The 57,671-nt window shown below is 52.7% G+C and carries 46 protein-coding genes (2 of these 46 only partly in view); 33 read left to right on the plus strand and 13 right to left on the minus strand.

Translation table 11 applies throughout. The features are described 5' to 3' along the window. Positions 1–244 carry the end of a cysteine synthase A gene (gene cysK, locus ACFQ88_RS25460; protein ID WP_379458322.1) on the plus strand. It extends 686 nt beyond the left edge of the window, so only the last 244 of its 930 coding nucleotides appear in the window; its start codon lies beyond the left edge, outside the window; the stop codon is at positions 242–244. 225 nt (positions 245–469) lie between these two features. Then, positions 470–1,480, plus strand: a complete 1,011-nt coding sequence (locus ACFQ88_RS25465; RefSeq protein ID WP_379458324.1) for an ABC transporter substrate-binding protein — start codon at positions 470–472, stop codon at positions 1,478–1,480. A 49-nt stretch (positions 1,481–1,529) separates the two neighbouring features. Here the strand turns inward: ACFQ88_RS25465 and ACFQ88_RS25470 are convergent, their stop codons facing one another. After that, positions 1,530–2,390 (minus strand): AraC family transcriptional regulator, encoded by an 861-nt coding sequence (locus ACFQ88_RS25470; RefSeq protein WP_379458326.1) that lies wholly within the window; start codon positions 2,388–2,390, stop codon positions 1,530–1,532. A gap of 228 nt (positions 2,391–2,618) precedes the next feature. Here ACFQ88_RS25470 and ACFQ88_RS25475 point away from each other — a divergent pair, with 228 nt between their 5' ends. The 11 genes from ACFQ88_RS25475 (at position 2,619) to thrS (ending at position 16,595) form a co-directional block, all read left to right on the plus strand. Continuing rightward, the gene (locus ACFQ88_RS25475; RefSeq protein WP_379458328.1) at positions 2,619–3,794 is read left to right on the plus strand and encodes an ATP-binding protein; all 1,176 of its coding nucleotides are present in this window, start codon (positions 2,619–2,621) and stop codon (positions 3,792–3,794) included. A 305-nt stretch (positions 3,795–4,099) separates the two neighbouring features. After that, positions 4,100–5,857, plus strand: coding sequence for a sensor histidine kinase (locus ACFQ88_RS25480; RefSeq protein ID WP_379458330.1), 1,758 nt, complete (start codon positions 4,100–4,102; stop codon positions 5,855–5,857). A 12-nt stretch (positions 5,858–5,869) separates the two neighbouring features. Then, entirely contained in the window at positions 5,870–6,676 is an 807-nt protein-coding gene (locus ACFQ88_RS25485; RefSeq protein WP_379458332.1) for a response regulator transcription factor, read from the plus strand. A gap of 185 nt (positions 6,677–6,861) precedes the next feature. Next, entirely contained in the window at positions 6,862–8,514 is a 1,653-nt protein-coding gene (locus ACFQ88_RS25490; protein WP_379458334.1) for an extracellular solute-binding protein, read from the plus strand. 15 nt (positions 8,515–8,529) lie between these two features. Beyond that, entirely contained in the window at positions 8,530–9,420 is an 891-nt protein-coding gene (locus ACFQ88_RS25495) for an ABC transporter permease (RefSeq protein WP_239629060.1), read from the plus strand. An 18-nt stretch (positions 9,421–9,438) separates the two neighbouring features. Next, on the plus strand, positions 9,439–10,323 hold the full coding sequence (locus ACFQ88_RS25500; protein WP_239629057.1) for a carbohydrate ABC transporter permease: 885 nt from the start codon (positions 9,439–9,441) through the stop codon (positions 10,321–10,323). A 91-nt stretch (positions 10,324–10,414) separates the two neighbouring features. Continuing rightward, positions 10,415–11,215, plus strand: a complete 801-nt coding sequence (locus ACFQ88_RS25505; RefSeq protein WP_379458337.1) for an endonuclease/exonuclease/phosphatase family protein — start codon at positions 10,415–10,417, stop codon at positions 11,213–11,215. A 190-nt stretch (positions 11,216–11,405) separates the two neighbouring features. Beyond that, complete coding sequence (locus ACFQ88_RS25510; RefSeq protein ID WP_239629052.1) at positions 11,406–12,410, plus strand: LacI family DNA-binding transcriptional regulator; 1,005 nt, start codon at positions 11,406–11,408, stop codon at positions 12,408–12,410. A 322-nt stretch (positions 12,411–12,732) separates the two neighbouring features. Continuing rightward, positions 12,733–13,317 (plus strand): sigma-70 family RNA polymerase sigma factor, encoded by a 585-nt coding sequence (locus tag ACFQ88_RS25515; RefSeq protein ID WP_239629050.1) that lies wholly within the window; start codon positions 12,733–12,735, stop codon positions 13,315–13,317. After that, positions 13,307–14,071: a hypothetical protein gene (locus ACFQ88_RS25520; protein ID WP_379458340.1), complete on the plus strand. Its 765-nt coding sequence runs from the start codon at positions 13,307–13,309 to the stop codon at positions 14,069–14,071. The genes ACFQ88_RS25515 and ACFQ88_RS25520 overlap by 11 nt, the downstream gene beginning before the upstream one ends. A gap of 604 nt (positions 14,072–14,675) precedes the next feature. Then, the gene (thrS, locus tag ACFQ88_RS25525; RefSeq protein ID WP_379458342.1) at positions 14,676–16,595 is read left to right on the plus strand and encodes a threonine--tRNA ligase; all 1,920 of its coding nucleotides are present in this window, start codon (positions 14,676–14,678) and stop codon (positions 16,593–16,595) included. 333 nt (positions 16,596–16,928) lie between these two features. Here the strand turns inward: thrS and ACFQ88_RS25530 are convergent, their stop codons facing one another. Then, positions 16,929–17,564: a GyrI-like domain-containing protein gene (locus ACFQ88_RS25530; protein ID WP_379458344.1), complete on the minus strand. Its 636-nt coding sequence runs from the start codon at positions 17,562–17,564 to the stop codon at positions 16,929–16,931. Positions 17,565–17,833: 269 nt separating this feature from the next. Between ACFQ88_RS25530 and iolD the strand changes: the two genes are divergently transcribed. The 7 genes from iolD (at position 17,834) to ACFQ88_RS25565 (ending at position 26,512) form a co-directional block, all read left to right on the plus strand. Next, entirely contained in the window at positions 17,834–19,699 is a 1,866-nt protein-coding gene (gene iolD / locus ACFQ88_RS25535; protein WP_379458346.1) for a 3D-(3,5/4)-trihydroxycyclohexane-1,2-dione acylhydrolase (decyclizing), read from the plus strand. A gap of 58 nt (positions 19,700–19,757) precedes the next feature. Next, positions 19,758–20,636 (plus strand): myo-inosose-2 dehydratase, encoded by an 879-nt coding sequence (gene iolE, locus ACFQ88_RS25540; RefSeq protein ID WP_379458348.1) that lies wholly within the window; start codon positions 19,758–19,760, stop codon positions 20,634–20,636. Positions 20,637–21,175: 539 nt separating this feature from the next. Beyond that, positions 21,176–22,198, plus strand: coding sequence for an inositol 2-dehydrogenase (gene iolG, locus ACFQ88_RS25545; RefSeq protein ID WP_379458350.1), 1,023 nt, complete (start codon positions 21,176–21,178; stop codon positions 22,196–22,198). A gap of 31 nt (positions 22,199–22,229) precedes the next feature. Then, complete coding sequence (gene iolB, locus ACFQ88_RS25550) at positions 22,230–23,051, plus strand: 5-deoxy-glucuronate isomerase (RefSeq protein ID WP_379458352.1); 822 nt, start codon at positions 22,230–22,232, stop codon at positions 23,049–23,051. A gap of 83 nt (positions 23,052–23,134) precedes the next feature. Next, positions 23,135–24,130, plus strand: coding sequence for a 5-dehydro-2-deoxygluconokinase (iolC, locus tag ACFQ88_RS25555; protein WP_379458861.1), 996 nt, complete (start codon positions 23,135–23,137; stop codon positions 24,128–24,130). A gap of 66 nt (positions 24,131–24,196) precedes the next feature. Next, positions 24,197–25,027 carry a class II fructose-bisphosphate aldolase gene (locus ACFQ88_RS25560; protein ID WP_379458354.1) on the plus strand — a complete coding sequence of 277 codons (831 nt, stop codon included), beginning with the start codon at positions 24,197–24,199 and terminating at the stop codon, positions 25,025–25,027. 15 nt (positions 25,028–25,042) lie between these two features. Further along, entirely contained in the window at positions 25,043–26,512 is a 1,470-nt protein-coding gene (locus ACFQ88_RS25565; RefSeq protein ID WP_379458356.1) for a CoA-acylating methylmalonate-semialdehyde dehydrogenase, read from the plus strand. Positions 26,513–26,964: 452 nt separating this feature from the next. On the opposite strand, the gene ACFQ88_RS25570 is transcribed toward ACFQ88_RS25565, so the two are convergent. Both ACFQ88_RS25570 and ACFQ88_RS25575 read right to left on the minus strand, forming a co-directional pair. Beyond that, complete coding sequence (locus tag ACFQ88_RS25570; RefSeq protein WP_379458358.1) at positions 26,965–27,876, minus strand: aminoglycoside phosphotransferase family protein; 912 nt, start codon at positions 27,874–27,876, stop codon at positions 26,965–26,967. A 240-nt stretch (positions 27,877–28,116) separates the two neighbouring features. Further along, positions 28,117–29,439, minus strand: a complete 1,323-nt coding sequence (locus ACFQ88_RS25575; protein WP_239629025.1) for an ABC transporter substrate-binding protein — start codon at positions 29,437–29,439, stop codon at positions 28,117–28,119. Between the two features lie 202 nt (positions 29,440–29,641). Between ACFQ88_RS25575 and ACFQ88_RS25580 the strand changes: the two genes are divergently transcribed. From ACFQ88_RS25580 to ACFQ88_RS25605, 6 genes are all read left to right on the plus strand, one after another. Further along, entirely contained in the window at positions 29,642–30,559 is a 918-nt protein-coding gene (locus tag ACFQ88_RS25580; RefSeq protein ID WP_239629022.1) for an AraC family transcriptional regulator, read from the plus strand. A gap of 197 nt (positions 30,560–30,756) precedes the next feature. Then, positions 30,757–31,260: an ADP-heptose synthase gene (locus tag ACFQ88_RS25585; RefSeq protein ID WP_239629020.1), complete on the plus strand. Its 504-nt coding sequence runs from the start codon at positions 30,757–30,759 to the stop codon at positions 31,258–31,260. A 203-nt stretch (positions 31,261–31,463) separates the two neighbouring features. After that, positions 31,464–32,087, plus strand: coding sequence for a TetR/AcrR family transcriptional regulator (locus ACFQ88_RS25590; protein WP_379458433.1), 624 nt, complete (start codon positions 31,464–31,466; stop codon positions 32,085–32,087). A gap of 230 nt (positions 32,088–32,317) precedes the next feature. Continuing rightward, positions 32,318–35,509 (plus strand): bifunctional cytochrome P450/NADPH--P450 reductase, encoded by a 3,192-nt coding sequence (locus tag ACFQ88_RS25595; protein ID WP_379458435.1) that lies wholly within the window; start codon positions 32,318–32,320, stop codon positions 35,507–35,509. Between the two features lie 801 nt (positions 35,510–36,310). Continuing rightward, positions 36,311–37,402 carry a M24 family metallopeptidase gene (locus ACFQ88_RS25600; protein ID WP_239629013.1) on the plus strand — a complete coding sequence of 364 codons (1,092 nt, stop codon included), beginning with the start codon at positions 36,311–36,313 and terminating at the stop codon, positions 37,400–37,402. A gap of 56 nt (positions 37,403–37,458) precedes the next feature. Next, entirely contained in the window at positions 37,459–38,001 is a 543-nt protein-coding gene (locus ACFQ88_RS25605) for a DUF1697 domain-containing protein (protein ID WP_379458438.1), read from the plus strand. 182 nt (positions 38,002–38,183) lie between these two features. Here ACFQ88_RS25605 and ACFQ88_RS25610 read toward each other — a convergent pair whose 3' ends face one another. Next, the gene (locus tag ACFQ88_RS25610; RefSeq protein WP_239635548.1) at positions 38,184–38,813 is read right to left on the minus strand and encodes an SGNH/GDSL hydrolase family protein; all 630 of its coding nucleotides are present in this window, start codon (positions 38,811–38,813) and stop codon (positions 38,184–38,186) included. Between the two features lie 192 nt (positions 38,814–39,005). On the opposite strand from ACFQ88_RS25610, the gene nagZ reads away from it, so the two are divergent. The 3 genes from nagZ to ACFQ88_RS25625 all read left to right on the plus strand — a co-directional run bounded on the left by nagZ (position 39,006) and on the right by ACFQ88_RS25625 (position 41,347). Beyond that, on the plus strand, positions 39,006–40,268 hold the full coding sequence (nagZ, locus tag ACFQ88_RS25615; protein ID WP_379458439.1) for a beta-N-acetylhexosaminidase: 1,263 nt from the start codon (positions 39,006–39,008) through the stop codon (positions 40,266–40,268). Between the two features lie 565 nt (positions 40,269–40,833). Further along, on the plus strand, positions 40,834–41,034 hold the full coding sequence (locus ACFQ88_RS25620; protein WP_239629007.1) for a cold-shock protein: 201 nt from the start codon (positions 40,834–40,836) through the stop codon (positions 41,032–41,034). An 82-nt stretch (positions 41,035–41,116) separates the two neighbouring features. Further along, a complete protein-coding gene (locus ACFQ88_RS25625; protein WP_239629006.1) occupies positions 41,117–41,347 on the plus strand; it encodes a cold-shock protein in 231 nt (76 codons plus the stop codon). A gap of 82 nt (positions 41,348–41,429) precedes the next feature. On the opposite strand, the gene ACFQ88_RS25630 is transcribed toward ACFQ88_RS25625, so the two are convergent. The 4 genes from ACFQ88_RS25630 to ACFQ88_RS25645 form a co-directional block, all read right to left on the minus strand. After that, positions 41,430–41,936 carry a tellurite resistance TerB family protein gene (locus tag ACFQ88_RS25630; protein ID WP_379458442.1) on the minus strand — a complete coding sequence of 169 codons (507 nt, stop codon included), beginning with the start codon at positions 41,934–41,936 and terminating at the stop codon, positions 41,430–41,432. Between the two features lie 158 nt (positions 41,937–42,094). Beyond that, on the minus strand, positions 42,095–42,901 hold the full coding sequence (locus ACFQ88_RS25635; protein ID WP_379458444.1) for a hypothetical protein: 807 nt from the start codon (positions 42,899–42,901) through the stop codon (positions 42,095–42,097). Between the two features lie 42 nt (positions 42,902–42,943). Continuing rightward, entirely contained in the window at positions 42,944–43,615 is a 672-nt protein-coding gene (locus tag ACFQ88_RS25640; protein ID WP_379458446.1) for an RNA polymerase sigma factor, read from the minus strand. Beyond that, the gene (locus tag ACFQ88_RS25645) at positions 43,581–43,739 is read right to left on the minus strand and encodes a hypothetical protein (protein WP_379458448.1); all 159 of its coding nucleotides are present in this window, start codon (positions 43,737–43,739) and stop codon (positions 43,581–43,583) included. The genes ACFQ88_RS25640 and ACFQ88_RS25645 overlap by 35 nt, the downstream gene beginning before the upstream one ends. A 337-nt stretch (positions 43,740–44,076) precedes the next feature. Between ACFQ88_RS25645 and ACFQ88_RS25650 the strand changes: the two genes are divergently transcribed. After that, complete coding sequence (locus ACFQ88_RS25650; RefSeq protein ID WP_379458450.1) at positions 44,077–45,270, plus strand: cation:proton antiporter; 1,194 nt, start codon at positions 44,077–44,079, stop codon at positions 45,268–45,270. 795 nt (positions 45,271–46,065) lie between these two features. On the opposite strand, the gene ACFQ88_RS25655 is transcribed toward ACFQ88_RS25650, so the two are convergent. The 4 genes from ACFQ88_RS25655 to ACFQ88_RS25670 form a co-directional block, all read right to left on the minus strand. Continuing rightward, on the minus strand, positions 46,066–48,462 hold the full coding sequence (locus ACFQ88_RS25655; RefSeq protein ID WP_379458452.1) for a helix-turn-helix domain-containing protein: 2,397 nt from the start codon (positions 48,460–48,462) through the stop codon (positions 46,066–46,068). Between the two features lie 111 nt (positions 48,463–48,573). Continuing rightward, positions 48,574–49,449 carry a carbohydrate ABC transporter permease gene (locus ACFQ88_RS25660; protein ID WP_239628995.1) on the minus strand — a complete coding sequence of 292 codons (876 nt, stop codon included), beginning with the start codon at positions 49,447–49,449 and terminating at the stop codon, positions 48,574–48,576. 12 nt (positions 49,450–49,461) lie between these two features. Next, on the minus strand, positions 49,462–50,436 hold the full coding sequence (locus tag ACFQ88_RS25665) for an ABC transporter permease (RefSeq protein ID WP_379458454.1): 975 nt from the start codon (positions 50,434–50,436) through the stop codon (positions 49,462–49,464). Positions 50,437–50,520: 84 nt separating this feature from the next. Next, a complete protein-coding gene (locus ACFQ88_RS25670; protein WP_379458456.1) occupies positions 50,521–52,128 on the minus strand; it encodes an ABC transporter substrate-binding protein in 1,608 nt (535 codons plus the stop codon). A 279-nt stretch (positions 52,129–52,407) separates the two neighbouring features. Between ACFQ88_RS25670 and ACFQ88_RS25675 the strand changes: the two genes are divergently transcribed. The 3 genes from ACFQ88_RS25675 to abc-f form a co-directional block, all read left to right on the plus strand. After that, entirely contained in the window at positions 52,408–56,298 is a 3,891-nt protein-coding gene (locus tag ACFQ88_RS25675; RefSeq protein ID WP_379458458.1) for a polysaccharide lyase family 8 super-sandwich domain-containing protein, read from the plus strand. Positions 56,299–56,407: 109 nt separating this feature from the next. Continuing rightward, positions 56,408–56,536 (plus strand): hypothetical protein, encoded by a 129-nt coding sequence (locus tag ACFQ88_RS25680; protein WP_275590433.1) that lies wholly within the window; start codon positions 56,408–56,410, stop codon positions 56,534–56,536. Between the two features lie 192 nt (positions 56,537–56,728). Next, positions 56,729–57,671: the 5' portion of a ribosomal protection-like ABC-F family protein gene (abc-f, locus tag ACFQ88_RS25685; protein ID WP_379458461.1), read on the plus strand. It continues 902 nt past the right edge of the window; the window shows 943 of its 1,845 coding nt (coding positions 1–943); the start codon lies at positions 56,729–56,731; the stop codon falls past the right edge of the window.

Genomic DNA, 57,671 nt, shown 5'->3' on the forward strand with positions numbered 1-57,671 from the left:
CTTCGTGCCAAGCGTGCTCAATTCATCCGTGATCGATGAGATCGTAACGGTGAAGGATGCAGACGCATTCCATACAACCCGGGAGCTGGCGAAGACGGAAGGTCTGCTCGTAGGCATTTCCTCGGGTGCCGCGACTTTTGCTGCAATGCAGATCGCCCGCCGCCCCGAGAATAAAGGCAAACGAATCGTTATCATCATGCCGGACAATGGTGAACGGTATTTGTCGACACCGCTGTTCGACTAATCCTGTTTGATGTCAGATATCTTGTTTTTTCTGCATTTTGACCCCGTAAGGGGTCTTTTTGTCGTTGCAGCAGCGGGCAAACATAAAGATCGTACCGGCGGCAGGAAATAACAGGAAAGAGTGAAAAATTCATTGACAACACGTCACGCTTCAAGTACTATTATCGTTGTTAATGAGAATCATTATCAAAAGAGATTTCATTTCATCGGGAGGTCAATAGACATAATGTATCCAAACAAATCCATAACCGTGAAATCAGCGGCGCTGCTCGCCGTTATTTTAATGCTGTCCGTCTTTTTGGCAGCTTGCGGAGGCGGCCAACAAGCACCTCAGCAAAGCTCCACCGGCACGGATTCGAAGACGAATGCAGGCGCACCGGCAGCCGATGCACCTCGCAAAATCAAGCACGCGATGGGCGAAACCGACGTTCCTGCGAAGCCTCAGAAGGTTATCATTTTGACGAACGAAGGTACAGAAGCCGTGCTCGCGCTTGGCATTAAGCCAGTCGGCGCTGTAGAATCGTTCACAGGCAAGCCTTGGTTCGAACACATCAAAGCCGAAATGCAAGGCGTTACCTCGGTTGGTACAGAATCGCAGCCGAACCTCGAATTGATCGCTTCGCTGAAGCCGGATCTGATCATCGGCAACAAGATGCGTCACGAGAAAATTTACGACCAATTGAAGGCTATTGCTCCAACGGTATTTGCAGAGACATTGCGCGGCGAATGGAAGAACAATTTCCAGCTGTATGCCGACGCGTTGAACAAGAAAAAAGAAGGCGAGCAAGTCATTGCCGCATTCGACAAGCGCATTGAAGATTTCAAGAGCAAAGCGGGCGACAAGCTGAAGGAGAAAGTAGCGGTAGTTCGTTTTATGGGCGGCAAAACAAGATTTTACTACGGCGACATGTTTAGCGGCGTCATCTTCAAGCAGATCGGCTTCCCGCGCTCCGATCCGAAGAGCGACGAGAAGGCGTTCGAAGACATTACGAAAGAGCGTTTGCCTGAGCTCGACGCTGCAGATCGGGTATTCTACTTCACTTATGAGACCGGGGACGGCAAAGGAACTCAGCAAGAGCAAGAATGGATGAACGATCCGTTGTGGAAAAACCTCAAGGTTGTTAAAAACAACAAGCTGGTCAAAGTTAACGACACAACATGGAATACGGCAGGGGGCGTAAAAGCAGCCAACCTGATGCTCGATGACTTGTACAAAATTTATGACGTAAAGCCTTAATATTCGTAGGTTTTATCGCCAAAGGTGATAAAAAGCCGGCGGTTCCTGACTAGGAGCCGTCGGCTTTTTCCATGCTGCTTTCGTTTCGGTGAAGCACTCTGTACTTGCTTGGAGAGAGGGAAGTAGACTGCCTGAATATTTTGGAGAAATAAAAACGGTCCAACCCGATATCTTTGGCGATCTGCTCAATGGAGCGATCCGTATCGATAAGCAGTCTCTTCGCATTCTCGATCCGTACTTTGCTAATATATTGAATGGGCGACATCTTGAACATGGTCCGGAAGTAGCGGATAAAATAGTTCGGGTTGTAATGAAAGACGCCGGCCAGCTTTTCTAGTGTAAGCGGTTCCGCAATATGGTCTTCAATGTATTGAAGAATCTGATTCGACGGGGATGGAGACGAGCTCAGAAGACCGACGGAACCGGCAGGCGCATGCTCCAAATAGTAGGTGAGAATCTCCATCAGGTAAATCCTTGTTTTTAACGGAGCCGTCAAATCGGTTCTCGAAAGGTAGGCATCCATCAGCTTTTTGAACAGCCCCGATATATATTCCGTATCCTGTACCGAGATGCAATAAGGGAAGTGGATCAGCTGGGACAGGTGAAGATTGTTTATTTTCGCGGAGAAATGAAACCAATGCTTAAGGAACCGGTTAGGACTAATATTGGAATAGGTGAGAAGGGTATCGGCCGGCAGCAGCATCAGCTGTCCCGGAACGGGGTAAAATTCTTCATCGTTCACCCTCACCCAGCCTTCGCCGTCCACAATGTAATAAAACCGGAAATAATCGTCTTTGCGCAGCGGTCTGCCCCATTGTCTATGCACCCTGTGAGCATAATTGGCTGTGATCAGCTTTACTTGCAAGGAATCCAGATAGCTTCGTATGACTTCCATTTGGCTAAGATCCATGTGACGAATCGCTCCTTCCCGATAGTAGTAGTATAGCATAATTTGCCGAAAAAACGCGTAAAACATGGGCTGCGCTTCCGTCTGTGTACCATTTTGGCACGTTGTAAATAATAAATTTGATATAAAATGTAAGCGAATCCATAAATAGAGTGTCGTAAGCTCTCATTATAAAGTTTATTATGATATAATATAAAACGAACTGAGATTGCTAGTTAGCGGGGTTAAGGTATGCTTAAGAAATTCAGCGACCAAGAGATGATCGTCTTGTATTCCAAATGCATCAATGAACAATTGGGCAACGATTTCCGGGATATGATAGAGCATGAACTGCAGCAGAGGAAGCTTATCCCCACTGCTAATCAGGAGTTGATTTCTTTGACCTTCGGTAAATCCAATCTGGACTTTTATCAGCTGGTGAAATATTCCCTCGATAGCTGTTTTGTGCTTCAAGACCATAAAGTCATTTATATTAATCAGGCCGGCTTCGATTTGCTCGGTTTTAAATATCCGGAGCAAGTGATCGGCGAAAGCTTTTACCGCTTATTACATCCAGACTACCACGAGCTTTTGGCTGCACAGCTTGAAATGGTGCTGAAGGGCGAAGTGTCGGGGCTGACGGAGCAGCGAATGGTAAAGAGCGACGGCGAACTGATCGACGTCGAAATATTGGCGGCGCCTTATGTGTCGGAGAACCAGAAGCTTACACAGATCATCGTGAGAAACATTACGGAGCGGAAGCTGACTGAGCGCAGGCTGCACAACCTGGAGAAGCTGTCCGCGATCGGCCAAATGGCGGCAGGTATCGCTCATGAAGTAAGAAATCCGTTGACCGCCGTCAAGGGCTTCGTCCAGCTGCTCGAGAAAGAGATCCATCACACCTATCTTCCGATCATTGTCGAAGAGCTCGATAACGCTATCAAAACGTTGAACAATTTGCTGCAAGTATCCAAGCCTGATCTTAATGACGAACCGGATGTGACCATCAATCTGTGCTCGGAGCTGGAGTCGGTCATTTTCCTGTTCCAGGAGAAGCTGTATAAGGTTGCGGTAAACAAGCATTTCAAAGATACCGATATGGAAATCAAAGGCAAGAGGAATTTAATGTTGAAGGCGTTTTTCAATTTGTTCAAGAACGCCATTGAAGCGATAGACGGCAAAGGCGAGATTACGATCGAGCACTTTTACAAGAACGATATGATTCATATTAAAATAAGAGATACGGGCAAGGGCATTCCGGCATCCAAAATCAGATTGCTGGGAACCCCTTTTTTTACAACGAAGGACGATGGGATCGGGATGGGCTTGACTCAAGTATTCACAACGATCCATGAGCACGGCGGCCACATCCATGTGGAGAGCGAGGAGGGCAAAGGGACCGAGTTCCATATTCAGCTTCCACGGTAATCCGTTAGTGCAGGTCTGATCGCTTTAAAGCACATATACAAGACAGAACATATACAAGACAGAACATAGATCAAGGCTTGCTCGGACAGGTGATTCCGCTGCAGGCCTTTTCCATCTGGCTTGACGATTAAGCGCTTTACCTAAACTTAATACTCAGTTAACAGGAATCGATTGTAACGTTTTTTGGCCACAGATATAATGTAAAGTTGTAGGAAACAGGATCGGGCTCTCCAAATATAATATAGGTAATGTAAGCGCTTTATCACAAAATGCCACAATCGTCAGGAAAGTGAGGCGGTACGATCATGCTGCGACTTCGACGTGCCTATTCCAAGCCGTATTCATTGAAATACAGGCTTATCGCCATTTTAATCCTCAGCTCTTTAACCCCGCTCATCCTCATCGGGAGCATTTCTTATTTCTCCATGTACGCCATCCTGCAAAATAAAGCCGCGGGCGGAATTAAAAGCAACCTGCATCAGGTGCGCTTATCGCTGGAGGACATGCTGGGCCAGTTAAACCATACCTCACAGCAGCTTGCCTTTGACGGGAGAGTGGGGAAAAGCCTGGAAACCTACCTGTCGGCCGATTTGTACGAAAAGAAACGATTGAACGACGAAATCCGCAGCCAGCTGGGCTTGATTCATTTTACGAATCCGACGCTGGGGCTTATGTTTTACTATTTTGCTAACGACAACCAGAGGCTGTTCGAAAATTTCAACGTCCGCGAGGATAGCGACATAAGGAGGCTGCCGGTGCTGATCGATTTCGGCAAAATCGTCTATTTCGGACCGCACCGTTCGTTAAATCCGATTGACGGTAACCAGGTGCTCTCTACGCTGCGCAAGGTCGAGCTGCCCGACCGGGACGATGTGTATGTATACATAGAAACGAACTTCAAATTGGCGGAGAGCGTGCTGAAGGATTCCGATCAATTCGGCGGCAACCTTGTCCACCTCATTGTCGATCCGAAAGGGAAGGTGGTCTACAGCGAAAATACGGCGGATTTCCCAATAGGCAGCATGCGGAGTGCAGCTATGGACGAAGGAGAGTCCGGTCCGTATCGCCTGTTCGAGGAGCGGAGCAACCAAACGTGGAAGGTCGTGGCGGCGGTGCCCAAGTCGGTGTATAACCAGGAGATCAACCGTTGGATCGGACAATTCGCGCTATTTGCCGTTCTGACGCTTGCGGCCAGCTGCCTGCTCGCCGTCTTGATCTGGAGATCGGTATACCGGCCGCTTAACGCGCTAAATGCGGATATTCGCAATGTGAAGCACAATCACGATGATTTTACGACAAGACAGTCGAACATTACGGAATTTGCCGTCATTTACCGGGAGTTCGCCGACATGAGGAGGCGCATCTTCGAGCTGATCCATGAGGTGGAGCAGAAGGAGAAGAGCAAAGCTCTGCTCGAGGTGGAGAAGCTGATGACGCAGATCAATCCGCATTTTATCCACAATACGCTGGATACGGTTCGCTGGCTCGCCCGCGCCAACGGGCAGAAGGATATCGACCGCCTCGTCTCGATGCTGAACAAGGTGCTGTATTACAACTTGGGCAAAGGCGGCCCGGCCCGCATCTCCGATGAAATCGAGGCGCTCAAGCAGTATGTCGAGCTGCAGGGAGTCCGGTACCATGTTCAGTTCGAGGTGAAAATCCATGCCGACGCCAAGGCGCTGGAGCTGCCGGTCCCGAGGTTTATATTGCAGCCGCTCGTCGAGAATGCGCTGTACCACGGCTTGGAGGAGCAAGGGGTGATCGAGGTCGCCGTGATTGAAGACGGGACCACCCATGTCATTATTGAGGTGAAGGACAACGGAGAAGGCATGACGCAGGAGGAGATCGATAGGCTGCTAAGCGGCTATACGGCCCCGGATAGGGCCAAATCCGGCATGGGGATCGGTCTGCAGTACGTGTATCGGATGCTCAAATTCCAATTCGGCTCGGAAGCGAGCCTACATATATACAGCACGGTCGGAGCAGGGACGACCATTGTCCTTCGTCTGCCGATCGGTGAACCGGTGCCCGCTGTGCCCGCGATGTTAAAGTCCATCAGTTAAGGAGGGGTCATGATGAAAAAAGTGCTGATAGTTGACGACGATCATTTGGTACGCAGAGGCTTTATTTCGATGATGCCATGGAGAGAGTATCATTTGGAGGTGGTTGGGGAAGCGGGGAACGGAAGAAAGGCGCTGGAGTTTCTTGACAGCCATCCGGTCGATTTATTAATAACCGACCTCGCCATGCCTCTGATGACGGGGATTGAATTGATGCGCACCGTCAAAGAGCGGTATCGGCACATTTCCATGGTGGTGCTGACGTTTCATCAGGATTTCGAATGGATTCAGGAGGCTCTCCGCTTAGGCGCCATCGATTACATTACGAAGGTGGAGCTTGAGCACGAGCAGATGGACGAGGTATTAAGACGCATCGTCAGCAAGATGAAGGAACACGAGGCTCCGTTGGAGCGCCCGTCAGCGGAACGCTTCGAGGAGACCCGCGGCAGCATGGAGGAAACGGGGAGCTACTCGCCCGAGGTTCAGGCGTGCATCGCCAAAGCGGTTCACATTATCCATCAGGAGCTGGAGGAAGAGCTGCACTTGCCGGAGGTGGCGAGGAGGGTGAATATGAGCCGCAGCTACTTCAGCCGGTGCTTTCGCGATATTGTCGGCAGAACGTTCAATGAATATATCCGCGAGCTGAGAGTGAACCGCGCCAAGGAGCTGCTCAGCCGGACGGAGAAAACGATCCAATGGATCGCTACGCAATCCGGATATCCGAACGAGAAATATTTTGGCAAGGTGTTCCGCGAAATGACGGGGATGCTGCCGAGCGAGTTCCGGAAAATCGAAGGCAGTGTCACAAATCGTCTTCAATAAAGTATATTTTCGTCTTCAAATGTTGTCTAGACATCTTAACTTAAGACGATTTGAGCCCAATCGCAAGACGCTTCCTGACCCGCACGCCGCTGCATTACTTTAAGATGAAATCGTAGAGAATCGCATCTTCACGCAAATGCTTAGCAGGACCATGGTTTATACCGCAATCTCTAGGGAGGGGAAGTATGAAACAGAAACAAGCATGGCTGATGTTGGCGGCGTTTACGGTATTGTTGTCGGCATGTTCGGGCAATAACGAAGGGGCGTCGGGCAAGCAGGGAGACGGGCAGGGCACGGTGGCAACGGGAGTGAAAGCGGATCCGTTCCGGATCTCGAGTCCGATCGAGGTTACTACGTTCAAGAGTGTCAGCGCAGGTGCGAAGCTGCCGGCGGGCGATACGGTGGAAAGCAACCAGTATATGAAGTATATCGCCGATAAGACGAATATTAATTTCAAAATTTTATGGTACGCCTCCGGTCCCGATTACGATCAGAAAATGAAGCTGGCCGTAGCGAGCAACGATCTTCCGGATATGATGATTGTTAATGAGCAGATGTTTCTTTCGCTGGCTGAAGCGAATCAGATCGAGGATTTGAGCAAGGTATATGAGCAGTATGCTTCTCCGCTTACGAAGGAGCTGTACGCTTCGACCGGCAACAAGGCGCTGGAGAAAGCGACTTACAAAGGGAAGCTGATGGGCATCCCGAATATTAGCGTGCAGGCGGACGCAGCCAGCATGGCTTGGATCCGCAAGGATTGGATGGATAAGCTCGGATTGCAGCCTCCCAAAACGGTCGACGACGTGATCTCGATAGCCAAAGCTTTCGTGGAACGGGATCCGGACGGCAACGGCAAAGCGGATACGATCGGACTCGCGGGTTCCGAAGGCTCGCTGTCCGTACCGTTCAAGGCGCAGCGGATTGATTTCAAAGGCTTCTTCCAGGCGTTCAACGCATACCCGTCCAACTGGATCAAGGACAGCTCCGGCAAAGTGGTCTATGCCTCTACGCTGCCGGAAACGAAGCAGGCGCTCGGTAAGCTGAGAGAGATGTATGCCTCCGGTCTGATCGATAAGGAGTTTGCTCTGCGCAAAGATCCGAATCAGGTCGTCATCGGCGGCAAGGCCGGAATTTTCTTCGGTCCGTGGTGGTCTGGAGGTCTGATTGCCGACGCGATCAAGAACGACCCTAAGGTCGATTTCGTGCCGTATCTGATTCCGGATGCCAAAGGAACGGTCAATACCCTCATGCTCCCGGTAAGCAACCTGTACATTGTGGTGAAAAAAGGAATGAAGCATCCGGAAGCCGCCATGGTGTACGCGAATACGTTCATAGCCGCCCAAAGGAAGGCCGATCCGGATGCCCTGAAGCTGGATTTCACGGTTAGTGCAGAGTACTGGCCGATCGGTAATGCTACCTACGATTATGCGGATGCGGTGGAACGCAAGTCCGATACGTTGAAGAAAGCTTTGAACGGACAGACGAAGCCGGAGGAGCTAAGCCCGGAAATGAAGGAATTGTATGACAAGGCGATGCGCGATAAGGCGAATCCGAAGGCCGATCTGAAGGACTGGTCCGGCTATTACGGGTATACGGCCCCTGCCGATTTGCTGAAATCGAACATGAATAAAATATACAGCGAGTACACGGCCGTAACGAAGACGATGGAGCGCAAATGGGCGAACCTGCAAAAGCTGGAGAAGGAAACCTTTTTCAAAATTGTGATGGGAGAGCAGCCTCTCGAAGCCTTCGATACGTTCGTTACCGACTGGAAGGCGCAGGGCGGAGACGAAATTACGAAAGAGGTTGCCGACGAAATCGCGAAGGTGAAAAAGTAGCCGAGGTGTCCCAGCATGAATATAAAATCGTACTACAAGCATTATCATCTGATGCTGCTGCCGGGCATCGTGTTCCTGATCATCTTCCATATCGTCCCGATGTTCGGCGTCATCATCGCTTTTCAAAATTTCAAGATCGGCTTGGGCATATGGAACTCTCCATGGATCGGGCTGGAAAACTTCACGTATATGTTCGAAATCAAGGACAGCGGGCTGATATTCTACAATACCGTGTTCATTGCCTTATGCAAAATTATTGCCCATCTGGTCATACCGCTTATATTCGCTATTTTGCTCAATGAAGTCCGGTTTCTCGTGTTTAAGCGGTGGGTGCAGACGATTGTCTATTTGCCGCACTTCTTATCGTGGGTTATTCTGGCCGGCGTGGTCATCGACATGATGTCGCTGGACGGCATCTTCAATCAGGCGCTAAAAGCGATGGGCTATGAGCCGATCCTGTTTCTGGCCAGCAACAAGTGGTTTCCCGCTATTATCGTCGGCAGCGATATTTGGAAGGAATTCGGCTTTGCCGCCATCATCTACTTGGCCGCCTTGGCGGGCATTAATCCGTCCTTGTACGAGGCGGCCGAAATGGACGGGGCGAACCGGCTGCAGCAGCTGTACTACATCACCCTGCCGAGCCTGGTCCCGACCGTTGTCCTGCTGGCTACGCTCAGCATCGGCAACATCTTGAACGCGGGCTTCGACCAAATCTTCAATTTGTATAACCCGCTCGTTTACGAATCCGGGGATATTATCGATACGTACGTGTACCGGGTCGGGCTCGTCCAGGCGCAGTACGGCTTCGCAACGGCCGTCAGCCTGATGAAGTCGGTCATCGGCTTCGTTCTGATCATCATCTCCTACCGCATCGCTTACCGGTACGCCAATTACCGCATTTTCTAACCAAGGCAGGTGATTCGATTGGTACGGAATAAAACCGTCTCGGCCCGTGTGGCCGAGGCATCGCTTTTGCTGGTGATGGTGCTGATCTCCATCATTTCGCTTGCTCCCGTGCTGCATACGTTCTCCGTATCGTTCAGCGACAATGCGGCGGCGTCCGGGGGCTTCGTCAAGTTTTGGCCCGTCGGCTTCAACGTGGAATCGTACCGCAGAATTATGGAGGAGCCGCATTTTCTGAACTCGTTTTTCGTTTCGGTCAAAAGAGTGCTGCTCGGAGGAGCGATCAACTTCGTCCTGACGGTGCTGATGGCATACCCGTTATCCCGCAGCCCGAAGGAATTTCCGATGCGCAATGTCTATATGTGGTTCATGCTGTTCACCATGCTGTTCAGCGGCGGCATTATCCCGCTTTATTTGACCGTGAAATCGCTGGGGCTTTTCAATACGATCTGGGCGCTGGTGCTGCCCGGGGCGGTCCCGGTGTTCAATGTCATCTTGCTGATGAACTTCTTCCGCAATATGCCGAAGGAGCTGAGCGAAGCGGGCTATATGGACGGTGCAGGGCCGTGGTATATGATGCTTAAAGTATTCGTCCCGCTCTCGCTTCCGTCGCTCGCTACCGTCACGCTGTTCAGTATCGTCGGTCATTGGAACGCGTTCTTCGACGGGATGATCTTTATGCGCAGCGCCGAGAATTATCCGCTGCAGACGTACATCCAGCAGCTGGTCGTCAACCTGAATATTGTGGAGCTCGATTCGACGCAGGCCGAGCTGCTGATGAAGGTGTCGGATAAGACGTTGAACGCAGCCAAAATCGTCGTTTCGATGGTGCCGATTCTCATCGTGTATCCATTTTTGCAGAAATATTTCATTCATGGCATTATGCTCGGCTCGGTAAAAGAATAGCGGGATGTCTTGTTCGGAACTACAGGCAGGAGATATAGAGAGCTATTCCGATAAAAGCTTTGAAGCGGATCTGCGAGGAGGAGGAATCTGGATGGAATACAATATGATGACGTTCAATCTGCGCTATCATACGCCGAACGACGGAGATAACGCATGGCCGCACCGTATCGATAAGGCGGCAATGATCATTAGAGAGCACGATCCGGTCCTGATCGGGACGCAGGAAGGCTATTACGCCATGCTCACCGAGCTGCATGGAAAGCTGCAGGACTACGAATGGATCGGCATGGGGAGATTCGGAGGGCAGGAGAACGAGCACTGCGCTATTTTTTATAAGCGGGATAGGCTGGACGTAGTGGAGCAGGGAAACTTCTGGCTGTCGGAAACACCGGACGAAGCGGCTACGAAGAGCTGGGACAGCATGTTCCCGAGAATGTGTACTTGGGCGACATTCACCGATAAGGCCGACGGAAGCACGTTCACTGTGTTCAATACCCACCTGGATCATCACAGCCAGGAAGCAAGAGACCGAGGAGTTCAGGTCATTTGGGAGCGTGTGCAGCAGCATAGGACGAAGCACGTATCGCCGGTTATCATCATGGGAGACATGAACAGCGTGCCCGAGGATATGCCGATCCGATACTTACGCGGGACAGCGGGAGCAGGAGAGGGACCGGACGGCTGGCTGACGGACGCGTATGCCATGCTGGAGGGGCCGGTAGGAAGGACGGCCCACAGCTTCCAAGGAGGTTCGGACGGCAAGCCGATCGATTATATTTTCGTATCGCCGAATGTGGAACTGCTGGCAGTGGAAGTGGACCGAAGGCAGATCGACGGAGGCTTTCCTTCGGATCATTACCCTGTCGTCGCGTCGGTGCGGATCAATGGATAGGCATCGCGGGCACTAACCGCCGGACGGCAGGATATTACATTAGCCAAGATGGTCGGTCGTCTTAGGCAGTCTGCCGGTCAATAAGTTGCACAGCTCCGCCAAACTAGGCTCCAATCAAGTTTACACAGCGTCAATGCATATCGTATGATAGACAATAAAATGACGCGTAAGCTTTTGAAAGGAGCAAGGAATGAAGCCGACCATCTACGATGTGGCCCAGGCTGCCGGAGTATCCATAGCCACCGTGTCCAAGGTGATTAACGGAACGGGCCGCATCAGCGACAAAACGAGAAAGCATGTGACGGACGTTATGCAGCAGCTCAAATACCAGCCGAGCATGGTTGCCTCTGCGTTAACGGGCAAAAGAACGTTCACCGTCGGGCTGACGCTGCCGGATTTGGCGAATCCCTTCTTCGCCGAAGTTGCCCGTGCAGTAGAGGACCGGGGGCATGAATACGGATTTAACGTCATCATTTGCAGCACGGATAACGATCCGGAGCGGGAGATCAAATATTTCACGCTGCTGACGCAAAAGAGGGTGGACGGCGTGATCGTGGCTACCCGGACGGAGAAAGACCTGTTCATGAAAAAGCTGCTTCAGCAGCATATTCCTATCGCGATTATTGCCGGGGAAATGCCGGCGCTGGCCGTCGATACGGTCATGGTGGACGACTATTTGGGCGGCCATCAAGCGGGAAGCCATTTGATCGGGCTCGGGCACCGGCGTATCGCCGTTCTGGCGGAGGACACCGGCACGTCGAGCAACCGCGAACGGATACGCGGCTGCCATCAGGCGATTCGTTCGGCAGGGATACAGCCGGACGATGCAATGGTAACGGTCGGAGGCTTTACCGTAGACGAGGGCAAAGCGGCGGCTGGCCGGCTCCTGGACATGGAGGAGCCTCCAACCGCAATCTTCGCATGCAACGATCTGCTTGCCATCGGAGCGATTCAAGCGGCGCGGGAGCGGGGCATGCAGCTGCCGCAGCAGCTGTCCGTCGTCGGCTTCGACAACACGATCCTGGCGACGATCATTGATCCTCCGCTGACGACGATCGGGCAGCCGATCCAGGAGATCGGCCGTCAGGCGATGGATCTGCTCGTCCAGGAAATCAAGGGCGAGAAGACGGCAAGGCAGCGGATCGTGCTGATGCCGGAGCTGGTAGTGCGGGGATCGACGGCCCCGCTGCTTTAAATTTTAGAGGGACGCAGCCGGACGGCTGCCGCTCCATTTTTGCATGGTATGGGATAGGTACAGGTAAGGAGTTCATTCAGGACGCGTTCTTCCATTTATTGGAGGGATGCGTTTTTTTGCATACATAGAATTCATAAGATCGGGGCTCCCCGCAAAGTATCCGATTGACTTCGAAGTCAAGACTCCACTTTGTGGGGATATTTTGCTCATTGTTAATACTTTTGCCGCGTTGACGTATTTACTATCGTGAGACTCACATAACCAATTGCGCAATTTGTTTACAATTGTTTGTTTTACTAAACGGGAAGGGAGGGGAAGCGAGGTGGAGGCTGCCCATACGAACAGTGGAATCTTTCAAAACGAGCAAAGCGAAGTCCACAACGGGGTTTTAACGACAGAGAGGTTCGCTCAAATGTTCGATACTTACTACAAGCGGGTGTATAAGTACATTTGTTACCGGATCAACAATCACTATGCGGCGGAGGATCTGTGCAGTCAAGTGTTCGAAGCCGTAATATCCAAATACGATAGCTTTTCACCGGAAAAATCGAACTTCGAGGTATGGTTATTTGCTATAGCAAGAAACAGCGTGGCGGATTACTTTCGCATGCAGAAACGCAGAGCCGATTTTTCGCTGAATTCCATATTGAACCGGGTATTCCCCAAGCCAAGTCCGGAAGATATAGTCATTCGCGACGACAACCATCGGGCTTTATTTAAGGCACTTGCGAAGCTAAACGACAAGGAGCGCCATATCATTGCCATGAAATATGCGGCGGGCTTGAAAAACTCGGAGATCGCAGAGCTGATGGGCGTCAGTGGCTCCAATATTGGCGTCGTTCTCTACAGAAGCTTAAAAAAGCTGCACAAAGAATTAGATTTGGAGGAGGTCGACTATGAGTCGTAAGCGTGATATAAAACAGTTCCCAGAATTGACCGAGTGGCTTGCCCGGACCGAGATTGATGACGCCGGCTCCCAAGATCGCACATTCAATCGCTTGAAATTTAAAATGGAAACGGGAACCATCCAACCTCATCAAACAACAAAGGACGGGATCAGTATGAAAAAGACCAAGTGGAAATCAATCGCTGTAAGTGCAATGGCTGTCGTTTGTCTAGGGGGCGCTTTCGCCACCACATCGTCTGCGCAGGAGATGCTTGCATCCATCATGGCGCGCTTTCAAGTCGGAAATATGGAAATCACTCAATACAAAGAGCTTCCTGAAATTGAACCGAAGAGCACTGATGCCAAGCAGCAAACGGGGGAAGCGAGATCCGTACAAAGAGAAGCACCGCCCAAGCTGACACTGAAAGAAGCTCGTACTGCTACTGGAATGAACTTTCCGGCTCCAACGTGGTTATCCGAATCCTATAAACTCGTAAACGTTGTGGTTCAAAGCAGCAAGATGGTTGAGGTACAGTACGAGAAAGAGGGAGATTTCATTTCGCTGTTGATTTCTGCCGGCGGTAACAACGGGATCAGCACCGAAGGCGAAGTTAAGACCGAAACCATTGGCGGGAAAACGGTCTATTTTGCCAATGGCATCGTGATCTGGGAGCAGGACGGGTTCACTTACGAATTGTATCAGATGAGCGAGCAAAGCTTCGATGCTGCCGCGATCGGAAGCATAATCGGCTCCATGTCAACAACGGCAAAGTAAAAAAGCTTTGCATTCGCTTTGACCCGAAAGAGGTACTTGTACAAAGTGCCGATCTTTCGGGTTTTTGCTGTCTCGATAGTTTATTGCGTTTCGTGTTTGTTCAAATGCAGCGGCTTCCCTATTTGACCGGTCTCGCGGATGGCTACGGTCACTTTCACCGTAATTTTTTCGTCTCGGCAATTTCTTTTGAATTTACTGACAACTCTCCTATTGACCTTTTGAGCAACTCTCGCTATAATTTAGAACCAATATCATATTCAGGCAATGACCAAAGACATGATTTTCTTCAAGGGCTGTCAGAGAGAGGAGGTTAGGTGCGAGCTCCTTCAGCGACCGGAAGTGAATTACCCCTTTGCAGCCGTGATGTCGAACAAGTGCAGCTTCAATGGCTGCGCGTCAAGTAGACAACGCCGATTCATCCTCGTTACAGGATGCCTTGAGGAGCTTTCACTTTGCTAGGACTGCCGCAGATTTCTGCGCATTTGCCTGCAGGTGTAGTTCGAAGTAGGGTGGAACCACGAGCTGAACGCACTCGTCCCTTGGGATGAGATGCGTTTTTTTGTTGTCCTGAATAAAAACCAATTCACGAATGGAGGCTTGAGCCATGGGTATGAAAGTCACTTTGCCAAATGGAGCAGTTAAGGAGTGTGAAAGGGGAACCACCGTCGGGCAAGTGGCGCAGTCCATAAGCCCAAGCTTGAATAAACAAGCCGTCGCAGGCCGGTGGAACGGTAAGCTGGTTGACCTGAACTATCCGATCTTGGAAGACGGAGCATTGGAAATTGTGGTGCAGGACAGCCCGGAAGGGCTGGAGGTATACCGGCACAGCACGGCACATCTGATGGCGCAGGCCATCAAGCGGATTTACGGGCAGCAGGCCGTGAAGCTCGGCATCGGCCCGGTCATTGCAGACGGCTTTTACTACGATATCGACATCGAGAAGCCGCTGTCTACGGACGATCTGGCCGCAATCGAGAAGGAGATGGAACGCATCGCGCAGGAGAACCTGCCGATTGTCCGCCGGGAAGTGAGCCGCGAGGAGGCGATTCGGCACTTCGGGCAGCAGGAGGATTCGCTGAAGCTCGAGCTGATACGGGATTTACCGGACGAAGCGGTGATCTCGATCTACGATCAAGGGGAGTTCAGCGACCTATGCCGGGGACCTCATCTTCCTTCCACAGGTCGGATTAAGGCGTTCAAGCTGCTTAACGTAGCGGGTGCCTATTGGCGCGGCGATTCCAATAACAAAGTGCTGCAGCGCATTTACGGTACGGCGTTTCCTGCCAAAGCCCAGCTTGAGGAGCATCTGCATCTGCTGGAGGAAGCGAAGAAGCGCGATCACCGGAAATTGGGCAAGGAGCTCGAGCTGTTCATGTTCTCCGAGGAAGCGCCGGGGATGCCGTTCTATCTGCCCAAAGGAATGGCTATCCGTAACCAGCTCGAGCAGTATTCGCGCGAGCTGCAGCTGAAGCAGGGGTACGACGAGGTTCGTACGCCGCTAATGATGAATCGGCGGATGTGGGAGCAGTCCGGACATTGGGACCATTACCACGAGAATATGTATTTTACGGAAGTGGACGAAACGAGCTTCGCGCTGAAGCCGATGAACTGCCCGGGGCATATGATCATTTACAAAAACAGTCTGCATTCGTACCGCGAGCTGCCGATCCGCATTTCCGAATTCGGCCAGGTGCATCGCCATGAGTTTTCGGGCGCGTTAAACGGCATGATGCGGGTGCGTACATTTTGCCAGGACGATGCGCATATCTTCGTACGGCCCGATCAGATCGAAGAGGAGATCGGACGTGTCATTCATCTGATCGATCAGATGTACCAAGTGTTCGGCTTCGACTATACGATCGAGCTGTCCACGCGCCCGGAGGATTCGATGGGCTCCGAGGAGCTGTGGCGTGAGGCGGAATCGTCACTGCAGCACGTATTGGACGGACGGGGCATCCAATACCGGATCAATGAAGGCGACGGTGCGTTTTACGGACCGAAAATCGACTTTCATATTTTGGATGCGCTGGGGCGCAGCTGGCAGTGCGGCACGATTCAGCTGGACTTCCAAATGCCTGAGAAATTCGAGCTCAGCTACATTGGCGAAGACAATCAAAAGCATAGACCGGTCGTTATTCACCGGGCGATCTACGGGTCCATTGACCGCTTTATCGGCATCTTAACGGAGCATTTCAGCGGTGCGTTCCCGTTATGGCTGGCGCCGGTTCAAGCCAAGCTGCTTCCCGTATCGGAGCATTATATCGACTATGCCTTGCAAGTAAAGAAGCAGCTTGAGGATGCGGGCTTGCGCGTAGAGGTCGATATCCGCAACGAGAAGCTCGGCTACAAAATCCGCGAGGCGCAGCTGAAGAAAGTGCCTTACATGCTGGTGCTGGGCGAAAAGGAGAAGCAGGCAGGCGTTGCGGCTGTACGCCAACGCGGCGTTGGAGACATTGGCTCGGTGAGGATTTCGGACCTGATCGACCGGATGGCCGTTGAAATCGAGCAGAAGCAGCAGCATTGATAAGGCGGGCGCTACAGTCGTAGTGAGGAGTTTAATGTCGAATTAGTTAAAGGTGCGCGGGAGTACGCTTAATTGCAATGCTCAGATGGGAGCTCCGGTTAGGAATGCCCGTTGTCCAGCGGAACTCTTTAAGCGAACGCTTTGTTCTAGGGCATCGTGGAATACCCGCCAGGGTATCCTTGCAGCCTTTACAGTTGATAGATAATAAAAGCTTAGCCGGCGGATCATCGCCGGCTTTTTACATGCTAAGAAGGAAAAAATTCCGAGGCTTTCGGATGACGACGTTCCTCCCAGAAACAATCCTATAGGAGTTGAACTTGTTCGGATTCAAACTCACTTCCGATGATCCGTTTCTTTTACAGGGAATCTTAGCACCGTTTTCAGCTTCGATGGTTCCGTCTTACGGGGATCGGACAAATAGATTTCCCGATGAATTTTGCTTGAACGAACAAATCCTTGTTCCGTGCAAAACGCTTCCATTCGTGCAAAGCTTTCCGGCTCATCGTCAAAGCTTCCCATATGCATCATTTGACAACTCAACCCGTCTTCGACCTGTTCAAACCGAATGGTCTCAAGGAACGGATTCGTTTTTTTCTTTTTCGTCTGTTCCAAAAATCGCTCGAAATACTCCCCCGTCACAAAATCGGGTTGGCGTATCATTATCGTGTACTTAAAATTACTTTTATCTGTCGCGGGCTTGGACCGGTCAAGCAAGTCCCATTCGCCCTCAAGCGGAAATACCGTGTATTCATAGTATCCAGCCGGTACATCTTCACTTTTGTAAGACATTCTCACCGCATAACTCATACTGTATAATGCTTCTGTTGCTTTGGCGAAATCTTCGCCGTTAGGGTCCCCGGAACCACTGACCATAAAAAATGGCATCTTCGGCACTTCCACAATTTCCGGCGACGGTTTTGGCAAATAGAGCTGCTTATAATCTTTTTTATAATCTACCTTTTTGCCCAAAGCCAGCATCTCCTTTTATAAACATAGCAAAATAAACGTTTCCTCTGTGGAACATCATGATGTCATTTTAATTATAGAACAAATGTTCGCAGTAATCAATATCACATTTTTTCATTGACAAGCAATGAGGCTTGGTATAATTTAGGAGTAAGGGTAAGCGCTTAACCTAATTAATGCCCGGACTCCGTAATCAACGCATTTTTATCTTGATAAAGCAATATATTGGAAGTGGTGAAGCGCTTAAATCACATTGACGTGGAGGAGCGATTATGAAAACGGTCTCATTGACGATGGCCCAGGCGTTGCTTCGTTTTCTGAATAACCAGTATATCGAAGTAGATGGGAAGGAGCACAAATGCTTCAAGGGCGTTATGGGCATATTCGGCCACGGCAACGTGACGGGGCTTGGTCAGGCGCTGGAGCAGTACAAGGACGAAATCCTGTTCATTCAAGGGAAAAATGAGCAAGGGATGGCCCATGCCGCCATTGCTTACGCTAAGCAAAAAAACCGGCTGGAGATGTTCGCCTGCACCTCCTCGATCGGGCCTGGTGCGCTTAATATGGTGACCGCTGCCGGCGTGGCTACGGTTAACCGCATTCCGCTGCTGCTGCTGCCCGGAGATATTTTTGCAAGCCGCCAGCCCGATCCGGTGCTGCAGCAGGTGGAATATCCGCTGGATTACACGGTGACGGCGAACGATGCATTCAAGCCGGTGAGCAAATATTGGGACCGTATCTACCGGCCCGAGCAGCTTATGACGTCGGCGATCAACGCCATGCGCGTGTTGACCGATCCGGCGGAAACCGGCGCCGTCACGCTCTGCTTGCCCCAGGATGTGCAGTGCGAGGCGTATGAGTATCCGGAGGCGTTTCTGGCCAAACGGGTGCACCGCATCGACCGGAGGCCGGCGGCACCATCGGCGGTGGAACGGGCCGTGGAGCTGATCCGCAGCAAGAAGCGTCCGCTGCTTATTTGCGGAGGCGGAGTGCACTACTCGCTCGCAACGGAGGAAGTGCGGCAGTTCGCCGAAGCGTTCCGCATCCCGGTGACCGAGACCCAAGCGGGGAAAAGCGCGATCTCCTGGCAGCACCCGCTCAGCTTCGGAGGCGTCGGGGTGACGGGTACGCTCGGTGCAAACCGGCTGGCGGCCCAGGCGGATCTCATCATCGGCGTCGGTACGAGGATGTCCGATTTCTCGACGGCCTCCAAGACGGCTTTTGCCCGAGAGGACGTAGATTTTCTGAACATCAACGTCTGCGCCTTGGACAGCTTCAAGCTGGACGGAACCTATGTAACGGCAGATGCCCGAGAGGCGTTGAAAGCGATTGCTGCCGAGCTGAAGGACCGTTCCTACATATCGTCTTACAGCATTGAGGAGCTGGAAGGGCTTAAGCGGCAGTGGGACAACGAAGTCGACCGCTTGTACGGTGCGGAGCGAGCGGACGGATTGGCGCAAACCCGGGTGCTGGGCGAGGTCAACCGTTTTATAGCTGAGGAAGACATTATCGTGTGCGCAGCGGGCAGCCTCCCGGGAGACTTGCACCGTGTCTGGAGGACGACGCAGCCCAAAACCTATCACATGGAGTACGGATTTTCCTGTATGGGCTATGAGGTAGCCGGGGCTTTCGGCATCAAGCTTGCCGAACCGGACCGTGAGGTGTATGCGCTGGTTGGCGACGGCAGCTATCTGATGCTTCATTCCGAGCTCGTGACCAGCTTGCAGGAAGGCTGCAAAATAACGATTGTGTTGTTCGACAATCATGGGTTCCAATGCATTCATAATCTGCAGAGAGGCCACGGGAGCGGCAGCTTCGGCAATGAATTCCGGAGGCGGTCGGATGAGGATACGCAGCTTACAGGCCAGTACTTGCCGATCGATTTTGCGGCACATGCCCGGAGCCTTGGGGCCATATCGTATTCCGCTACCACCGTCGATGAGCTAAGAGATGCACTGGAAAAAGCAAAGCAGGAGCAAGTTACGACTCTCATCGATGTGAAGGTGCTCCCAGGCACGAACACGGACGGTTACGAATCATGGTGGCACGTAGGCGTAGCCGAAGTATCGGAAATGGAAAGAGTCGCGGAGTCGTATCAAGCGCTGCAAGCCAAGCTGGGAACGGCGAGGAAATGGTGAGCTCGGACGGACATCGTCAACATGTCCTATTTTTATAATCGGGAGAGGAGTCGGGTCCATGAAGGTGAAGTACGGCATCTCGGCCATCAATTGGGTGAATGAAGATATTATGGAGCTTGGCGATCATTATACCGCCGAGCAGGTGCTCGGGGATATGTCACGGTTAGGTTTCGAAGGAACGGAGTTTTGCCGCAAGTTTCCGCGTGATACGGACGCGCTTAAACAACTGCTTGCCGATAACGGCATGGTGCTGACCTCGCAATGGAAATCGGTGCATTTCAGCCGGATCGAGCTGAGGGAGCAGGAGCTGAAGTCGTTCCGCGAGCATGCGGACTTTTTAAAGGCGATGGGCTGCAGCTATGTAGTGACGTGCGAAACGGGCAACGCCTTCGAGGATTTGGAGAGCAACTCAGTCCGCATCGAACCGCTGTCGGAAGAGCAGTGGAACCATATGGCGGAGGGATTGAATGAAGCGGGCCGCTACTGCAAGGACAACGGCATGCAGCTTGTCTACCATTATCATGGGGAGACGGTAGTTGAGAACGGGGAGCAGATCGCAAGATTAATGGAAATGACCGATCCGGAGCTTGTGCATATGCTCTACGATACGGGACACGCCTATTTTGGAGGCAGCGATCCGCTGACCATTTTGCGAACGTATTATGACCGCATCCGGTATATCCATTTGAAGGATATTCGCCAGGAAGTATTGGATTGGAAACGGCGGGAAGGCATCCGGTTCCGTGATGCGGTGCGCAAAGGCATTTTTACTGTGCCGGGCGACGGCTGCATCGATTTCAAGCCGATATTTGCAGAGCTTGCCGAGCGCGGATACGAAGGCTGGATGATCATTGAAGCGGAGCAGGACCCATCGATTGCCGATCCGGTGGAGTATGCGGAGAAAGCGAAGGCCTATTTGCAGCAGATCGTTGGCTGAGCAGGCAAATCATCATGCCGAAACGGTGCGGGCGGGTAGAAAACAAGGTTTGTATGGGAATGGTGGCGGGGGTGTTGTTTATCTGTATCTGAGGCCCCATGCTGATGGACGGACGATGCACGGACTTATAGGATTAGGGATCTTTTATTGAAACGATGATTGATAGGGATAGAGCGCTTCAGAAGAGAGAGTTCGAATTTGTTGGAAACCAACGGTTATAAACTTGGATTGAATTTCTTTTATTACAAACCAATGGTTATAAAAAGGGTTCGTAGTCACAAACACTCCGTCGGATGGGAATGAAAAGTTTGTTGCGGATCAAGCTTTGGGTTAGAGATGCACATAATTAGTAGCGAAAACCATTGGTTAGAAAGGCGGCGCATTAAGCCGGAGCCATGGTATAAAAGAACGAAGCTTGCATTTCGAGCCGACGGAGTAGGATTAAGGAGTCTTTTTACAGTCAGGTAAAGCGCTTAATCCACTTATCAATGACTAATTATACAGTTCCACCACTTAACAATAGCGAGGTAACCATGGGTATGGAAAAATTAACGATCGGCATTATCGGCGCCGGAAGAATCGGGCGGCTTCACGCGGAGCATTTGACCCGTAACGGGCGCGCGGACGTCCGCATAATATCCGATGTCCGGGTAACGGACGAAATGAGAAGCTGGGCCGAGGGGCTGGGCATTCCAAGCATCACGGACAATTACAAAGACATTATGAGCGACGCGGACATTCAAGCCGTATTTATATGCTCCTCCACGAATACTCATGTTCCGTTCATTGTAGAAGCTGCCAGAGCGGGCAAGCATATTTTTTGCGAGAAGCCGATCAGCCTCGATTACCGCCAAACCATGGCTGCGCTTGAAGAAGTGAAGGAAGCGGGAGTCGTGCTGCAGACCGGGTTCAACCGCAGGTTCGATCATAATTTCAAGCGAGTGCGGGAGCTTGTCGAAGCAGGCCGTATCGGTCAGCCGCATATTATCAAAATTACGTCCCGCGACCCGACCCCGCCTCCGAATGAGTACATTCAGGTGTCCGGAGGGCTGTTCATGGACATGGCGATTCACGACTTCGATATGGCCCGTTATTTGTCCGGCAGCGAAGTGACCGAGGTGTACGCTCAAGGAGCTGTGCTGGTGGATCCGGTTATCGGCCAGTTAGGCGATATTGATACGGCGGTCATCAGCCTGAAATTTGCGAACGGAGCTCTCGGCGTTATTGATAATAGCCGAAAGGCTGTGTACGGGTACGATCAGCGTGTAGAAGTGTTCGGCTCCGAAGGCAGCATCAGCGTTCAGAACGACCATCCGAGCACGGCGGAGATCAGTACTTCAGCCGGAGTGGTTCGTGACAATCCGAAATATTTTTTTCTTGAGCGCTATCATGACTCTTATATTGAGGAAACGCGTTGGTTTATCGATTGTATCTTAAACGGGCAGCCGGTTCCCGTCGACGGCAATGACGCGCTGCAAGCGGAAAAAATCGCTTTTGCCGCAAAGCAGTCGCTGCTCGAAGGCAGACCAGTCAAAGTAAGCGAGATTGCTGTGGCGAATTAAAAAGCCGGATTACCAAAGGAGGAAGCGCAGGATGTCAGCAAGTGAATGGATTGTTAACAGCGCCGCTGTTCCCGATATCGACGGCAGAGTGCTCTCGATTACCCCGAAATCTGCGGGCTGGCAGTATGTCGGGTTCGAAGTGTTCCGGCTGTCCGCAGGACAGCAGCTGCGCCAGGAGACGGGCGGCGAGGAAGTATGCCTTGTCCTGCTAGGAGGCAAGGCTGATGTGGCGACTTCGCAGCACAGCTGGGATCAAGTCGGCCAGCGAATGAGCGTATTCGAGCGCATTCCGCCGTATGCGGTTTATGTGCCCTCGGGCGATCATTATGAGGTAACAGCCGTAACCGATCTGGAGCTGGCCGTTTGCCGGGCGCCGGGAAAAGGAACGCATGAAGCGCGGTTGATCACACCTCCGCAGATCGAGGTGGAAATTCGCGGTAAAGGGAATGCCGAGAGGCTCATTCACCAAATTCTTCCCGAGCAGGAGCCTGCGGACAGCTTGCTGGTCGTCGAGGTGCTTACCCCGAACGGCCATTGGTCGAGCTACCCTCCGCACAAGCACGACGAGAATCGCTTGCCGGAGGAGTCCTACTTGGAGGAGACCTATTATCACAAAATCGAGCCGGAGCACGGCTTCGCCATCCAAAGGGTGTATACCGACGACAGGTCGACGGATGAAACCATGATTGTGAAAAACGGGGACGCCGTCCTGGTGCCGAGAGGATACCATCCTGTTAGCGCGCCTCCCGGTTACGATCTGTACTATTTGAATGTGATGGCAGGCCCCATCCGTACATGGAAATTCAAAAACGATCCCGATCATGAATGGATCATGAAAAGCTGGCGAGTGTGAATCAGGGTCATTAGAGTCAAGGAAAGATGAGTTAGGGGGCAGACGGAGTGGTAAGAGAACAAGATACCGAGGGAGGCACGAATATGAGCTTGATTACGTTTCATGAAAACCGTCCGATCGATTTTATCGGCTTGGGCCGCTTGTGCATCGATTTGAACGCCAATGAAATTCACCGCCCGATGGAGGAGACGCGGACGTTCACCAAATATGTCGGCGGCTCGCCGGCCAACATTACGATTGCGGTGGCGGTTTTGGGCAAAAAGGCAGGATTTATCGGCAGAGTGTCCGACGATCAGCACGGCCGTTTTATCCGGCATTATTTGGAGCAGAGCGGTATCGATACGTCCCATGTCATCACGGACCGTTCGGGCACCGTAACCGGGCTTGCTTTTACGGAGATCAAATCCCCTACGGATTGCAGCATTTTGATGTATCGCGATAATGTGGCCGACCTGAAGCTGGAGCCGAACGATATTGACGAAGACTATATCCGCGGCGCCAAGTCGATCATGATCTCCGGAACGGCGCTGGCTGCAAGCCCATCCCGAGAGGCAGCGTTCAAAGCGGTAGAGCTGGCGCGCAAGCACGGAGTGGTTGTATTTTTCGATATCGATTACCGGCCTTATACATGGACCTCGCGGGAAGAAACGGGGATTTACTGCAGTCTGATTGCGGAAAAAAGCGATGTAATACTAGGCGGCAGAGAGGAGTTCGATCTGCTCGAGGCGCCTTACGGCCCGCTGCAAAAAGACGATGTCGCTACAGCTAACCGCTGGTTCGCGCATCATGCCAAAATCGTGCTGGTTAAGCACGGCGGGGACGGCTCTATCGCCTTCACAAAGGATGGCGGGAGCTTCACAGGCACGACGTTTCCTGCCAATGTCGTCAAAACGTTCGGCGCGGGCGATTCGTTCGCAGGAGCATTTATCTACGGCTTGATGAACGGCTGGGACATTGCCCGCAGCCAGCAGTTCGGAGCCGCCTCGGCGTCCATCGTCGTGTCGAGCCACAGCTGCTCCGATGCGATGCCTACGGCGGAGCAAATTCAAGCGGTCATTGACCAGCATGGGAGCAGGTAAGGCATCCAAGGAAAGACGAGCTTGTCCGGCAGAACCGGCGCCGTTGCGTAGAAGGGAGAAACGTTCATGCTAGTTACATTAAAACTGCTGGCCGATGAAGCGGCGAAACGGGATTATGCGGTTCCGGCGTTCAATATTTTCGGCTATGAAGATATTATTCCGGTCATCCGTGCGGCGGAGCAGAAGAACGCGCCGGTTATTTTGGCGGCGAACATTCCGGCAATACAGCATATGCCGCTTCCTTATCTGGCTCCGCTCATGCTGCAGGCAGCGCGAACCGCTTCGGTTCCCGTCTGCGTGCATTTGGATCACGGCAAAGACCGGCAAGCATGCGTCGACGCTATTGCGAACGGCTTTAGCTCGGTCATGTACGACGGATCCCAGCTGACACTGGAGGAAAACATACGGAGGACGAAGGACATCGCGGATTATGCCCATCGGCACGGCGTATCCATAGAGGCGGAAATCGGCTCCGTAGGGTACAGCGACCCTTCCATTAAGATGAAGCATCAGCTGTCCGATCCGGACGAAGTGGAGCAGTTCGTAAGAGAAACGGGCGTGGATGCGGTCGCGGTTTCGGTAGGCACGGTGCACCGGATGGAGACGCAGGAAGCCAGCATCGATTTTAATCTGCTGGAGCGTATACAGGACAAGGTTAACGTACCGCTGGTCATTCATGGCTCGAGCGGCGTGCCTGATGATCAGCTGAGAAAGCTCGCTTCGTATCGGGTAGCAAAGATCAACATCGGTACGGCGCTGCGAATGGCGTTCGGGAAGACGCTTCGCGAGGAAATGGAGCAAAAGCCCGGCGCGTTTGACCGGATCAGCTTGTTTGGGCGGCCAATGGCTGCAGTTGAGGAGACGGCGCTGCACAAATTTACGATTCTAGGCTTCTAGAAAAGGAGAGATAAGATGACACACTCAGCATCAACGGCAGCTGTTCCTGCATTGCAGAACTTTATCGGCGGAAAATGGATCGAATCGTCCTCCTCCCTTTATGAAACCGTACCGAATCCGGCGACGGGGGAAGCTCTGGCGACGGTTCCGCTCTCGACTAGGGACGATGTAGATCGTGCCGTCGAGGCAGCAGCTATTGCTTTTATGGAATGGAAACATGTCGCCGTTCCGAGGCGTGCACGCATATTGTTCAAATACCAGCAGCTGCTGGTAGAAAACTGGAAGTCTCTTGCGGAGCTGGTGACAAAAGAGAACGGCAAGAGCTTCAGCGAAGCGTACGGGGAAGTGCAAAGAGGCATCGAATGCGTCGAATTTGCAACTGGAGCACCGTCGCTGATGATGGGCAGCACGCTGCCGGATATTGCAACAGGTCTTGAATCCAACATGCATCGGTACCCGATTGGCGTCGTCGGCGGCATTACGCCGTTCAACTTCCCGATGATGGTGCCGTGCTGGATGTTCCCGCTCGCCATCGCATGCGGCAACACGTTCGTGCTGAAGCCGTCGGAGCGGACGCCGCTGCTGGCTAACCGGCTGGCGGAGCTGCTGACGGAAGCCGGCCTGCCGGACGGCGTGTTCAATATCGTGCACGGGGCTCACGATGTAGTCAACGGTCTGCTGGAGCATCCGGGCGTGAACGCGATTTCGTTCGTCGGCTCCCAGCCGGTGGCCGAGTATGTGTACAAAACGGCGGCGGCTCACGGCAAAAGGGTGCAGGCGCTCGCAGGCGCCAAAAACCATTCCATCGTCATGCCGGACGCCAATCTCGATCTCGCGGTGAAAGAGATCATCAATGCTTCCTTCGGATCGGCGGGCGAGCGCTGCATGGCCACCTCCGTCGTCGTCGCGGTGGGCAGCGTTGCGGACGAGCTGGTGGACCGGCTTGTTGAAGCCGCCAAGGCCATAACGATCGGCGACGGGTCACAGGACGGCGTCTTCCTCGGGCCGGTCATCCGCGATTCGCACAAGGCCCGTACGCTGCAGTACATTGACGCCGGAGCGAACGAAGGCGCGCAGCTGCGGCTGGACGGACGCGAGGCGCCGGAGGCCGGCGGCAGCGGGTATTTCGTCGGCCCGACCATTTTCGACCATGTGAAGCAGGGGATGAAAATATGGACCGACGAAATATTCGCCCCCGTGCTGTCCGTCGTCCGCGTGCAGTCGCTCGACGAGGCGATTGAGCTCGCGAACGCCTCGGAGTTCGCCAACGGCGGCTGCCTGTACACCGACAGCGCCAAGGCGATCCGCCATTACCGCGAGCATATCGATGCGGGGATGCTCGGTATTAATGTCGGCGTACCGGCGCCGATGGCCTTTTTCCCGTTTTCGGGCTACAAGAAATCGTTCTATGGGGATTTGCACGCCAACGGTAAGGACGGCGTGGAGTTTTATACGCGCAAGAAGATGGTAGTTGCGCGGTATTGATGTGTGGGGAAGCGGGGGGAGCCGCTTCCTTTTGTTTTTTGCGCTGGCGGGGCGGGAGCCGCCGCCGCGGAGGGGGATGCTGTAACACGGAAAACCCGTGTTACAGCATGGTACAAGCCACGCAGGCGATCGCGAAAGCCCGTAACGCGGAAAAACCGCGTTACACCACGCGCCGCCGCGAAAAGTCGCGCTGTAACACGGAAAACCCGTGTTACAGCATGGTGCAAGCCCCGCGCAGGCGATCGCGAGAGTCCGTAACGCGGAAAAACCGCATTACACCGCGCGCCGCCGCGAAAAATCGCGTTGTAACACGGAAAACCCGTGTTACAGCATGGTGCAAGCCCCGCGCAGGCGATCGCGAGAGCCCGTAACGCGGAAAAACCGCGTTACACCGCGCGCCGCCGCGAAAAATCGCGCAGTAACACGGAAAACCCGCGTTACAGCACACCTACTCATCGCTTAGCCAGCTCGTCAAAAAGCGTCGCCATGTCCAAACCGCCTTGCATGCCGTCCACCTGGTCCTCGACACACCACCACGCGGACAAAACACCGTGGCAGTACCCCCATGCCAGCACTCGTTCCTTGTTCAAGCCAAGCTCTCGAACAAGCAGATCGACTCTGCGGGCGGTCAGCTCTGCTTGGGCTTGTTTGTCGTCCGGCAAATGATTCATCAAAAACGGAATGACTCCGTACTCGGCTTCTCCGATCAATCCTTTTGGATCTATCGCCAGCCAACGCTCCCCTTCGCCCAGCAAGATGTTGTCGTGATGGAGGTCGCCGTGAAGAAGCTGAGGGTGCTTAATCGAGCCATTTAGCTTCGCAAACGTCTGCTCTGCCTTGTTCACCATGTCTTCGGGCAGCGGTCCCGTTCCGCCTTGGAAGTGGTTTCTCAGCTTCTGGAAGCCTTTCGCCCAATCGACGGTTGATGGAAACAGCGAACCGCCCGGCGCAGGTGTGCGAATTTGCCGCATCACTCCTGCCGCGATCAACGTCGCTTCCTCGTCATCCGGGACCGACTTCAGCGTGTCGCCAGGCTTGACTCGCTCCAGCAGCATAATCCCGCGATCTGCGTCGGCATCCAACAGTCGGACAATGCCCCTGCCGTTGTACAGCCGGAGCGCCTCCATTTCCATTCGCATGGAATCGCACGGGACACCCAGCTTCAATACAGCCTCCGAGCCGTCCGGATAGACGACGGGAGCTACGAAATGATAGGACAGCGGAAACGGCGTCTCCAGCACGCGGAAGGACCATCTTTCCTCGCAATAACGGAGCAGCGTCTCGAATTCGTCGAGCCACGCCTGCCCCTTGTCTTGATGGACGCCCAATGTAGTCTGGATTAAATCATCGGGTAGAACGAACATCGGCTTCCCCCTTTTCTCCAAATGGGATATGAATCCAATTGTACCGGAAGGGAGTACCGCTGTCCAAACCAGGACATCTCTCTTCAATTTCCCGAAGCTTCCGCATAATGAGCCATCAGATCCTTGTCACTGATAAAACTACGAATGTGTAAAGCAAACAAATTCCGTACCCACCACCACCACTCCCCGCTCACAATAAAAGAAATAAAGGCATGTGCCTCTATCTTCTTCAACTCCACATCACTTCCGGTTCTGCTCGATAAACTTATCCATTTCCTCATTATATTGACGCATAGCCGTGTTGACGTCGAGATTGTCTTTCATGATGGTCTTCATCAAGTTCGTAACCTGGTCGAACGCTTTGCTGGCAAATTCCGTTGGCGGGAATGCGGGAGCCGGCTTTGTTTTGAAAATCGCCTGAATGTTTTTACCCTGCAGAAAATCCAGGTCCTTGCCGAACTCGTCCTGAAATTTCTTGTCCTTCAGCACGGAGCCCTTGCCCCTATGCGCCATGTCCAGCTGTACATCGTCCGAGACGATCGTGGTCATGACCTTGAACGCGGCATCCTTAACTTTCGACGAAGGAGACATCAGCATGAGATGAATGTCCGCCTGCGTACCGATTCCCGGCTTCTCCGGGAACACGGGATACGACGCGAAATCCCAGTTATTCCATGTGTCTTTGATATCGGCCAAAGGCCCAAGGTTGTTCAGTCCGGCGAGCATGGCGATATTACGGTCTTTTACGAACGCGTTGACGCCTGGGCTGAAGGGCTGAACTTTGTTGTTGCCCGGGATGCTGTAAATATTTTTGACCATCTCCAGAACGGTTTTCCACTGATCGGTGTTGACGATGGATTTATAGGTTTTGGGGTCGATCAAAGGCAGCGACAGCTGGGAAGAGGGGCGGTACACCGAATCCGGCTCGAATCCTCGGTACTGAACGCCGTTGTCCATCCGCGTCAATTGCTTGGCCAGCTCGGTCGCCTCGTACCAGGTCATACCGTCTTTCGGATAAGGCACAGCGAATTTATCGAAAATATCCTTGTTATAGTAGAGAGCATTAAACTGAAGATAATAGGGGATCCCGACGAGGTAATCGGTCTGATTGTTCGCTTTGATCGTATTTAACAGCTCCTGCTGAAAACGCCCCAGATCATAATTGTTCTCTTTGATGATCTGCGTCAAATCTTCTTGAATGCCCAGCAGCTTCGTACCTTGGAGCGTCAAAGAGTTCGTGACGTTAATATCCGGGAGCGCGTCGGCGACCAGCAGCTTTTCGAACGAGTTGTTTTTGTCGTCCAGCTTGATAATTTCCACTGTGATATAGGGGTACTTCTTTTTGACGGGATCGATGATGTAGCGTTGGATTTCGGTATCGGTCATGTAGCTCGGCCGAATGCCGAACTTCACCGTGACGGGATCCGTGTTTTCCTTCTTCACAGGCGCAGGCGCTTTGTCTGAAATTCCTGTCGCAGCTTCATTACTGCCGCAGGCTGCAAGCAATCCGCTCAGCATCACAAGACTTACCAACGCACTGCTTGTTCGTTTCCATTTCATCATTAAGATGACCTCCCAAGGTATTATGCAAACGCTATCAATGGATAAATTATAGAAATATTTTCAAAAAAATGATATTCTATTTTTTAATCATTCCTTATTCAAAATTGTCATTTGGCTCATTTCATATATTAAGATATTGTTAAGTATCAAGGGCAGTGGTAGATGCAAATTTGTTGTACTCTTGATGGAGGTGTTCGCAAGCATGTCGGGTTCCGGGGATACCCAATCGATGGCAGGCGCGGTCAAGGAACAGGTCGTTTATCAAAATCCTTTGCTGTTCTTGAAGGTGTGGGAGCTGCAGCGCAATAATGTCCACATCGGCAGATGGCACTATCATAAAGAAGTGGAATTTCTGGCCATCAGGGAGGGCCGGAAGACATTGTACACGAAGGACGAGACGATCGCTTTGAAAACGGGGGACGTCTATATGGTAGGCTCCTCGCAGCTCCACAGGTCGGACAGGACGGCGGATCCATTATGCTACGTCGTGCTGCAGGTGAATTTGACGCAATATTTGGACCAGACTACGCTGCCGTTTTTGCATGGATTTTCGGAGCTTACAACGCCGCTGGACGAACTGAACTATTTGTTTACGACCATCCCGGAGGCCAGCTCGGCGGCTTACGCGTACATTATGCAAATTTACGATGAGATGCAGGCCAAGCGCAAAGGCTACGAAATGGCCATCTCCATAGCGGTTAAGCAATTGATGCTGCTGCTTGTGCGATATGATAAGCGAGGCTTGCTGCAAGGGTCGGACGATATCGAGATTATCCGGTTGAAGCCGGTGCTTCATTATGTCGACACCCACATCGCGGAAAAAATTACGGTGGACGACGTGTGCGGTCTGCTTAATTTAAGCTACCATTACTTCGTAAAATATTTTAAAAAGATTATGGGCGTCACGTTCTTGGATTATGTGAACTTCAAACGGATCAAGATCGCGGAGTGCATGCTGCTCACCCAGGATTTGAGCATCGTGGAGGTCGGGTGCAGCGTCGGGATTCCGAATGTCGCGCAATTTTATAAAATGTTCAAGCGTTACAATCATTGTTCACCGAAGGAGTTCCGATTACGGCTTCGCGAAAAATCCGGCAGTGAGGAAGATACCATCGCTTGAGTCGGATAAGGCGCAGCCGGCCGCTGCATAACGTGAACAGGAAAAGGGCGGATAACGGAGGGAAAGGGCCAGTACGCAGCGGCGTTGGAAGCCCGGACATCCCTATAGGCTTATTACGGATGTGTTAGGACCGCATTAGTGGTATAATGTTCTATCAGTATTTACTAGCCATCATAGATGAGAAAGGAAGCGGAGCGATGCGCAAAAGTTTTGTCATAGAAGCTGTCATGATAGCGGTTTACGGTGAGTTGCTCGTTCCGAACGAGCCGGTAGAGTATTTCATACCTTACTCCACCATTCGCGAGCTGTACGAGCTTAAAGACAGTAAGGAGCCTATTATGCCCGATTCGAGCGATGATGCGCATGTAAGAACGATCATCGTTCAACTGATCGAGCTGCTGGAAGAACCGCTGAACCGCAAAAAAATCGAGAAGGCGCTGGGAGTGCCATGGGCCAAAAGCCCTCCCATGCCGCTTAATGATGCAGTCACGCTGACGATGGTCAATTCTTACGATAACGAAGAATACGGCGAAGCGTTCGATCCAATAGAAACGGAGCTGATTTTGACCGCCATTCGGGAGAAAACTCCGATTCTTACGGATCAGATCGAGTTTATTGAAAAAGTGATCGAAGCGGCGATTCCGGTTCAAGTATACGATCTGGACGATTTTGATTTCGCGGTGGAAGAAGGGTTCGTCTAAAGCTGTGAGAAGCGCATCGGTTATGCGGAATGGATCGCTGCTTCAGCATATTCCACAGTTACCCGGTCCCACATATGAAATAAGAACAGACGGCTGAAGGAACTGGTTCCTTTGGCCGTTTTGATTTTCCGGCAAAATAGGTACATGTGCTCTTATGAATGTAGTTCGGAGAGAGCTTGCATCGAAGCGGCTTTAGGTTTACAATGAAAAACAAAGGAATGAATATTCATTCCGCAATGAATGGGGGTGAAATGATGAATGTGACGGCCAATAAGCGGGATAACATACTGAAGGCCGCTCTTATTTTGTTTGCCGAGCGGGGGTACGACGGGACTACCGTTCCTATGATCGCCGATACGGCGGAGGTAGGCGCAGGCACCATTTACCGGTATTTTGCCAACAAGGAGACCTTGGTGAACGTTTTGTTCCAGGAATGCGTCAAACGATTTGCCGAGACGGTGAGGCAGGGCTATCCCGACTCCGGTTCGATTCGCGAGCAATTCGGGCATGTATTCCGCGGCATGGTGCGGTTTGCCAAGGAGCATATTCACGAGCTTTATTTCATCGACACGCACAGTAATGCCCGTTATTTGGACGGAGAGAGCCGCGAGACATTCCGGCATTTGATGGATTTTCTCCACTCTTACGCAGCTACGGGGAAAGAACAGGGGATCATTAAGGATTTGCCCTCCGATGCATTGATTGCCATAGTATTTGGTGCTTTTACGAAAATTTATACGTTGATCCGCGCCGGTAAGCTGCAGGAAACGCCGGAGCTGTTGGCTGAAATTGAAGAAAGCTGCTGGGATGCGGTAAGAAAAGTATAAGGTTCAAAGAAATCTAAGAAAGCATCAAACGATGCAGAAACAGAGCAAGATCATAAAGTACAAACGGTGTAAAAGGGCATGTCTCAGCATACCCTTGCATTGCACACTAAACGGAATGAATATTCATTCCGAATTATTTTTTTTAAAATCAATAATAATTACAAAATGCATATGTGATGAAGTCGAACCGGAAATCATATGATGAACAAATTTGGGAAAGGGTGAATGAAATGACTCAACCTCATGTTATTCCGCAACCGAAAACATTCGGCCCGCTGGGCAACCTGCCGCAGCTGAATTTGGAGCAGCCGGTGCAGTCCATGGTCAAGCTTGCCGGGGAGTTTGGGCCTATATTCAGAATGGACCTGCCGGGAAGAAGCGAAATTTTCATTTCCAGCTACGAGCTGGTGAATGATGCTTGCGACGAATCCCGTTTTGATAAAAGAGTATGGGCGCCGCTGCGGAAAGTGCGAGCATTTACAGGAGACGGACTGTTCACTAGCGGGACGGAGGAGCCGAATTGGAAGAAGGCTCACCAAATATTGCTGCCGAGCTTCAGCCAGCGGGCGATGCAGGGCTATCACGAGATGATGGTCGATATCGCTTTGCAGCTCGTACAAAAATGGGCGCGGCTGAATCCGGACGAGAGCGTGGATGTGCCGGAGGACATGACGCGTCTTACGCTGGACACGATCGGGCTGTGCGGGTTTAATTACCGCTTCAACAGCTTTTACCGGGAACAGTCGCATCCTTTTATAACAAGTATGGTACGTGCATTGAACGAGGCGATGAACCAGCTTCAGCGGCTGGGCATTCAAGACAAGCTGATGGTCAAAACCAAGCGGCAATACAAGCAGGATATCGAATCGATGTTCAAGCTGGTAGACCAAATCATCGCCGAGCGAAAAGCGCACGGGCAGCAGGACGGAGACGATCTGCTGGCCCATATGCTGAGCGGCAAAGATCCGGAAACCGGGGAAGCGCTGGATGACGAGAATATCCGGTATCAGATCATTACGTTCTTGATTGCCGGACACGAGACGACGAGCGGTATGCTTTCTTTTGCGCTGTACTATTTGTTGAAAAATCCGGATAAGCTGGCGAAAGCTTACGAAGAAGCGGATCGTGTCCTGACAGGACCGATACCTACTTATTCGCAGGTTCGCGAGCTGAAGTACACGAGAATGATTTTGAGCGAAGCGCTGCGTCTGTGGCCGACGGCGCCTGCATTTTCGCTGTATGCAAAGGAAGCTACGGTGCTGGCGGGCAAATATCCGCTTGCCAAAGGGGACAGCGTCAACGTGCTGATTCCGAAGCTGCACCGGGATACGACTGTTTGGGGAGAGGATGTGGAGTCATTCCGCCCGGAACGGTTCGAGGATCCGAGCCAAATTCCTTATCACGCGTACAAACCTTTCGGAAACGGCCAGCGTGCGTGCATCGGTCAGCAATTTGCCATGCAGGAAGCGACGCTGGTGCTAGGGATGGTGCTGAAGCATTTTGAGATCATCGATCATACGAATTATGAGTTGAAAGTAAAAGAGACGTTGACGCTGAAGCCGGATGGCTTCACGATGCGCGTTCGTCCTCGCGGCAAGCAGGGGATGTTCGCTTATGCGGCGGCAGGGATGGGGACATCTGCGCGGGAAGAGCATCAGCATCAGGTGAAGAAAGAGGCAACCCCTTCGGTTGAGGCCCATAATACGCCGCTGCTCGTGCTGTACGGATCTAATATGGGTACAGCCGAAGGCATTGCGAGAGAGCTGGCGGAGACTGGCCGCCGCCAAGGGTTCCAAAGCGTGGTTGCGCCGCTCAATGAGCGAGCAGGGAAGCTGCCGAAGGAAGGCGCCGTCTTCATCGTCTCGGCATCGTATAACGGCAAGCCGCCCAGCAATGCGCGCGAGTTCGTCCGTTGGCTTGAGGACGTGGCGCCGGGCGAATTGCAGGGTGTCCGCTATGCGGTATTCGGCTGCGGCGACCATAACTGGGAGAGCACGTACCAGCACGTGCCGCGGTACATTGACGAGCAGCTGGCGGCCAAGGGCGCAACAAGGCTCGCAGTTCGCGGCGAAGCGGATGCGAGCGGAGATTTCGAGCGGCAGGTCGACGATTGGACCGCGCAGGTTTGGCCTGATGCGATGAGCGCGCTCGGATTGCAAAGCGGCATGGCGCCGCGTCAAGAGCGCAGCACGCTCAGCGTTCAGTTTGTCAGCGGGCTGGCCGGCACGCCTATTGCGACATCGTACGATGCGCAGCTCGCTGCGGTGAAAGAGAACCGCGAGCTGCAAAGCGAAGGCAGCGAGCGCAGCACGAGACACATCGAAATCGCGCTTCCGGAGGGCGTCGCCTATCGTGAAGGCGATCATCTCGGCGTGATTCCGGAGAATGCGCCGGAGATGGTGGAGCGCGTTCTTCGCCGCTACGGTCTGCAGGCCGGCGACCAATTGATTCTCCGCGCAAGCGGACACAGCGCGGCGCATCTTCCGCTCGATCGGCCGATCGGCGTGTATGATTTGCTGAGCCACTGCGTCGAGCTGCAGGAGGCGGCGACCCGGGCGCAGCTGCGTGAGCTCGCGGCGTTCACGGTATGTCCGCCGCACCAAAAAGAGCTGGAGGCGCTCCTGCAGGAGGACGCCTACCAAGCGGGCGTGCTGAGCAAACGGCTGACTATGCTCGAGCTGCTGGAGCAGTATCCGGCATGCGAGCTGCCGTTCGAACGGTTCATCGAGCTGCTTCCGCCGCTGAAGCCTCGTTATTATTCGATCTCGAGCTCTCCGCGGATGCAGCGGGAGCAGGCGAGCATTACGGTCAGCGTCGTCAACGGACCGGCCAGAAGCGGACGCGGAGTATACCGCGGCGTGGCGACGAATTACCTGGCGACGCGAAAGCCAGGTGATTCGATCATGATGTTCGTGAGAACGCCGGAATCCGGCTTCGAGCTGCCTGACGATCCGGAGACGCCGATCGTCATGGTCGGACCGGGAACGGGCGTCGCTCCGTTCCGCGGCTTTATTCAGGCGCGGAAGGCGCTGCAGCAGGAAGGAAAGGCGCTCGGCGAAGCGCACCTGTACTTCGGCTGCCGCAATCCGCACCGCGATTATTTGTACCGGGAGGAGCTGGAGCAGGCTCAGCGCGACGGTCTTGTCACGCTCCACACGGCATTCTCCCGGGTGGACGGAGAACCCAAGTCCTATGTGCAGGACTTGATGAAAGAGCGCGCCGCGGAGCTGATCGGGCTCCTGGATCGCGGCGGCAAGCTGTACGTCTGCGGCGACGGCAGCGCCATGGCGCCGGATGTTGAGGCGACGGTGCGCGCCGCCTACCGCGAAGTGCATGGAGCGACCGAAGAGCAGGCGCTCCAATGGTTCGAGCGGCTGCAGAGCGGCGGCTTCTACGCCAAGGATGTGTGGGCGGGCGCTTGATTCACCAGCGGCAGCGCTGTCTGTACAGGATAGCAAACTCTGAGCGAGCAGGATCGGACCCTGGTTCCGCTATTTGGAGCAAAAAGCCGGAAACGGTGGGGCGATCGGACCACAGATCCGTTATTCCAGCAAAATGCGAGCCATTTGCGGGGAAAAACGGGCGATAACGAATCTCATGTCCGATCGGTGTGTGTTTTGGCCGGAATTTCGCCGAATAGCGGATTTCCTGTCCGATCACTGCAGCTGGGTCGAATGACGGTTCGCCCAATCAAATCATCAGCCCCCGCCCCGCCATGGTGGCATCATATTAGCGGAGAGCGGTAAGTTGCAGCACTACTACATCTAACACACCAAGAACCGAAGCAATGTGCTATCGGTTCTTGGTTTTTTTTTTGTAGGAAAGCTCTGCTTTAACTGCGTATCTCAGCCGAATCCCCCCCACATGAGCTATGAACAATCAGGATCGGACCCTGGTTCCGCTATTTGGGGCAACTAGCCGGAAATGATGGGGCGATCGGACCACAGATCCGTTATTCCAGAAAAGGCGAGCTATTTGCGGGGAAAAACGGGCTATAACGGACCTCATGTCCGATCGGTGTGTGTCTTGGCCGGAATTTCGGCAAATAACGGATTTCCTGTCCGATCACTGCAGCCGGGTAGAAATGATGGCTCGCCTATTTCAAAGCAGAAGCTTCCCCCGTGGCTTTTTAGTACAATTCGGGTCTGGCGCCCACTATATGGTACAATCGATAGAAGAGGCTGCCGCCTCATACCATGGCGAGGAAAGGCTGGTGTGTTGCTGTGAATGAACGGATCAACAAACTATACACCTTAATGGATACGGAAGCTTTGGATGTCATCTTCATTACGCTGCCGAAGCTGGTATATTACTTCACCGGATTTTACTCCGATCCGCACGAGCGGTTCATGGCGCTGGTTTGCCCGAAAGGGGAGGAGCCTTTCTTGGTGGTGCCGCTTCTCGATCAGGAGAAGGCTGCTCGAGTATCATCCGTCGGTACCATTGTGGCGCATTCCGATACGGAAAATCCGTATGAGCTGGTGAAGCGTCATTTGCCGGGACTGACGGCCCGTATCGGCATTCAGGCGGAGCATATGAACGTGAAGCGGTACCGCGCTTTGATGGAGGTAACCGGTGCTCAGCAAGCGATCCATTTGGACGATCAAATCTCGCAATTTCGGGTCATTAAGAGCAGCGAAGAGATCGCTGTGATCCGCAGGGCGATTCATTGCATTGAGGAGGCGGTGAAGGAAACGGTCTCCCTCGTGAAGCCCGGAGTAACGGAGGTCGAGCTGGTGGCGGAGCTGGAGTACCGGATGAAGCGCCTTGGGGCTGAGGGACCTTCGTTCGATACGATGGTGCTGACGGGAGAAAAAACCGGGCTGCCGCACGGCATCCCCGGGACCGATCGTGTCCGCGAGGGCGACTTTTTGCTGATTGATGCGGGAGTGTTTATCGACGGCTATGCATCCGACTTGACCCGGACGTTCGCGGTGGGAGACATTAGTGATCAACGTAAGGAAATCTATGCTGCCGTACTGGCAGCGAACGAAGCGATGATCCGGGCCGTGCGCCCTGGCGTCACTTTCGGCAGCCTGGACCATGCAGCCCGCAGCGTCATAGCGGATCGGGGCTATGGAGAAGCTTTTATTACCCGTGCAGGGCACGGTTTTGGACTGGAAATTCACGAGTATCCTTCGATTCACGGATTGAATGAGGATTTGCTTCGTGAAGGCATGGTGTTTACGGCGGAGCCGGGCATTTATATTTCGGGGCTGGGCGGCGTGCGCATCGAAGACAACGTTGTAGTGACAAAGGACGGAGCGGAGGTCCTGACCTCGTATCCTAAGCAATTAACGGTGATTGGCGTATAGCGGCCGGTCCTTTCATAGCGAATGTATTTTGAATCCGGAAATGAGGTGTTCCATTCATGACAACTTATATCGCCTTGCTGCGCGGCATTAACGTCAGCGGGCAAAAGCTCATCAAGATGGACAGTCTGAAAGCTATGTTCGAAGCGATGTCGTTCCGCCGTGTACGAACCTATATTCAGAGCGGTAACGTCATCTTCGAGAGTGATGATAACGCAGCTGAACGCCTCGTAAAAGCCATCGAAGAGGAAATCGCCCGCGTGTACGGGTTTGACGTCGCCGTTATTTTGCGGACGGAGGAGGAGCTGGAGGAAGTCATTAAGCGGAATCATTTTGCATCTGAGCAGCTGGCGGAGGGAGAAAAGGTCTATGTTTCTTTATTGTCGCGGGAGCCGTCTCCAGAGGCCATCGGGCAGCTGCAAGCCTATTCGAACGACATTGACGAGTATCGGATTATAGGCAGGGAAGTGTACATTTTGTGCCGCAAAAGCTATGGAAAATCGCAGTTCTCCAACAATTTTCTTGAGAAAAAGCTGCGCGTGTCCGCTACGACGCGGAATTGGGAATCGGTAAATAAGATAGTGGAAATAGCCAGAAGCTAAAGCGGCGATGATGGTCTGGCGCATAAGCAGGGTTGGTCGGTCGAGACTCACTGAATTTATCCGCACTAATGATGTAGCATTCGAGCTATAAAGATTGGAACCCGGTTATCCCGGGCACAAGCTCTATACAAAAAGCAAGGGCTATCGCGCTATAACGCGACAGCCCTTAACCTTTTTCGGGATTATTGCTGGCCGTTCCAAGAGAAGCCGATCGCATTCAGGAACGCGCGGGCTAACGTCATATGCCCGGTCATGTTCGGATGCACCCGGTCCCACGCCAGCGTAGCCGGATAAATGTGCTTCAATACCGGCTCGAACGCTTTTTGCGTATCGATGAATACAGCGCCGTATTGCTGCGCGATTTTTTGCACGACAGCACCGTATTGATCCATCGCAGCTCTCATGCCGTCGTTCTCATTTGGCTCAATGTAATAAGGCGTCATCAGGATGAGGCCCTTCAACGAAGGCTTTGTGCGCTCTACAAGCTCGCGAAGCGTTTGCTCGTATTCTTCTATGTATACGTGCTTTTCCACGATTTGAGGCAGATCGTACTGCCGCCATACGTCGTTGATGCCGATCATGATCGACAGCCAGTCCGGCTTCTGATCGATGACGTCGGTTTGCCAGCGATCCTTCAGGTTGCGAACCGTGTTGCCGCTGATGCCCATGTTGACTACTCTTATGCCCAGCTCTGGATAAACCGATTGCAGGAATGAATCGACCAAGGCGACGTATCCGCTTCCAAGCGCGTCGTTGCGTCCTTCTCCCTCCGGCTTTTTCCGTCCGCAGTCGGTGATGGAATCCCCGATCATAACGAGCTTGTCTTTATTCTGTAACAGCACTGTATTTCATCCTTTCTATAATGAGGTGATCCTTTACATATTCTCCTTCCGTTGTTGCAGTTCCTTCCATGTATGGAGGCTGCCCGTAAATCCGCATTGGATTAAACAGGGAAAAACATGCAACACTAGCTAATAAAAACGAAGAGAGGACAGGTGAGTCTATTGTCAGCGAAACCGTACCGAATCGTCATCCATACCGTCATGATTGCATCTTTGATTGCATTGTCCGGCTGCGGCCTTTTTCCTTCACGCAGCAATACGGCCGCGCCTGCACCGACACCGGCGCCCGCGCAAACTCCGGCTGCTCAGACTCCGGCACCAAAGGATCCGATCCGCGAACTGGTTGAGAGCATGTCTATCGATGAGAAAATCGGACAGATGCTGCTGATCGGCATCGACGGGACTACTTTTAACGATACCCTCCGGAGGAATATTACGGAGAGGCATATCGGCGGATTTATTTTTTACAGCAACAATATTGAATCCTCCCACCAGGCATGGAGTCTGATTTCCGCCATGCGGAAAGCGAATACCGGGGCCAAGCTCCCGCTGCTGCTTAGCGCAGATCAGGAGGGCGGCAGAGTGTCGCGGATGCCTAAGGAGCTTCCTGCTTTTCCTGCAAGCCGGGACGTTGGAAAAACGAATGATAAAGCTCTCGCATTCCAGGTTGGCAGTACGCTTGGGGAGACGATGAAGGCGTACGGGTTAAACGTCGATTTTGCGCCGGTGCTGGACGTGAACAGCAATCCGTCGAATCCGGTGATCGGAGACCGTTCGTTCGGGAGCACCGCGGCAACGGTAAGCAGCATGGGAATTGAAGAGATGAAGGGCATTCAATCGCAAGGGGTAATCCCGGTTGTGAAGCATTTCCCCGGCCATGGCGATACGTCGGTCGATTCCCATACGGAGCTTCCGGTAGTCAATCACGACCTGGATCGGTTGCGAAAGGTGGAATTCGTACCTTTTGCCGAAGCCATTCGTCAAGGAGCCGACGCGGTGATGGTGGCTCATCTGCTCGTGACCAAGCTGGATCCGGACGTTCCGGCATCGATGTCGCGCCCCATTATCCAGAATTACTTAAGAGGGGAGCTCGGGTTTCAAGGAGTAGTCATTACGGATGACATGACGATGGGGGCGATTACGAAGTCGATGCCGATCGAAAGGGCAGCCGTAAAATCGGTTCAGGCCGGGGCGGACATTATTTTGGTCGGCCATGAGGATGCCAAGCAGCAGGCGGTGCTGCAAGCGTTGAAGCAAGCGGTTCAGGACGGTACCATATCCGGCAAAGCGCTCGATGACAGCGTCTACCGCATCGCCAAGCTGAAGCGCAAGACGGAGCTATCGTCCAATCCGGTTCCCGAGCCGGACACGTCGAAGCTAAGCGCAGACATCAAGTCGGCCGTCAAGCCGATAACGAAGTCATGATGAAGCAAAAAAAGAGACCCATCGGCAACGGGCCGGCGGGTCTAAGGTTTATATATTAAAAAGGGGGTCGAGATTTATTATAGCCCAAGTACATTAAGGGAAGATGATAGTAATATTTCAGTTTCATTACAAATTGCGAGCACAGAAGTTGCGGCTAAGTAATAGTTAATCTTGACTGACGTAAATACCAGTCTTCTAGTCTGCTGGAAGGATGGAGGAGCGGGATGCTGTTCTGGCCGTTTGGTCGCGATTAGAGCTGCTTGGGGACTAGGCTAGAGGAGTACTGCCGCATCTTCTCGCGCTGCCCGCAGCCCATATTCCGCTGCTTGATCGGTTCATCCCGTTCTCCGCCGTGATGCCGGCACTTCAATGAGTCATTTGTGCTTCAGATCTAGAGTTGCATTGCAGACAAAAGTGTGTTATAGTTATGTTAATCATAAATTAAAGCCTGAAATTCACATATTGTAAAGGGTTAGCATTTGTGTGATGGAACCTTTTTCAATGTGTGAATTTTTTCTTTTTATAGAATAAAGGGCATGTTAATTTAAAATTTGGAGGTAATAAGATGCAAACAGGTACAGTAAAATGGTTTAATGCAGAGAAAGGCTTCGGCTTTATCGAAGTGGAAGGCGGCAACGACGTATTCGTACATTTCAGTGCGATTACAGGCGACGGTTTCAAAACGTTGGATGAAGGCCAACGCGTTGAATTTACAGTGACGCAAGGCAACCGCGGACCGCAAGCGGAAAATGTAGTTAAATTGTAATCCCGATTAAGCTGATCCAGATCAAACTGCCCTTAACATGTGTTGAGGGCAGTTTTTCTTTAGTACGGAGGGAGGGTTGTCCATGTATTTTCGGAAAAAATCACTTGAAGATATTCCTCATGAAAATACCGCGATTTGGTCATGTATGGAAGAAAGTTGTATGTGCTGGATGCGCGACAATTTTGCATTCGATTACGTACCTACTTGCTGGAAATGTCAATCTCCCATGGTAAGCAGTATGAAGATGCTGCCGCTGTTAGTTAACACGAATAACGACGTAAAGACGCTTAAGAAAGGTGTCCAGATTTCGTAATCAGCGACAAATTACTGCTAAATATCCAAAATGAATAAGGACAGCCTCTTATGGCTGTCCTTATTGTTGTCCTCTATGTAATCTAGACCGAAAGGGTAACTTGATAGCCCGGCTGATTTTTCGGATGGCTTTGGTTCAAGAAGACGGAACGATCGTTTTTCAGCATAATGACTTCGAAGAACGGAGTGAAGCGCTCTTCGCTGATGCCGAAGCCTTGAAGGAATTTGGCGAACAGCTCTTGCTCTTCTCTTTCCGGCTCGCCGTCTGCCAAGGAGGAGTCCACGAGATTGATCAGGATACAAATTTTTTGCGCGTCCGTCAGGACAGGGGCTGCTTCGCTCAAAAATTTATCGACGGAGTTGGAACGAACGTATTTGACAGCTCTGTCGAGCAAGGCGCGGTTATTGGCGCCAACGCCGATCACGCCGTTCTTTTCTTCACCGCCCAGTACGGACAACAATTGTCCTACTTCCTCCGCGTCCATTTCTCCGTCCGATTGCATCATGTAGAGCAGCGAGGTGGCAAATGCAAAATGCGGCGTAATCCCTTCCGTGCTTTTGTCGCCTTTAAACATATCAAACAATCCCATATTTCTCTGCCTCCCGAACCATAGTTTAGTATCACTCGGAATCGAAAATGTCCAAGCTATTCATGTACTACGGACGATATATAAAATGGTTGCCGCAAGGAGGCAAATTTTTACGAAAAAAGGACAGCCCTCTTGGCTGCCCTCGTCCGCTCCGAAGATTATTTGATCAAGCCCATCCAGGTGGTGATCGTCTTCCGCTGTCCGTCTAGCGGCCCCCGCAGCTTTTGGTTGTCGAGCAAATGCTTCAGAATGTACGGAATAATCGCTCCGTTCGTTACGCTGAGCTTAGTCATATAGGCAATTTGCGGCTCCAGATGACGGGGCTGATCGCGCATGGCAAGCAGCAGCATTTGCTCGTACAAAGATTGGATGACAGGAGCAAACGCCTTCGACAAGTCAGGAATGGCGGCTGCAATCTGTTGGGCCGTTTCTGGACGGTCTACCCAAACGGCATTAAATTTGAATCCCGTATCGGTCTTCACAATATATTGCTTGGCAAGCAAGAAAGCGTACTCCTCCATGCAGGCTTGCTCGTCGCCAAGCTCCCCGTTCCAGAAAGCATAGCAAGCTTGCGCATCCTTAAACCGTAGCCTTTGCCAGCCATCGCGGTCGCTCCAATAGGTGTTCAATTGCCACAAATACAAGCTCCCGCCGCCGCTTCTTGTCATAGGACCATTGATCTGGTAAGGCGAAATATCGTAGCCCGGATCCGTGTGCGTCTCGCTCTTGAGCTCGGCATACGCAATGTAACGCCCTCCGTCTTTTCGTAAGGGAACAACGGAACCGTAATCCGCTCCGAGCCGTCCGACTCGCGCAGCCTGTTCTCCAAAATTCAGCGGAAGCAGCGTCCACAGCAAAAAGTTGAAGTCCCGGTCCGGATAGTAAAGTGAGGATTGCTCGATCTCCGTTCGGACATCCATGATCGCCTCAAAATGCTGCTCGGCCAGCCGGGATGCGGCTTCCATGAAGAGCTCATGTCTGCGCTGCAAATAATCACGAGTATAGTTCTAAATAATGAAATCGGTTCTATATTTTTGTGCTCCGGCCTCCTTCAGAAAGCCGTACTCTGCGAGGTGTTTCACTTCATCTTCGATAAAATGGGCGGGAGTACCCAGCTCGACAGCCAGTTCGCCTATGCTTAGCGGTTTGCGATACAAGGCGTAGGCGATGTTTTGGGATAAGCTTCGGAGCAAGAAGCTCCCTGTTTCCCCCAACTCTCCAGGTTGGCCGCTATGTCCGGTCCCTGCCAGCTCGATGGGGTTAAAGCTCAATTGACCGCTTGGCTGCATGCGATTCATTCCTCTCTTGAGTTCGTTTTTGGCATCGTGAAGATGCCATTTTACCGTTCCGACAGGAATCCGGAGGGCATCGGCGATCGCCTGCTGCTTCATTCCGTCGTAGTAGTACATGACCATGATCCGCCGCTGCTTTTCGGATAAATAAGCAAGCTCACGGCGCAGCATCCGGTATGCTTCGCTGTTCACTAGCTGATCCAGAGGCTCTAGCCTGTTATCGGACAGCAGGTCGGTCATTCCGTTCAACTCGACGGTTGCCCCGGCTCCGGACTGCTTCCTGACCCAATGGACCCATGTATACTTGGCGACGGTCCACACGTACGCTTCCAAATGGCGTATATCCTCATGTCTATGAGACGAGAACGATTGCAGCAGCCGGAGCATGATCTCCTGGGCTAAATCCTCCGCTTCCGTTCGGTTTCGTACCCGGTTCTAGTGCGAAGCCGAATATGGGCTTGGCGAATTGCAAAAGTGATTCCGTCGTATCGATTGTAGAATGAGCGCTCATTCCGAACCTCCTTGTGACCGGTCATCTAGTAAGTGTCAACATAGGGAAAAAGGTTGGATCATTTCAATAAAAAATTTTATGGTTATCTTAATATTGGATACATGTCTGGTAATTCCTGTATTTTACTCAGGAGGGGTATAAAGATGAAACCATAAACGCTCTTGACCGTATTAAGAAGTAGAACTGGATATCGTGCATGTTTGGAGGAGCCTGTCACCACGGCCTTGCTATGTCTTCATAGCGGAGCGGTTGTGGTTTATAGGCTCTTTTTTGCATGTTTTTACAAAAAATAAGCATCCTTTCTAAATGAATGAAACAAAGGTGAGGGGGAGATTTCATGCTCGTATTTCAATTAGCCATCATACTTCTTGCGTCCAAAATCGCCGGAGACATCAGCGTCAAGCTCGGGCAGCCGTCCGTGCTCGGCAAACTGCTGATCGGGATCGTGCTCGGTCCGTCGGTGCTCGGTATTGTTACGAATACGGAGGTGCTTGGCGAAATCAGTCAAATCGGGGTCATTTTGCTTATGTTCATCGCGGGTCTCGAGACCGATACTGAGGAATTCAAACGAACGGGGAAAGCTTCGAGTTATGTCGGTATTCTTGGAATCATCGTGCCGTTCACGCTCGGATTCCTGGCCGGCAATGTCATGGGGCTTCCGTCGATTCAATCGATTTTCCTCGGACTGCTGCTGTCCGCTACCAGCGTCAGCATATCCGTGCAGGCACTGAAGGAGATGGGGAAGCTGAAGTCCAGGGAAGGGACTACGATATTGGGAGCGGCCGTCATAGACGACATTCTCGTTATAATCGCGTTGGCGTTTGTCATGTCTTTCGCCGGGGGCGATGTGCATCTGGGTACGGTGCTTGTGAAAAAGGCCGCGTTCTTCGCAGTCGCTATTCTGCTCGCATGGAAGGTCGTCCCTTGGGTGCTGAAAAAATTCGCAAAGCTGCGCGTATCGGAGACGGTCATCTCCGCCGCGCTCATCATTTGCTTCGTTTACGCTTATATCGCGGAATATACCGGAGTAGCGGCTATCATAGGGGCTTACATCGCGGGCGTGGCAATCAGTCTGACGCCATTTAAGCAGGAAGTGTTTGAAAAAGTCGAGACGATCGGCTACTCGATCTTCGTGCCCGTCTTTTTCACCTCCATCGGGGTCACCGCCGAATTCAACGGGATTGGGCAAAACCTCGGATTGATCGCCGCATTAAGCGTGCTGGCTATTGCAAGCAAGCTTATTGGCTCGGCGATTGGCGCCAAGCTGGCAGGTTTTCCGTGGAGAAGCTCGCTCGGCATCGGCGCCGCCATGGTATCGCGGGGAGAGGTCGCCCTGATCATCGCGGCTATGGGATTGGAGTCGAAGCTGTTAAGCAGCGATATGTTTGCGGTTATCGTCGTCGTTGTTCTTATTACGACCATTGTGACGCCGCCGATGATGAAGCTGTTTTTCAAAGAAAAGGAGAAGGAAACAGGACGGCCGGAGCGGGAAGAAGCGAGTACAATTACAGCCGAGAAGGCGGGAATGTAGAAAAGATGCAAGGCAGCCTCGCGCGAGGCTGCCTTGTTTCGTTGAGAAGCCCGGTTCCCGCGAAATGCAGGGGGTTTCTGCTTAGGACGCCTGTTTTCCAAAGGCAGCTCCGTCTTTTAAGAAACCCGGGTTGCCCAAAATGGGGAAGGCTGGGCATCTCCCGGAAGGAGCGTAAGCAACCGCCTTTGGTTTTCAGTAAAAGTGCCGCTAGAAAAGATACATTAAAAAATTCTGGAAACAATAGCAGTTGGATGGAGGTACCCCACCGGCAAGACCCGCAGAATTATCAAGGTGGGGGGGTGCCTCGGAGGAGTTACGTCGCCTCTTTGAAGTCTCTGAAAAAAACTTATTCTATTCAGATTCTCACGATTCAAAGGCTGAGAGCTTTCGTAGTAAAGCCTACTATGGATGCAGTATGCCCATGGGGATCATGGATTGGTTGGTTCGGACCGTGGATCCGTTATTTCATCAAAAAGTGCTCTTTTTGCATGGCGATCGGACCGTAGATCCGTTATATCACCAAAAGCTGCTGCTTTTATTGGTAAAATCAGCAAATAACGGACCCTAAGTCCGATCACACTCCGAAAGAAGCAGTTTTCCAGGGAATAACGGATTTCCTGTCCGATCGTAGGCCTCCAAGTCCGATGGGCAGCTTTCCATAGGCGCATCGCTTAGGTATCCGGGAGTAGTATCTACCTTACGGCATACGGCCAATGATCGACTAAGCACTCACAATGTGTTCCAAGTACCCCATTCCCTCGACAGATAAAGGCAGCCTCACGCAAGGCTGCCCCTTTACGAATCGGAGCCGGTTTTGTCCGGCGTTATCGTATCGCGATATTTGCCCGGCGTAATGCCTTCGAGCTTTTTGAATGCGCGGATAAACACGACGTCGTTCGTATAGCCGACCTGCTGGGCGATGTGGGCGTTCGTCAGCTCCCTGCTTTCCATCAGGCGCTTCGCTTTATCGATTCGCTTGCGCGTCATGTAATCGAGCAGATTTTGCCCCTGATGCTTTTTGAAGAAGGTGGAAATATATTGCGGCGACATGCCGAAACGGTCGGCGATTAACGCAAGGCCAAGGTTCGGATCATGCAGATCCCGCTCGACCATGCTCACGATGTCGTGGAACAGCTGCGAGCTGTGATCGGATCGCTCGACCTTGAACGAGCGCGTAAGCGTCTCGAACAGCTCCTTCGTCTTCCGGTGCATGCCTTCCACTGTCGGATGGCTGAATATTTCCTTGATCGGATCGAAATCCGCTCCCAACACTTCATCCTGATTGGTGTTCGTGGAGTTGATGACCTTTAGCAGCGTGCTCGTCACATTGAAAAACAAGCATTTGCCCAAATCCGGCGTCATGTGGGTGGAATCGAAATTCATCGCATAGATCGTATCGAGCAGCTTTCCTACACTGTCGCTGTCGCCGCTGCGCACGAAATTGATGAGCTGGCTTTCGATATCCAGCGGGTAGTAGTAATGCTGCTTGGCATCGGCGATATCCTGGAAATGAATGACGGCATTTTTTCCTTTGATGATCCTGTATTCAAGCGCGGCCAATGCCTCGGGATAAGAGTCGCGGATGGCTCCCGCCCCTTGATGAAGGGCCCCTGCGGCCACGGTAATGTCGATGCGGAAACGGTGCGTAATGACGCTGTTGAGCGAATCGGCGATGTCCCGTACATCGGCGTCCGCACGATGAACTCGTTCCTTATCCAGATTGATAAGGAACGCCAGACGATCACGGTCCAGTTCGACGGCAAAGCCTTGATGGTGCCTTTGCGCCAATTCGACGCCGATATTCGATACTATAAAGCGGACCAGCGCCCACTGCTGCTCGGATTCCTGATCGGAAAACCGGCTGATGTCCTCGATTTGGACCAGCAGGACGGCAAAACGATCGCTTACGAACGTGAGCTCCATAAACTTCAACGTCTCCTCGCTGTCCGCCGAGACGTTCACATCCATATAGCCCCGCACGAGACGGGACAAGTAATTGGCCCGGATGACCGGCGTCTGCTGGGCCAGCAGGCTGCGCAAGTTTTTCTCTTCATGAATCGAGCCTTCGATGGTTTCGCGAATAAATTCATATTCGTTGGACGCGGGACGGCCGATCATGTCTTTGCCGCGCATAATGGCGTTCACCGTTTTTTGCAGAGGCTTGTAATTGCGGTAGGCCATGGCAAAGACGGCGGGCAAACCGGCAATCAGGCACAGCAGGAGCAGGCCGATCGACCAGTTCTGGATTTGATGCACCTGCTTCATGAACACGTCGCTTGGTGTCACGGACACGTATTTCCAGCCAGCCTTTTGCGAGGAGGTGAACGACACCAGTTGATTGACACCGCCGATTTGATAATCGAACGGTCCGGTATTCTGCTCGATCCGCTGCATAAGGTCGCCGGGGAGCGGGGTGTCGCTCGTGCTCATAATCGTTCTTCCTGTATGGTCGACGATATAGATAGAGCTTTGGCTCGCAGCCTCGAGCTGCGCAAATTGCTGCTTAATATGGCTCACATCGATCAGAACGATAAAATTGCCGAGAATATCGGTTTGCGAACGGAGCGGAAGCGATTGGGCATAGATGACCACATCGTCCGGGATGTATTCGGTGCCGGCGGCGGAAGAGGGATTGCTCTCCAGTGCAGTGACGGGCATGTACGCCATCTTGTGCGGTGCGGATAGCAGCTCTTTCATCCATTTGTCATAGGTCATATTTTGAAACTGATACGTATTGTCGTAAAACGTCCTGGAATCGGTCAAAAAATCCGCATTGACGATCGTATCGCTGCTGGCGAAATAGACGTAATAGTCAAAAATGAAGCTGCTGACCATGCTGCGGTACCGGTTCATGTTATCCTTCATAAATTCGACCAGACGATATTTGTCGACGCTGTCTGCATCGGCCGGTATTTTCAGCAAGTAATCGAGCTTCGGGTTGAGCACGACCTGCCGCATCAAATTGTCCACTTCCGCGAGCTTAGTATCGAGGGACAGCTTCAGCTGCTCAAGCATCGCCGTGTTGGAGCGATTCGCGCTTTTCTCCAGGCTCTGCTCGACCTTGGCATACAGAAACAGCCCCATAGAAAGCGGTATCAAAAGAATGAACAGGTTGGAGACGATCATGGTCGTCAGCGCGCTTTTGCGGCTGCCGACCCGAAGCCAGCGCAGCGGTAATTTCACATTCGTCACGCCCATTTCTCTTTGACTTGTCTGCATATTATAACCCGAACCTGCAACAGACGTAAAACGGGTAGGCAAAAAAGGTGCTGACGTCCTAGACGGAATGCCGTCTAGGGACCGCTATTCCTTGATCGCGCCGATCATGACGCCTTTGACGAAATACTTTTGCAGAAACGGATACAGGCAAATGATCGGCAGCGTCGAAACGATGATCGTAGCATATTTGATCGTTTCCCCGATGGCGTATTTGTCGTCGCTGGCGGCTCCCGTCATCATCGAATCGGTATTGTTCGCGATCAGGATTTCCCGGAGGACGAGCTGCAGCGGGTAAGCCTCGCGATTGCGCAAATAGACGAGGGCGCTGAAATACGAATTCCAATGCCCTACGGCATACCAGAGGATCATGACGGCGATGACCGGCATCGACAGCGGAATGATGATGCGGAACAAGATCGTCCAGTCGTTCGCGCCGTCCATACGCGCCGATTCCTCCAGGCTGACAGGAACGCCCTGGAACGCGGTTCGCATGATAATCATATTGAACGTATTGATGGCTCCCGGAATAATGAGCGCCCACATCGAGTTCATCATGCCGAGGTCGTTGACAAGCAGGTAGGTCGGAATCAAGCCGCCGTGGAATACCATCGTGACGACGATGAAAAACATGAGGATGTTCTTGAAAAACAAGCCCGTCCGGGACAGCACGTAAGCGCCGATCGCCGTCATGACAAGGTTGATCGATGTGCCGAGTGTGACATAAAGCAGCGTGTTCTGATAGCCTTTGGCAATCATCGGATTATCGAATACAGCCTTGTAAGCGCCGAAATCCAGGCCCACCGGAGCAAGCAGCAGCCCGCGATGCTGCAGAAACGACGTGGCGTTGCTGAGCGAGGCGAACAGGACGTACAAAAACGGATACAGCGTCACGACGCAAAGGCCGATCATCAGGACGGTGTTGACATAGCCGAACGATCTTTCACCGGCAGTTAGTTTCATAATCGTGCCCTCCTACCACAGTTTGTTCTCGCTGAGCCGCTTGCTGATGCTGTTGGCCGAGACGATCAGGATGAAGCTGACGACGGAGTTGAACAGGCCGACCGCAGCCGTGAAGCTGTAGCTCGCCTCCAGAACCCCTTTGCGGTACACATAGGTCGAAATGACGTCCGCCGTTTCGTAGGTGAGCGGATTGTACAAGAGCAGCACTTTCTCGCTGCCGACCGTCAGCATATTGCCCATGTTCAGGATGAACAGAATGACGATCGTCGGCATAATACCCGGAATCGTAATGTGCAGCGTCTGCTTCCAGCGGCTCGCGCCGTCCATGCGTGCGGCTTCGAACAGCGTCGGGTCGATGGTGGCGATGGCCGCCAAGTAGATGATCGAGCCCCAGCCGATCCCCTGCCAAATGCCCGAGGAGACGAACAGGAAGCGGAACCAGCCTGCTTCTTTCAGAAAATCAATCGCTTCGATGCCGAACGATTCGAGAATTTGATTGATGAGACCGGTGCGGCCGAGGAAGTCGACCATCATGCCGGCAACGACGACGATGGAAATAAAATGCGGCAAATACGAAATCGTCTGCACGACCCGCTTGAACATGCTGTTGCGGATCTCGTTGAGCAGGAGCGCCAAGATGATTGCCGCCGGAAAGCCGAATATCAGCTCGTACAGATTGATCAGCACGGTGTTTTTGAGGAGCCGCCAGAAATAGATGCCGTTAAAAAAGCTCTCGAAATGCTTGAAGCCGATCCAGGGGCTGCCCCAGATGCCTTTGGCAGGCGAAAAGTCTTTGAATGCGATCTGCAAGCCGTACATCGGCCCGTAATGAAAAATGATGTAATAAGCGATAACGGGAAGAGCCATCAAGTAAATCGCCCAATGCCGTCTCACATCGGTGCGAATCGTCCGCCAGAGGGTAGGGTCTTGATACGTTTTTCGGTTGTTCTCGGTCAACACTTCGATACTGCCGGAGCTTTGCGCCATCGTGTATCCCTGCCTTTCTTCTGCGTATCGATATACGAAAGCTGGGAGATGAACCGAATCATCTCCCAGTTCTTTCATCATTAATTAGCGCTTGTTGTAGCGTTCGAGCGCGGCCTGTTGGATTTTGATCGCATCTTCGATGCCCATGGTTTGAATTTTTTTGACGTATTTGTCAAAGTTGTCAAGCGGCTCGGCGCCCATGATGAACTTCAGGAGCATCTCGTCGCGGTACGTTTCAATGTCCGTCATAATCGAAGCATACTTGCTCGACTCGTCCTTCGTCGGCGTCACCAGCGGCATTTTGCGTTCGGCCGTCGGCTTGGACCAGATCTCGAGCGCGTCTTTTTGCGTCGGCAGGGCGAGGTACTGCATTTGGAAGTTGTCGCTCATGACGAACGGCGCGCTCCAGGTCGAGCGGTTATGCTTGGCGAACGACTGCTGAAGGCTGACGCCGCTCGGCGGGTTGAGCACCTCCGGCAGGAAGACGGCCTGGCCGTTCTCCATTTTGTAGCTGACGCCTTCTTTACCGTAGTTGAACAGCAGATCGCCTTTTTCGCCGTAGGCATAATCCAGCCATTTGACCGTTTCGATCGGATTCTTGTTGCTTGTCGTGATGGCGGCGCCGACGCCGTTTGCTGCGAAATCCTTTTGTCCCCAGATCGATTTATCGCCTGCCTTCAATACCGGATAAGGCGCAGCCACGAGCTTGAAGCTCGGATCCTTGTCCTTCATCAGGTTGGCGTATTTGCCGATGCCGCCGCCGTTATAGAAGACCGATGCGCCCATCAGGTTGGTCGTCATTTTATTGTCGTACAGCTTGTCGTTAGGCGCAGCGAAATCTTTGTCGAGCAGCCCTTCCTTGTACCATTTGTTCATCGTAACGAGGAATTCCTTGTACTCCGGCTGGATCGGGCCGTACTTCACCTTGCCCCCGTCCTGGTAGTAGCTGTAGTTGATGCCCCATGCGCCAAGAAACGGTGCGTCGACGCCGATCATAGCTTTGTCGATGTAGAACGGGATTTCGTCCGCCTTGCCGTTGCCGTTCGGGTCCTTCTCCTTGAATGCTTTCAGTACGGCGTACCATTCGTCGATGGTCGTCGGGGTTTTCATGCCGACTTTGTCCAGCCAATCTTGACGGATGCCCGGACCGAAAAACACCCGGACCTTCTCACCCCCGCGAAGGAAGGGGAAGGAATAAATGCTGCCCTCGTCGGTCATAATCTGCTTCTTCCAGTCCGGATGGTCGTTCAGAAGCTTTTTCAAATTCGGGGCATATTTGTCGATCAGATCGTTCAGCTTGATGATTTTGTTATCCTGGATCGCTTTCTCCGGGCCGCCCGGGTAGCCGGTCCAGCCGTATTCGATGACGTCCGGTAGCTGTGTGGAGGCGAGCATCAGGTTGAACTGTTCTTTTTGCTGCTGGGCGTCGAGGGGAGGATGCTGGAATTCGACCTTAACTCCCGTTATTTTCTCCAGCTCCTTGTACATTTCCATTTCGGCGTACGTCTTCATTTGTGAAGCGGCTGCGGAATGGTTAGCTACCCAATAGGTGAGATTCGTCAGCTTCTGCGGCTGCGACTCGCTGCCTGCCTGCGGAGCGGCAGGTGCATTGCTTCCGCTGCAGGCGGCTAGAGAAACGGAGAGTGCGGATACGAGCATGACCGTGCTTGCTTGTTTCATTTTATTATTCATGTAAGCGCCTCCTTTTTCATATGCAATTCGTGTTCCCGTTTCCTGATTGAATCCGGTAACTATAGTTCACAGTGTAGCTTGCTCCGGCGTAAAAAGGAACTTCCACCTTTTCCGGTGGTCTGTATTTTCGTAAGATTGGGGGGCAGGTAGAAAAGAAATCAGTGTATATGAAAAATCGTCAGTGTACAGAATGCGGCTGAATCCTTATAGTGGTTGGCATCGGCGGGTAAAGCCGTAGAGGCTAGACCCGTTATTCAAATTTAAAAGGAGTGAATTTATTTGCGTAAACAAGCGGCGGTTATCGCGGCATGTGCTGTGTTATTCGGCACGCTCCCAGCAGTAACGGATGTTCCATTTTATGTAAACGCTGTCAACGCAGCGGAGGAGGAGCAGGCGAATCTGATTCCGAACGGCGGCTTCGAGTCGACAACAACGACGACGCGCAATAAATGGACGGGCAATATCGAGCCGACCGGCGGATGGGCCGAATGGTTTGCAAGCGGCAGCGGCAAGTTAACGGTGGACACGGCTGTGGCGCGCGCGGGGGGCAAATCGGTTCGCATCGATCACGACGCGTCGAGCCGAACGGCGCTGAATATTACGGTCCCGGTTACAGCGGGGCAGCGGTACAAGCTCGGCATTTGGATCAAAACCGACAACGCGGTGACGGCAGGCGGCGTATTTGCCCGCACGCAATATTTGGACAGCACCGGCAAAAAAGTCGGGGACGGACCGGCAACGGTTAAACTGTCGGGAACGAACGATTGGACGCTGCGCGAAGTGTTCATGACCGTTCCGGCCGGGGTAAGCAAGCTGAAGATCGAACCGTTCTTTGAAACGGGAACAGGGAGAGTGTGGTTTGACGAGGTGTCGCTGGAGAAATGGGACGGCTTGACTGGGCTTGCGTTCGAACAAAACGCTATCTCTATTGGAAAGGATCAGTCTGTTACGCTGAAGCCGGTCTACACGCCTGCAGACGCGCTGGATAAAACCGTCGTGTGGACCTCCTCCAATCCGGAGGTGGCGGCCGTAGACGGGGGAATCGTAACGGGAAAAGCATATGGCACCGCCGTTATCAAAGCGACGACGAAGGACGGCAGGCTGACGGCCGAATGCCAGGTGAGCGTCGAATCGCCGGAGACGATGAAATACTACGACGAGCTGCGTCGCACCTGGTACAGCAAGCTGGTCGGCGGAGACCGGCCGGATACGTCGGATGCCGATATCGCCGCCTATTTGACGGCGCTTGCCGGCAAGGTGACGAATGCGGAGCGTACGGGCCGCTGGGATACGATGGACAAATCGCCGGGACGCACGTATTTGTGGAGCGACTTGATCAGCACGACGAACTCGGCGGAAATTTCTACGGCATACGGCGCGCTGCGGACGATGGCGCAGGCCTACTCCATCCAGGGCTCCTCGCTGTACCATAATGAATCGCTGCGTAACGACATCATCGGCGGGCTGGATTGGATGTACGACAACCGGTATAACGAGAGAAAAACCGAATACGGCAACTGGTGGGATTGGGAGATCGGAACGCCGCAAATTTTGAACGACATCCTCGTGCTGATGTACGACGAGCTGACGCCGGAGCAGATTGCCAAATACATCAAGCCGATCGACCGTTTCGTGCCGACGCCGAAGACGCGGACGATTAACGGCGTCCAGGAGACGGGGGCGAATCTGCTCGATAAAGCGTTCGTCGTCAGCCTGCGCGGGGTAATCGGTAAGCTGAGCGCCAAGATTGTGCAGGGACGCGATGCGATGGGACCGGAGTTTATTTACACGACCAAAGGGGATGGCGTATACGAAGACGGCTCGCTCGTCCAGCATTCGAACATCGCCTATACCGGCGGCTACGGGTCGGTATGGCTGAACCGGGCTGCGGATATGCTGCTGCTGTTAAACGGCTCTCCATGGCCTGTGACCGATCCGAATGTGAACAACGTATTCGATTGGGTGCCCGATTCGTTCGAGCCGGTCATCTATAAGGGACAAATGATGGACATGGTGAATGGAAGAGGCATATCCCGTCAGACGGCGGGCAGCGCGAGAGGCGTCATTATGACGATTCTGCGTCTTGCGGAAAGCGCACCTGCCGATAAGAAGCTGGCCATTAAGCAAATGGTCAAGGAATGGATTCGCACCGACACGACGACCTCTAATTATATTGACGGGCTTGCGATCTATGAGATGAATCTGGTCAAAAAGCTGCTGGCCGACGACTCGATTGCGCCTCGCGGGGAGCTGGTCAAGCATCAGGTGTTCGCCGGCATGGACCGTGTCGTGCATCTGCGGCCGGGCTTCGGTCTTGCTATCAGCATGTTCTCCGACCGGATTAGCGCCTTCGAGTACGGCAACGGCGAAAATTCGAAGGGCTGGTATACGGGGATCGGCATGACCTCCCTGTACAACGACGATCTCAATCAATACCGTAACGATTATTGGCCGACCGTCGATTCGTACCGTCTGGCGGGAACGACGACCGATGGTATTTACAAGACTCCGAAAGACTGGGCGTCTTATTTGAACTCGCGGACCTGGGTAGGCGGCTCTTCCATCGACGGGCTTTACGGCGCCGCCGGGATGGAGTTCGCCCTCGACAAAAGCACGGGCAGCACGCTGCAGGGCAAAAAGTCGTGGTTCTCGTTCGACGACGAGATCGTGGCTCTCGGTTCGGGCATCTCAAGTTCGGATAACAAGAACGTGGAGACGATCGTCGAAAACCGGAAGCTGAACGACAGCGGTAATAACGCGCTGACAGTCAACGGCACCACAAAGCCGAATACGCTTGGCTGGTCGGAAACGATGGAGAACGTGACATGGGCGCACTTGGAGGGCAATGTGCCGAACAACGGTATCGGCTATTATTTCCCGCAGCCTTCAGCTTTGCTGGGCCTTCGCGAAGCGAGAACCGGCGCCTGGAAGGACATTAATACCGGAGGCAGCGCCACTCCGGTCACTAGGAATTATATGAGCCTTGCGTTCGAGCACGGGACGAATCCTGCGGATGGTTCGTATTCTTACGTTCTGCTGCCGGGTAAGGATGCGCAAGCGACTGCACAGTATAGCGCGAATCCGACTATTGACGTCTTGAGCAATACGCCGGACGCACATGCCGTTAAGGAAACGAAGCTGGGTATTACCGCAGCTAATTTCTGGAAAGCCGGCACTGTTGATTTCGTGACCGCCTCGAGCCCTGCTTCCGTCATGGTGAAGGAAGCGAACGGGGAGCTGACGCTGGCCGTCTCGGACCCGACACAGAAGCAAGGCGACATCACGATAGAGCTGGATAAACAGGAATTTACCTCTATCGTCGGCCAAGACAGCACCATCGAGGTTATCCAGATGTCCCCTACGATCAAGGTGGTCGTCCATACCGCCGGATCGATCGGAAAAACGCACGCCGTCACCTTCAAGGATACGGTCGCTCCGGTGACATCCGACGATGCCAAAGCAGGCTGGCAGCAAGCTGCGCAAACGGTGAAGCTGACCGCGACCGACCATGGAAGCGGCGTTGCCCGTACGCTGTACCGTGTGGACAACGGAGCACTGGCGGAAGGTCAGACGGTTGAGCTCAGTGCAGACGGAGTGCACAAGATCGACTATTACAGTGAAGATCGGGCCGGCAACCGCGAAGCGGTGAAGACGGCCGAGGTGAAGATCGATACGGCCGGTCCGGTTATTACACCTACCGTATCGCTTGCCGTGTACCAGACGGATACGGCGTCAATCCGTTTCCAAGTGTCCGATCCGCTTAGCGGCGTTACGAATGCCGTTTACAAGCTGGACGGCAAAGCTGTGAACCATCCGATTGCCATAGAACCCCTCGCCCTTGCTCTGGGAGACCATACGATCCAGGTGTCGGCGACCGATGGGGTGGGGAATATGACGGAGCGGAGCTTTACCCTTACGGTGACGATAGACGTCGATCACTTGGATGACATGATCCAGTTGGGCAGCGATAAAGGATGGATTACGAACCATGGCATCGTCAACAGCCTGCTGTCCAAAGTCGATGAAATCCGCAAGGAGTCAGCGACCGACACGAAGCTGAACGGCTTGAAGGCGCTGGAAAACGAAGTGAATGCGCAGTCCGGCAAGAAGATCGACGCCGGCTTTGCCAAACTGCTTCTTGAGCAAATCAATTATTTGAGAAGCCGTTAATCCGTGTGGGCGTAAGCCCAAATCTGTTGCCGGGATTTGCGGAATCAATTTCCATGTGGTATGATTTTATGTAGCTATTTATTCTTGATTCGGTAAAGGGGGTGTCAATATGTTGCAAGTCGCTGAACGTAGTCAAATGACTCAATATTGGGTGCATATTACTACGATTGTATTCCGTTCTGCGGTGAACGGGAGAAGTGTGTCCTTTTACGGCGACTGCAACATTTTGACCCACTGACTTCGGACCGCGAACGGCTTGCTTCATGCTATGGCATGATAGCCGGTTTCGTGTCCGAATGGATATCGGCTGACGTAAGAAAAGCCACGGGTAAAAGGTTGCCTTTTGCCTGTGGCTTTTTTCGTGCGCCTATAGCCTTATAAACCCTAAAATTTACCGAATGTGAGCGTGATATAGATGTTACTATGTGCTGTGGATAAAATTGGGAAAACCTGGGGCGGAACGCCCGTATTTCAAGATCTGTCGCTGGAAATTCACGAAGGGGACCGCGTCGGCATGGTTGGACCTAACGGCTGCGGCAAGACGACGCTGCTGAAGCTGCTGGCGGGTGCTGAGCCTGCGGACGCGGGAGCGATTCATTATAAAAAGGGAAGCCGTGTGGAAATACTCGCGCAAATTCCCGACTATGGCCCGACGGCTACGGTGATGGAAGTGCTGCAGGAAGCGTTCGCCGACCTGCTTGGCATACAGGAGCGGCTGGCCGAGCTGGAGGCGAAAATGGCGCAGCCTGACGAGATGGAGAAGGCGCTCAAGAGCTACGGCGAGCTGCAGGACCTCTTTATGGAAAAGGGCGGCTACGAGATGGAGTCGAATTTGTCCCGGGTCGCTAACGGGCTCGGCATTGCCCATCTGCTGCAGCAGCCGTTCAGCAGCTTGAGCGGCGGAGAACGGACGAAGGTGTGCCTGGGGCGCATCTTGCTGCTCCGGCCGGACCTGCTGCTGCTGGACGAACCGACCAACCATTTGGATCTGCATGCGGTGGAGTGGCTCGAAGCTTATTTATCAGGCTACCGGGGCAGCGTCATGATTGTCTCGCACGACCGTTATTTCCTGGACCGCGTGGTGAATAAAATATTCGATATCGAAGGCGGCTCGGTTGACATCTATCATGGCAACTATACCTACTTCGTCGCTGAGAAGGAGCGTCTTCTTCTGCTGGAATTCGCTGCGTTCAAGGAGCAGCAGAAGAAGATCAAGAAGATGGAGGAAGCGATCAAGCGGCTTCGGATCTGGGCGGCGCAGGCCGACAATCCGGCCATGTTCAAGCGAGCCGCAGCGATGCAAAAGGCGCTGGACCGGATGGAGAAGCTCGATAAGCCGGTTCTGGAACGGAAAAAGATGGGGCTCTCGTTCG

It is taken from the genome of Paenibacillus sp. NPDC056579, from assembly GCF_042793215.1.
Taxonomy (GTDB): Bacteria; Bacillota; Bacilli; order Paenibacillales; family NBRC-103111; genus Paenibacillus_S.

Coding starts and splice junctions, on each gene's coding strand:
- ACFQ88_RS25595 (WP_379458435.1), top strand. CDS start 32,318: ATGACTCAACCTCATGTTATTCCGCAACCGAAAACATTCGGCCCGCTG.
- ACFQ88_RS25520 (WP_379458340.1), top strand. CDS start 13,307: ATGAGTCGTAAGCGTGATATAAAACAGTTCCCAGAATTGACCGAGTGG.
- ACFQ88_RS25495 (WP_239629060.1), top strand. CDS start 8,530: ATGAATATAAAATCGTACTACAAGCATTATCATCTGATGCTGCTGCCG.
- ACFQ88_RS25585 (WP_239629020.1), top strand. CDS start 30,757: ATGCGCAAAAGTTTTGTCATAGAAGCTGTCATGATAGCGGTTTACGGT.
- ACFQ88_RS25610 (WP_239635548.1), bottom strand. CDS start 38,813: ATGATCGGGGATTCCATCACCGACTGCGGACGGAAAAAGCCGGAGGGA.
- ACFQ88_RS25625 (WP_239629006.1), top strand. CDS start 41,117: ATGTATTTTCGGAAAAAATCACTTGAAGATATTCCTCATGAAAATACC.
- ACFQ88_RS25665 (WP_379458454.1), bottom strand. CDS start 50,436: ATGGCGCAAAGCTCCGGCAGTATCGAAGTGTTGACCGAGAACAACCGA.
- ACFQ88_RS25640 (WP_379458446.1), bottom strand. CDS start 43,615: ATGCTCCGGCTGCTGCAATCGTTCTCGTCTCATAGACATGAGGATATA.
- ACFQ88_RS25565 (WP_379458356.1), top strand. CDS start 25,043: ATGACACACTCAGCATCAACGGCAGCTGTTCCTGCATTGCAGAACTTT.
- ACFQ88_RS25505 (WP_379458337.1), top strand. CDS start 10,415: ATGGAATACAATATGATGACGTTCAATCTGCGCTATCATACGCCGAAC.
- ACFQ88_RS25670 (WP_379458456.1), bottom strand. CDS start 52,128: ATGAATAATAAAATGAAACAAGCAAGCACGGTCATGCTCGTATCCGCA.
- ACFQ88_RS25490 (WP_379458334.1), top strand. CDS start 6,862: ATGAAACAGAAACAAGCATGGCTGATGTTGGCGGCGTTTACGGTATTG.
- ACFQ88_RS25630 (WP_379458442.1), bottom strand. CDS start 41,936: ATGGGATTGTTTGATATGTTTAAAGGCGACAAAAGCACGGAAGGGATT.
- iolD (WP_379458346.1), top strand. CDS start 17,834: ATGAAAACGGTCTCATTGACGATGGCCCAGGCGTTGCTTCGTTTTCTG.
- ACFQ88_RS25465 (WP_379458324.1), top strand. CDS start 470: ATGTATCCAAACAAATCCATAACCGTGAAATCAGCGGCGCTGCTCGCC.
- iolE (WP_379458348.1), top strand. CDS start 19,758: ATGAAGGTGAAGTACGGCATCTCGGCCATCAATTGGGTGAATGAAGAT.
- ACFQ88_RS25575 (WP_239629025.1), bottom strand. CDS start 29,439: ATGATGAAATGGAAACGAACAAGCAGTGCGTTGGTAAGTCTTGTGATG.
- iolC (WP_379458861.1), top strand. CDS start 23,135: ATGAGCTTGATTACGTTTCATGAAAACCGTCCGATCGATTTTATCGGC.
- ACFQ88_RS25485 (WP_379458332.1), top strand. CDS start 5,870: ATGAAAAAAGTGCTGATAGTTGACGACGATCATTTGGTACGCAGAGGC.
- ACFQ88_RS25510 (WP_239629052.1), top strand. CDS start 11,406: ATGAAGCCGACCATCTACGATGTGGCCCAGGCTGCCGGAGTATCCATA.
- ACFQ88_RS25660 (WP_239628995.1), bottom strand. CDS start 49,449: ATGAAACTAACTGCCGGTGAAAGATCGTTCGGCTATGTCAACACCGTC.
- ACFQ88_RS25620 (WP_239629007.1), top strand. CDS start 40,834: ATGCAAACAGGTACAGTAAAATGGTTTAATGCAGAGAAAGGCTTCGGC.
- thrS (WP_379458342.1), top strand. CDS start 14,676: ATGGGTATGAAAGTCACTTTGCCAAATGGAGCAGTTAAGGAGTGTGAA.
- ACFQ88_RS25475 (WP_379458328.1), top strand. CDS start 2,619: ATGCTTAAGAAATTCAGCGACCAAGAGATGATCGTCTTGTATTCCAAA.
- ACFQ88_RS25590 (WP_379458433.1), top strand. CDS start 31,464: ATGAAAAACAAAGGAATGAATATTCATTCCGCAATGAATGGGGGTGAA.
- iolB (WP_379458352.1), top strand. CDS start 22,230: ATGTCAGCAAGTGAATGGATTGTTAACAGCGCCGCTGTTCCCGATATC.
- ACFQ88_RS25560 (WP_379458354.1), top strand. CDS start 24,197: ATGCTAGTTACATTAAAACTGCTGGCCGATGAAGCGGCGAAACGGGAT.
- ACFQ88_RS25570 (WP_379458358.1), bottom strand. CDS start 27,876: ATGTTCGTTCTACCCGATGATTTAATCCAGACTACATTGGGCGTCCAT.
- ACFQ88_RS25580 (WP_239629022.1), top strand. CDS start 29,642: ATGTCGGGTTCCGGGGATACCCAATCGATGGCAGGCGCGGTCAAGGAA.
- ACFQ88_RS25635 (WP_379458444.1), bottom strand. CDS start 42,901: ATGGAAGCCGCATCCCGGCTGGCCGAGCAGCATTTTGAGGCGATCATG.
- ACFQ88_RS25480 (WP_379458330.1), top strand. CDS start 4,100: ATGCTGCGACTTCGACGTGCCTATTCCAAGCCGTATTCATTGAAATAC.
- ACFQ88_RS25650 (WP_379458450.1), top strand. CDS start 44,077: ATGCTCGTATTTCAATTAGCCATCATACTTCTTGCGTCCAAAATCGCC.
- ACFQ88_RS25470 (WP_379458326.1), bottom strand. CDS start 2,390: ATGGATCTTAGCCAAATGGAAGTCATACGAAGCTATCTGGATTCCTTG.
- ACFQ88_RS25605 (WP_379458438.1), top strand. CDS start 37,459: ATGACAACTTATATCGCCTTGCTGCGCGGCATTAACGTCAGCGGGCAA.
- ACFQ88_RS25645 (WP_379458448.1), bottom strand. CDS start 43,739: ATGAGCGCTCATTCTACAATCGATACGACGGAATCACTTTTGCAATTC.
- ACFQ88_RS25680 (WP_275590433.1), top strand. CDS start 56,408: ATGTTGCAAGTCGCTGAACGTAGTCAAATGACTCAATATTGGGTGCAT.
- iolG (WP_379458350.1), top strand. CDS start 21,176: ATGGAAAAATTAACGATCGGCATTATCGGCGCCGGAAGAATCGGGCGG.